This is a genomic window from Vibrio sp. 10N.286.52.C3 (genome assembly GCF_041468865.1).
Classification (GTDB): Bacteria; Pseudomonadota; Gammaproteobacteria; order Enterobacterales; family Vibrionaceae; genus Vibrio; species Vibrio crassostreae_C.
The window spans coordinates 3,148-60,818 of sequence record NZ_JBFRJM010000067.1 but is presented as its reverse complement, the minus strand read 5'-3'; the positions used below and the strand labels follow the sequence as shown (position 1 = coordinate 60,818).

Below are 57,671 nucleotides of genomic sequence, written 5' to 3'. Positions count from 1 at the left end.
GCTGCGCTACCAGAAGGAACGGTTGATATGCTGTTGAAGCCAGAAAACAAAGACAAGCTGATTGCAGTACTGACCTATCATGTGGTGCCAGGGAAAATAATGGCGTCTGAAGTGATGAAAGTTGATAGTGCCGTAACAGTGCAAGGCGAAGCGGTAATGGTAGGAATTGATCACGGCAACGTGATGGTCAACAAAGCGCAGGTCGTGATGGCAGATGTTGAAGCAAGTAATGGTGTTATCCATGTGATTGATGCTGTATTACTGCCTAAATAATAAAGATGAACACAAATCAAAGGTTCTTAGAGGGTGTGACAGGCTCACACCCTTTTGACGTTTAAATACCAAGTTAAGATCGGTATCAAACTAGCCGAACCTGCCTTTATATAAGCAAGAACCCGGATTACATAAACAAGCGCCCGAATATCAGAAAGGCCGCCATCGATACCACCTTCGTGAAGACCACTACCCAGATGCAGTCACCAATACTAGAGTGCGTCGCTTTCCCGAGTAGGTACACAAACAGAATCAACCCTAACACCCAACCTACTGTTGGAATCAATGACACCAGAGCAACGATAACAGCAATAGTAAGAAGGGATTTAAAATCTGCGACCACGAAAGACATTTTAGAGGCGATGTACATACAACATGCGGTGATTAATGCGTCCATCACAAACGCTAAAGCTTCAATACCCACTTTACTTCCTTCACTGATATTAGTTGAAGTGAATATTATCTCTAAAGAGATGATTTTTCTTGAATAAGAGAACAAAAAGCAGGTGAAAACTGTGTCAAAAATGAGATTACCGTTCGTCTGAAGGCATAGGTTTATTTGTTCGAGTCTTCTAAGCCTTTGACCAGTGCTCGCGACCGAGTCTGATTTGCTTTTTGATAGGCATCAAAGCCATCTTCGCGTTTACCTCCGAACAAACAAAGAAACGAGTTGATGACAAATGAAAAGAATGAGATGACGACAACAAAGAGAGGAAATAACCCCGACACCCCAGCATCTAAGGCAAGAACGCCAACAGCGAAGGACAACATCGACACCAATGTATATAGTTTAGATCTACTCACATGACTCATGAACAACACTCCTTGTATTCATTCAATGTTTAGATTAGACAAATTATCTTGCACACAATTTGAACTCATCGACAATATCAATAGATCAGGAAAAGTTATCCTTAAAAAGGTTCATTAATATTTCAAACTCGGTTTCTGTATCCCTACGAACACTAGCCCGCCTATTCAACTGACTTTTCTATCTTCAACTACCTTTTCCATCACGTAATTGGTCAGCTTTACACCACGCATTTCGACTTCCTGTTCATTCACCACCTTAAAACCAAGATGCTCATAGAAAGGCCTTGCGGTAATACTTACTTCAGAGAAATATCTCGATATACCACGAACTCGACCCACAGTGAAAACATGTTCCATCAACGCTTTCCCTACCCCCTCCCCTTGATATTCGTGGTGACAGAAAAAGTGATCAATCAAGCCACTTGGTTGCAGGTCAGTATAGCCAACTACGCAACCATCGAGTTCAGCCACAAAGGGTTGTAACCCATTCATACGCTTTTGCCATAACGCAAAGTCAAAGCTACTGGGTGCCCAAGCTTCGACTTGCTGTTGAGAATAATCTCGAACATTCACGTTACGTACCGTATGAAAGAAGATCTCCCACAGTGCTTTGTCATCATTCGCTTGATAGTTTCGAATTCTAATCACAACATACTCCTTTTTGTCTTAAGTCCTTTCTGAGGTGAAAATAAACAGCTGAATCAGCAAGCTTTATAACCTAACAGCCTCAGCTTTAGAGCAAGATATCAACGATAAAACACAGCGAGCCAGATCGTCACCGCATCTTTATCCGTCCTCAGCACCTTGTGTTTTTCACCTGCGGAAATATTGAGATAATCCCCTTTAGACAAGGTAACAATGCGACCATCTTCAAACTCAATCACCCCTTGCCCATCGATCACCATCACCCACTCATGCTCATCTTGATCGTACCAACCCTCTTCAGGAGAACTGTGACCATATGAGAGTATTCTCTCGATTCGAATGTTGTCGTTGGCAATCAGGTCATTGAATATCTCATTAGGTATTGATGAAGGAACATCATTGTAAATGTTTGGCATCAAGCTCTCCTAGCTAGCATTGAATTGATTAACAACTTGGGCCTTAACTGCACTGTAAACCTAAGCAGCGGCACTCTTTTTGAAGTAAAAACGGTAATAGCCCACCAAGTTACTGCAGATAAACAGCGCCTCCATAACAACCGCTGTTGGCGAGCCAACTAAGTAATTGTGAATCAACCAAAAGCTGGTTCCGATGATCATCAATTCTCTTAATCGACGGTCATCTTTATTGAAGGCTGCAAAGGTTTGAAATACGGAGGCAAAGCAACTCAATATGCTGGTTAGCCCCGAGTAAGTCACTGCGGTTGCGACCACCGACATCGAGCAGAACAAATATTTAAACTTAGACGAGGTAGAAAATGCGCTCGTCAAATAGCGAATCGTGGCAATCGTCATTAAGCTCGCCGCTGTCCATTGTTCAAGTAGGATAAAGTGACTCGAAATAAGAACGCCAGCAAAGAACAGACAAGTGACGATTTTCTTCCTTTCCTTGAATTGGAATGACAGAAGATCAAAACAAATGGCTATCGCGACTAATACTTGGGAAAGATAAAAGGCAGACACGGTGATTCCTTCAATAATAACATTCCGCCCTAGCCGCTTCTTTCACGGTGAATAATCGAATAAAACATACTAGGCGGTTACAACAAAACAGAGCAAACAGCGCTCTAAAGCTTCTATAAAAATCTAAAGCTTCAACACACCACTAATCACAGTGGTCGCAGAGCCGATTAACTTTATTCGCCCATTAGCCAATAATTCAGTCGACATATAGCCACCACGACGAGACGCCTGATAAGCACTGAAACTGCTTTTGTTGAGCTTTTCTGCCCAGTGTTGCGTCAATGCGCAATGTGCCGAGCCAGTCACAGGATCTTCATTAACCCCAACCCAAGGTGCAAAGTAGCGAGAAACAAAATCAAGTTCCGTATTTGCTGCCAATGCTGTCACCACTACACCTCGCCCTTGAATACCTTTTAACGCATCAAAGTTTGGTGAAAGCTCCAATAACACTTGTTCGTTGGAAACTTCGATTAACTGCTTAGAGTCAAATTCTCTGAATGAAACTACTTGATGCGGATCTAAACCTAGATGTTCAAGTAGCGTGAGGTTGGGTTCAGAATCTAATGACAGTTCGGAGCTAGGAAAATCAAGCTCGATAGACGATTCACAAACGGCGGCAGATAATTCCCCAGATAAGGTGTTAAACACGACCTTATCACCTGTCTCAAGCAGTCCTTGTTCTTTCATCACATGAACCGTTGCCAGTGTGCCATGTCCACACAGCTTCACTTCGACTTCGGGAGTGAACCATTTAAGCGTCATAGTGTTAAGCGCGAGAAAAGCCGTTTCAGATACCGCCATCTCTTCAGCGATTGAAAACATTAACGACTCATCCAACGGCTCTTTGGAGATACAGACCCCGGCAGGGTTCCCTTTAAACGCTTGAGTTGTAAACGAATCTACTTGATATATCTCTAAATCCACAATGGCTCCTAAATGCACAACATTTCCCAAACCGGCAATCATGGCTCGTTGGGACATAACCTAGATATTGCTGCCCACAATAAGCACAATCACCTTGTGCTACAAGTCTTTAGCAACAACTTTATCGATACTTATTGAGAAACGAAACAAATGATAAACAAAACGTTATAGAAGTGTTTTTAGGGATAAAAGAACATTGAACATAAGAGTAAATCGCGATGGCAAAACAAAGGAATAACGACGATTAATACGAGCGAAAACCCGAAAAAGGTAATCACCGCATCATTATTTAATGCTTAATATTTGCATAATAACTTGTAAGAATGGATATTATGATGAATATTAATTTAAATAATCCATTCACGGACAATAAACTGGAATACGTACTTGTGTTGAATACGATACGACGGAGTCATCCTTGCCTCACACGATAAAGGTTCGGTATCAAGTAGGAGTAGCAAGTTGCTATTTGCATGAAATGCATGAAGTTGAAGTTAAATTAAGTGCCTAAATTTGAATCATGTTGCAAATTTTGGGCTACGATTTAGTTATCACGTACGAAAGGGAATCCGTCAGTGAAAGCGTTTTGCGTATCAATACTTGCGTCAACATCCTTTTTGGCTAGCCCTGTATTTGGCCAGCAGCATGATATTTATCTCTACAATTGGGATGAATTTTTATCTGACAGCGTCGTTACCCAGTTGAGTGATACCTACGGCATCTCGCTAAAGCAGCAATATTTTTCTGACGAGTCCATTCGTGATGAAGTGCTATTGAGTGAACGACGAGGTGCGTTTGAATTGGTTGTCATTGAAAGTATGAAACTGAAAGCGCTGGCTAAACAGAACTTATTCCACAACCTGAGCGACTTGCAGCAATCCCTTTCAAGCAACTTTGACTCAAGATGGGTGGATGGGTGTGGCGAATATGGAATCCCCTACGCTTGGGGGACATCCGGCATCTTATACCGAAGCGGAAAAGTTGAGACTCCCAAGTCTTGGGGCGCTCTTCTAGACCCTGAAACCAAAACCAGCGGCCGAATCAGCATGTATTATGAGCCTACGGATTTGGTGAGTGCTGCGCTTCTGATGAATCAATTTGAGCCGTTTACCAACAACGAACAAGAACTTCGAGTCGCTTACAAAACGCTACAAGCACAGAAGCCTCACCTTGAAAGTAATGAATACGTTGTCGATTATATTCGTCATCCCGAACACTTAGCCAACATCGACCTCGCCTACGGATACTCAGGTGACAGCTATGTGCTTAATGATGCCGAACCTGAGGCATCTTGGGCCTACACAGTGCCTCTAGAAGGAACAACCTTATGGTTAGAGTGTATGGCTGCAATTAACAACGGAGAGCGATCTCCACAGGCAACCACGATTCTCTCCTTCTTATCGCAACCCGAAATCGCCGCTCAAAACGCAATGGACTCATGGTTTGCAACGCCAAGTTCAAAAGCAAAAGCACTCACTTCTCAGGAGTATCAAAACGATCCCGAGCTTTTCCCGAATAAAGAAGTATTAGATCGCAGCTACCTTTATCAGCCGTTAGAACCGAGTAGCATTCAAATTCGCAATCGTATTGTCGACAGTTTGAGATAACTCATGCCAGTATTGAAGAAGCTCTATTTTGTACTTTTACCAACGCTGACATTTGTGCTCCTGATAGCAGGAATCGTGATGTACAACTTCGCATCAAATCATGCTAAGCACATGTATTTGGACAAGGTGCAATCTGATGTGAACACCGCTTTAGTCGCGGCGGAATACGAGCAGCTCGGCTTGTCCTTACTAGTTAAAGATATCGGTTCTTCGTTGCAGTTCCTCCGCTACATTCAAAATCCTGGCGACTACACGACTCTATCGCTATTGGAAAAACGAGTACTCCGAGTATTAAGCCAGAATCACGTCAATCAATTTGGGCAACGCAATGTTTATATCGTGGACCCTAAGTTCAAATTAACGCTTTCGACTCTCAGAGCCGATCCTTTCGAGGGGCTAAAGATCCCTGACAAGATTTACGAAAGAGTCTTCGATATATACACCTCGTTAATCAGCAAGAAGGAACTCTCCTACGAAGGCTTCTCTTATGTCTCGATCAGTGGAGAGCTCAGATACTCGTATGTTGCAGCAATTGACCCTTACCTCCTTCCTCAAGACAAACGTGCAAGTAACAGTTTAAATCGCTACATCTTGATTGCTGACGGACCTCTGATACAACTCTCTAGCTTATTAATCAAATACAATGACGATGACAATATTCAGTTCTTAATCGAGCCATCCTCTGACGCTGCCAACATCGGAAATACCCAATTCGTTATCAAATCAATTGAGCAAACCCAAGATAATATCAATGTGCAGATGACCAGCCGAAATCTCATCGCGCAAGTAAATATTCGAGAACAAAAGTTCAACCATGAGAAAGCCATCATCACTAAACAAACCTTGTTAGGTGGCTTTGGCACTCTCTTTACGATCATGTTGATCGTGCATTTAGTGGTGCGTTACCAACTTGTGCGCCCGCTTAAAGACTTACTGCAAGAGATATCGATCGGCGGGCTCAAACTTAGATACTTCAAACGCTCATCAGGGCAAAGTGAAATTGATGGTTTAAAGAACGCGTACATAGACTCATTAACAGAGTTGAAGTTCGAAGCCGAATTCGACCAACTCACCAAGCTAGCTAACCGACGCTCTTTCATCAGACACCTTGATGTACGACTAAAAAGCTCGATGAGCCCACACTGCTATGTGGTTTGTTGGGACATCATCGATTTTCGTAAAATTAACGATCTCTACGGGGCAAAAGTTGGTGATAATGTACTGATAAGCTTAGCTAAAGCACTGAAAGAGACACTACAAAACCAACAAGCCTCTTTGGGCTTTAGTTGCAGTGATTACTCTTTAGCCAGACTGGGAGGGAATCAGTTTATCGCGATCTTGGAGATGGGTAAGAACCAAGTGATAAACGAAGAAATTGAGAACATCAACAATACGCTGACCGGCACCACCTTCCTTGACTACTATGGGTTTCGATTATCACTCGCAACAGGTGTTTTACCGCTCGACACGCCAAAGTTCGATGAGATTTGGCACCGATGCATCGATGAAATGTTAGCTAATGCGAAGTCTCATAGTGATGGCGAAAGTCGTATTGTTTATGGCGAAGAGTTGTTACATACCTTGGAACGCCATGACGTTGTAGAGAAAAGACTCTTAGAGTGCTGCGAAAGTGACAACTTTGAACTTCGCTTTATGCCTATTTTTAACGCCAAGACACTTCAGATAGATGGCGCGGAGTGCCTGATTCGTTGCCCAGCCTTATTCGATATCGATGCGGGACCAGAAGAATTTATCCCAGTTGCAGAAAAGAGTAACCTTATTGCCAGGCTCGACATGTGGGTCATTGGCACCGCGATCAAAAGCTATAAAGAGCTTTCAGAACTTCATAAATACAAGGGCACTCTGTCAATTAATATCTCGGCGATGGAGCTCTACAACCGTAATTTTGCCGACAACATCCGTAAAGTACTCGAACGTTATCAAGTGCCACCTGGCAACATTATTATAGAGATTACCGAGACCAGTTACGTGAAAAGTACCAAGCTTACGGTGCAGACTATCGAGAGCCTCAGAAGCTTAGGTTTAAAGGTCTCCCTTGACGATTTTGGTACGGGCTACACAGCGTTTAACCAACTTCTCCACTACCCTGTGGATGAGCTCAAAATTGATAAGAGCTTTATCGATAACATGGTAGACGACAAGGCCGACCGCAAGATGGTCGAATCTATGGTTAACTTAGGCCACTCTTGTGACACGCTAGTCGTCGGAGAAGGTGTTGAGTCGATAGAACAGTATCATTACCTCAGAAAAGCCAACTGTAACCTAATACAAGGCTACTTCTTCAGTCAGCCACTCACTTATCTGGAATTCATCGAGTTTGTTCGAAACCATAACCCGCAAGCAATTTTAAACCCGCAGTCTGTTAGCAGTTCGAGATCTAACGAGCGAATCGTTGCACTCACTCAAAAGCAGTAACCTTAAACCTAAACCTAAACCTCAAAGCCTCTCTTCCTATTCAAGCGCGGAAAGCCACTATAGCTATAACTAGTAGTAGAACTATCTTCATCAGAGCAGGAGCTCTCTATTGGCTGCACATTGAATGAGGAGGCAAATAAAGAATGGCAAAAGCCATGATAGTGAAGCGGGAGAATGGTGAGCGTACAGTCAACAAAACCTAATGATCTAACTTATCGCTGATGCGGGGATTAACTCTGCATCGTCGTTAGTAGCTCCATCATATCTTTAGAGCTGATGTTCTTCTTATGCCTGACTACAGCGTCAATCATCAATTCTAAATTCCCCGCAGAGATATAATCCTTAAGCACGTCATTGAATTTTTCCTGTATCTCATCACTTGTGTACAATTGCTCAGGAATGAAGAATAGAAACTGACTGCCACTACTACGAAACGAGATAGTACTTTCCGGTACCTTTGCCGTCAGGGACTTAGCAGCTGAACTCACCACCAAGTCTCCATATTCAAGTCCATACTTTTGGTTTATCTCACTAAGGTTTCTGATTCTTACAAAGTAAAGGTCGAAATTACCGTTTGTTGGATAGCTGTTCTTAACAAACTGCATGAGCGAGACTCGATTGCGAAAGCCAGTAATGAAGTCGGTAGAATGAAGTTTTCGTTTGATTGCAAAGTCGACGTAAAAAATCGCTCCTGTCACAAGCAGTAGCAACACCAGAAATACGCTGCTTATCTGATGCATCATCACCAACTTGTCGACCATTGTGGTGTTTTCTTCAATAACCGGGCTTTGAAGTCGAAACTTTTCGTTAATAAATTCGACCAGCGTGTTGTAACAAATATCAATTTTCTTCCGCAGTGATTCCTTAGGCAAAGCGCCTTGATTCACCAACTTAATTGAGGATTCTAACGACTTAAACTTTTCAAACTCTGCGGTAAAGTACGGTTTAAAGTTTGCTGAGCGAATAAAATTGGACGATTCAGTGCTGTTGATCAGAATATCAAAACGACTCCAAGTAATGTCATATGCCAACCAAAGTTCATCATAATCAATCGTCTTTGCATGGCTAACCATCAAGAAGTTTGCATACTCTTTGACGAGTTGAAAAACAAACCAAGTGGCCTCATTTTGGCGGTTAGAAAAGCTCTTGTTGATGTCATTAATTCGAGTGACACTGTAGATATTGACGGATAGAACAACCACGGCCAAAGACAAAACAACGACTTTGATTGCGGCCATAGACAACAGCTTCTTCATAATTAGCCTCTACAGGTGAATATCACGAATCTGCCAAATCATCTTGGCATGGAAATCAGGGGTATTGGTTTCAGGGTTCGCAGAGATTGGGTAAATCAACCAAAACGGGCCTTTCTCTCTCACAGACATAAACTCCCCATTCTTTTTAATCGCAATGATGGGTTCATAGGTATCAAAATCTTCTTTGGGCACCGCAATTTTATAGTCATTCAATGCTACGAAAGTGACTTGTGATGATATCGGTAGATCCATATTTTCAAGCACCGTTTGTAACGTCACACCACTATAAACGGTCAGACCCTCGACCCAAGGCAAGGTGGTAGTAATTTCTTTTTGAGGAAGTGACAGGAGTTGCTCTCTACTAAAACCATGCTTTTGCCCGGAGTGGTCGAAAACCGTTAACTCTGAGGCTGCAAAAATCGAAAACGAGCAAAGCCAAAGCATCAACAAGAATACAGTTCTCATTCTAAACTCCATTTAAAAAGGTCACTAATTTGAGTCTAGTATAAATTGACCATTTAACTTGTACCGATACCACTCAGATTGATTGGTATCGCTTTATCCCTAATGCCCCTACACCTCGCTGTTTTTCAATAACTTCGCCGTTTCTCTGTCTCTTCCATCACCGCTCTCGTTCAGCACTCCCTACCCGCTTGACGTATTCCTTCTCAACCGTCTAGTAACAAAAACTCGTATTTTACTCTGCGTAAGTAAACCAATAAGCCCTATGAATACGTATGAAACAACAAAATTAACAATAAATATGAGTAAGTCAGTAGCGAAAATGCTGGTTGCTGCATAACCTTTAATCGAACGTAAGCAGCTTTAAGAGACTTAATAACGAGTTCCAGTCGTTTCTACTTCACCAGTTGATCTCGTGTATTGATCTTAGAAAGCTTACTCATTTCATAATCAAGGGAATCGAGAATGAGTTTGAATATAAAAAAATTTAACCCCATGGCGACACTTTCTACCCTAGTAATGACGCTGGTCATGTTTCCTGTTTCTGCTGAAGTTAATCAAGAACAATTCGAATTAGGTAAACAAAAAGCTAAAGTGTGTATGACCTGTCATGGCGCTGATGGCATCTCAACACAAGATCCCTACCCGAACCTTCGCGGTCAAAAAGTGGGTTATCTCATCTCTTCATTGAAAGATTACCAGACTCGAGAAAGAACCAGTGGCTTAGCGATTCTCATGCAACAACAAGCCGACACGCTCTCAGACCAAGACATCCGTGACATTTCCTATTTCTATTCTGTGCTCGGCAACGAAGCAGGCTCGCTCAGCGATTCAAATTAAGTCAGCGATTCAAAACCTCTAGGCAAGGAGCCTTGTTATGGAACAAGTGACAACGCAATACAGCATTAAGGTCGTGAAGTACTTCATCATTGCATCCTTAGTGTGGGCGATTGTAGGTATGATCATCGGCGTGATTCTCGCCGCGCAATTATATTGGCCAGTCTTAAACTTTGATTCTCAGTATTTCCAATTTGGTCGACTGCGTCCGCTACATACCTCTGGAGTAATTTACGGCTTCGTCGTGAATATCTTGATGGGGACGTCTTTGTACATTGCCCAGCGAACAGGCCATTGTGACTTGTTCAACAAAAGCCTTTCATGGATGGTATTTTGGGGCTGGCAATTCATCCTGTTACTTGCGGTCATTTCCTTACCCGCAGGCCACACTACCTCAAAAGAGTATGCGGAGCTTGAATGGCCAATCGACTTGATGATTGTGTTGGTTTGGGTGCTGTACGCGGTGTTGTTCTTTGGCACCCTTGCTAAACGAAAGGTCAGCCATATCTTTGTGGCTAACTGGTTCTTTGCTGCATTCATTATCGTCGTTGCAATGATTTTCATCGTGAACAACCTCGCGATGCCTGTGTTGGCGATGAAGTCCTACTCTGTGTTTGCAGGCGCTCAAGATGCGATTGTTCAATGGTGGTGGGGACATAATGCCGTCGGTTTCTTGCTGACCGCTGGTGTGATTGGTATGAACTACTATTTCATACCCAAAGCGGCGGATCGACCTATCTACTCGTACCGTTTGTCTGTGATCCATTTCTGGGGCTTGGTCGGCTTTTACACGTGGGCCGGAACGCACCATTTGGTTTATTCTTCTGTTCCCATCTGGATTCAGAACATCGGCATCGTTATGTCTTTGATCCTGTGGCTCCCTTCTTGGGCAGGCGCGTTCAATAGCGCAATGACCCTCCTACAAAATAAAGAAAAGCTGAAGTCCGACTACATTCTTTTATTCTTTTTCTCAGCGATTCTTTACTACTGCTTGGCAACATTCGAAGGTCCGCTACTCGCTATTCGCTGGTTCAACATGGTGGCACACAACACCGAATGGATCATCGGGCACGTACATTCCGCGGCTCTCGGATGGGTTGGGATGTCAGGGATAGCGGTTTTTTACTACTTCATTCCACGCTTATGGGGCCAAACCGATCTATGGTCACGACGACTGATTAAATGGCACTTTTGGCTTGCTCATGCTGGCGTCGCCATCTATGCAATAGCACTTTGGATCGCAGGCATCGGCGAGGGATATATGTGGCTCGCTCAAAATGAAAATGGCGAACTGATTTACAGTTTTGTAGAAGCTATGGACTTTAAAGCACCTTGGCTATTCATGCGTTTCTTTGGTGGCGCGCTGTTTGTACTTGGATTGTTCTTAATGGCTTTCAACTTGTACAAAACGGTTCGTATGCCCGTAACAAATGATGCTAAACACACTGTTAATGAAGGAGCTTAAATGATGAGTAAAGACTTTACACATTCAATCGTCATTTTAATTTTGACCACTGTTGTCGTGGCCTCCTTCTCTTTATTGGTCTGGGTAGTGCCAAGCATTGTCCGTGGCGATGATATTGCCAAAGGCAGCTTAGCGATGCCTCTCACACCGATTGAGTTAGCAGGCCGAGACATATACATCAGTGAAGGCTGCCATGTTTGTCACACACAAATGGTTCGCCCTCTAGAGCCAGAAGTGAAGCGTAATGGTCGCCCGAACCAAGAAGCAGACGATATCTATGAGTTTCCTAACTTGTGGGGCTCTAAACGTACTGGTCCTGACCTCACTAACTTAGGTAGAAAGTATTCTGACCAATGGCATGCTATTCACTTAATTGACCCTCGAAAAGTCGTACCGACCTCGATCATGCCCTCTTACCCGTGGCTATTTGAGCAGACTCTGACTGGCGATGATATTAGCGCCAAAATGGAAGTGTTACGTACCTTAGGTGTGCCTTATACCGATCAAGAAATTGGTGATGCCCGTTTGCAAGTAAGAGGCAAAACCAAAGGTGAAGCTCTGATTCGCTATTTACAAAGCCTGGGTAAAGATACGTCACAGGAGGTATCACAATGAGCACATTCTGGAATCTATGGGCGGTACTCTTAACCTTAATATTCTTTGTTCTGATGGTGTCTGTTGTCGTTAAATACTGGCGTAGCAATCACAAGGCCGATCACGACCACACCATTGGCACCTTTGATGGTATTGAAGAGAAAGATGCGCCTCCACCTAAGCTGTTATTTATCAGTTATGCAGTGGCATTTCTTTTGTCTGCGGGTTATTTGGTGCTCTACCCCGGGCTTGGAGAATGGGAAGGCTTAGTCGATTGGGAACAAAGCGACGATAAGCTCAGTTCACCATCCACCACTCTCAATGAGCAATTTGCACAAACCAGCGAAACCACGTTAGAGGGATTAGCTGCTGTCCCAGAGATCGTGAACAGCGGTAGGATTCTGTTCCAAACTCACTGTGCCGCTTGTCACCGAGATAATGCACAAGGTCAGAAACACTTCCCTAATCTTATCGACCAAGAATGGTTATACGGCGGCAGTGATGAAGCTGTGATCCATTCGATTGCCAAAGGGCGAAATGGAGCGATGCCGGGTTGGAGTGAAATCATGCGCCCAGACGAGGTGGCAAAAGTCTCCTACTATCTAGCCTCCCTCAACCAACGTCATACCGATGTGCCGGAGATTAAAGTCGAGCTCGGTAAAACCTTGTTCGTCCAATACTGTTCGTCTTGTCATGCCGATGGTGCTGTCGCTAACCCAGCGATTGGCGTACCTGATCTTTCCGATGATATCTGGCTTCACGGAGGGAGTATTGAAGAGATTCAGCACACCATCAATTACGGTTTGAACAACCTAATGCCTGCGTTTGATGAGCAGCTCAGTGAGAACGAGATACTCGCGCTTGGGGCTTATATCCGACACGCTGGTGACGTAGAGCAACAACGGCTCGCGAGCTTGAAAGCATCATCTGTTGAGCGCGGAGAATATCTCGCTTATGCCGGTGACTGTGTGGCTTGTCATAGTGCAGAAGGTGGCGAACCCTTTGCTGGCGGCCTACCCTTTGTCACCCCCTTCGGCACCGTGTATTCAACCAACATAACGCCACACACTACCGAAGGTATTGGGACTTATGACTTCGATGATTTCCGAGCGGCGTTAGTCGCAGGTAAAGGCAAGAATGGTTACCTGTACCCTGCAATGCCTTACACCTCCTATCAATACCTCACCGACCAAGACATGGTGGATTTATGGGAATACATGCAGTCAATCACCGCCGTGCCGCGACGCAATGATGACAACAGCATGATGTTTCCATCCAATATTCGCTTAGGTTTGCTTGGCTGGAACATCGTATTCATGGATACCGACCCTATTGATTATGAAGTGCCAGAGGAACTCAAAGGAGAAATTGAGAATGTCGATAAGTGGCAACAAGGCAAATATTGGGTCGCAGGACTTGGTCACTGTTCGGAGTGCCATACACCTCGAAATATTGCCCAAGCACTGATACCAGAACGTATTTTCCAAGGTAACTTGATCGACGGTTGGAACGCGCCTGATATTACAGCCAATGAGCTCTATATCGATGGTTGGGATGAAGCAACACTCACAGACTTTTTACACACAGGACATTCAGACAAAGGCACCGCTTTTGCGGGTATGGCTGATGTAGTGAAAAACAGCCTAAGCTTGATGACGCGTGAAGATATTGAGTCGATGTCCTATTACCTACTCAGTGGGGACATCAACAACACCATTGCCAGTGATGCCGTTCAGTTACAGCCTAAAGGGTTTGATGAAGCTGCGTATGCCAGTGAAATCTACACCACGTATCGTCAAACCTGTGGGGCCTGTCATGGTGACGATGGTAAAGGTCGCGATCCAATCGCCCCTACTCTGTTGAACAACGGTATTATCATGCACAGCGACCCATTCAATACCATTGCGGTAACCGTGCGCGGCTTGCAACCCACCTATCTCGACAAAGACAGAAATTTCATGCCAATGGCAAGTTTTGAGGATGTACTGTCGGATCAACGCTTAGCTGAGTTAATCACGTTTGTGCGTTTAAACCTTGGCGACAGAAATGAACCGGTCACGGCTGAGCATGTTCGAGAGGTAAGAGAAACACTTGAAGCAGCAGGCTATGCAGGTGGATTACACACCACACCTGAAATGTACGAAAATCGAGATAAGAACATTAACATACGATAGGCGCTGTAGCTGTGCGTAGCCGATTGGCTCAATAAACAGCGAACAGCACGTAACTTTTATCTTTGCTAACAAGCCAAAAGGAGACCACTGTGTCTCCTTTTCTTTTGCCCAAACCCGAGTTCCGACACTTTGCCGTACAACACAATTGTAACTAACTGATTACACAATTAAGCAGAGCTGCACATAATGCGATCAATCTCGCAGAACAAAGATGATACCAAGTGCATAATATGCAAAATTTTCTAAAGATGTACTAAGGACAGTTATGGATACAACTACACTCATCTACGATACGTTGGAAGGCCTGTCGAGCGCAAAGCCTCAGCAACACGCTCAAATCCGCCAAAATCTATATAACCAATTAGATTTATCATTTGAGAAGCAGTTGGCTTTGTATTCATCAGTTCTTGGTCCAGCAAGTGCTGGTAGATTGACCGATTTGGATAGTGCAGTGATGTCTGCACGCAAGATTGTTGGCTTAGAAAACAGCTAAGCAATCTTCAACCTATCTCAACTTTAACGCTGCCATTGTGCAGCGTTTTTTATGGACGCTATTTACGATAAGTAAGGTTGGTTACGATAAATGCTGTTAGTTGCGATAAATACGGTTAGTTGCGATAAACGCGGTTAAGAAGATAAGTGCAGTTGGGTCTGTTTTTCAAGTTACACGCATTCTCATTTGGTTAATCTTATGTTCCATTTTTAACAGGTGTGTAACCACAATAATGGCGCTAATGTTAGTAGCACGTTAACTACACATCGGATGGAAGAATCATGAGAGTACTTATTGAATATACACAGACAGGCAAATACCGTGATCATGCGTGGGAAGCATTAACGATTCGTTCAAAAGGCGAAATTCAAGCTGTGACTCCCTCTTATGCGGCTCAACTTATCGAACAAAACCGCGCCAGCTTATCGACCACTGAAAATCAAGATATCGTCATCCAACCTTAATGGCTTCAAGGGCTACCCCTCCTAGTTCCTTAAATCGAATAGTTCGATGACATAAAAAAACGCTGCATGGGTGCAGCGTTTTCTTGTTTCTGGCGTATCGTATTTCTAACGTAGATAGTTTCTAAAGTAGAAAGCTTCTAACGCATCTTGTTTCTAGTGCAAATAGCTTGATTACTTTGGCAGATTTTCTAACGCTTCAACCATCGTCATCAATTTATCGACAATCCTTTCGCCGTCTACTCGCAAGCCATTGTGTTCATATTCATTGGTGATCCACGCTTTCGAGTTAGGAATGTTCGCCAATGTTTCACGGCTGTAATCCAACTCAACGTACATGTCATCGGCGTAAACGGCACACGCCATTGGCACTGTATTCTTGCTCAACTGCTCTGCGTTGTACAAAGTGCCCCAGTCCGACTTTTCAGCCAACATGTTCGCGGCTTCACGCAGTGGCTTCAGCGTTTCAAGTTGGTCGAACATCCATGGGTACACCATTTCACCAGTAAACCAGAACTCACTGCCCGATTGGTAGTTGAAGTGTGGGTACTGCTCACGAACACGATGTGCAGACCAGTTAGACGCTGTACCTTGACAGTAAATCGATTCATGCAAGATTGCGTAAATTGGGTTAGTTAAGTAACCCTGCTCTTGCTGCATTTGATTTAGGAAGCTGTAGCTCAGCTGTCTGTTACCGTTCACTTCAACAAACGCACTCTCCAGTGTGAAATACATTGGAAGGTTTGCTTCGCCGCCACCAAGATTAATACCTATTAGCTGGAACTGTTCAACTGTGAACACCTGACCGTTTGGCAGTCTCACATCGTTGTTGAGCAGGTAATCAGAGATCTCGCGACACATAGCTTGTGCTTGTGGGAACTGAGCAAAGAAAGCTCTGTTTTTGTCTTCTACACGCTTGTAAGTCGCACGATAAACATCGTCAGCTTCTCGTTCAATAGAAGGAATGCCGCCCGTCACATAACAACGCTGCAAGCTCTGTGGGAACAGTGACAAATAGCTCAGTGTACAGAAGCCACCAAAGCTTTGACCAATCGTCGACCATTGCTTAATACCAAACTGTTCACGAATCGCTTCAGCGTCACGAACGATGTTATCCGCTCTGAGATGCGTTAAGTATTCGACTTGTTGTTCTGGAGACAAATGCGCCAAAGTTTCATGGCTGATAACCGTGCTGTTGCCAGTACCACGTTGGTCTAGAAGCAGAACACGGTAGTTTTGTAATGCACGCTTTAGCCAACCCGATTGACCACTCACCCGTGGAGAAGGAAAACCTGGGCCGCCTTGAAAGTAGATCAACCACGGCAGCTCTTGCTCATCTTTAGCGAGATCAACCAGCTCACGTGCGAAGACTTGGATCTGTTGTCCATCTTTGGCTTGATAATCAAGTGGCAACTCGAAAGAGTGCTGACGGTACAGGGTGGTTCCATCAATAAAGTTAGCTTGCACGCTTCATTCCTTTTTATCTGATTCTAAAGTCATTGGTACGAATAAAAATGGCACCCTTTGGCACCGTAGTTAGCAAGATACGCATACTAGCTTGTAAATGAAACCGTTTGTTGAACCTGAATGTGAAGGTACTTCATTAAATCGCCAAATTAGCTTTATACGCGTAACAACTTGTGTCAAAACAGAGAGTTTAAGATGTGATCTATTGAGAAGAAGAACAAAAGTGGGACACAAATAAAAAGAGCTTAACGAGGTGAGGATACGTTAAGCTCTTTGGTTTTATCTGTTGTAAATGAGGTTTTTAGGTTGAACAAGCTCAGGCTTTATAGGTTTAGTTTCTATAAGCCAAAGATCTATAAACTGAGCTTCTGTAACTTGTAGCTCTATAAAACAAAGCTAAGAAGCCTCGAGCTCACCTGCACCTTGAATTGAACGTTGGCTGTTTTCAACAAGGATAGCCGTCGCCGTTTCTTTCAACGCGCCCCACTCTCCTTCGTCAACTTCAATGCCCTCGTTCCACGCCTTCTCTTGAGTTTTAAAAAGCGCTTCCGATTCAATGTGTGTTTGGTAGCCATCTGACAAACGTTCGATATCGAAATCCTGGACGGAAAGCTCGATGGTCATATTGTGGATATGATCGTCCGATGCCAGAGGCAAATCTGATAAAAACAGTTCTGGTGCAACGCAACCACGGTTAAGCACATACAAGGTGCTCTTAGGATTTGAGCCATTATCCCAACGTGCGGTACATGCGATGCCTTTCGCTGCCAGTTTTACAAGCTCACTGTACGCTAACCAACGGTTATGGCAGTTGTTTAGCTCGATTTTCAGCGTCTTTTTACCGACCATTTTTTCAATGGCGTAATCCATCACCACAGGAAGATGACACGCTAAGCTCGCCTTGTGCAGGTCCACTTCAACTGTGTTGTCGCTTGTCACTTGGATGTCTACAGGGCAATCGTCTTCTAGCCCCATAAAGTTGCTCGCATTGTTAAAATGACGAACACCATCCAAGCCAACCATTTGTAAATCTGCCACCATGTTCGCTATCACATCGGCTTCACCACATGTACGACGCATACCCAGAAAGGCTTTATTAACGGCCGCTACCAGTTCATTGTGAGAAACGATCATAACGATTTACCTCTATGTTGAGCGTTGATATGTGTAGGAACTTTATTTGAGTCAGCGATCTCCGCTTCACTTGGTAAGATTGGGAACACCCATTCGTCCTGATGAATTTCGTCAAGCAGCGGTGCGCCTTGGAAGAAGGTCACGCGAACCCAACGATCTGAGCGAGGATCAAACTTAGTAGCACCAAACATAGCTAGCTTGCAACGTAACAGATGCATCGGCAGCGACTCTTTATGAAGCACGTTCATTTGAATGTCGCCCATCGCTTTGTTACCTAACGTCCACACACGGCGCGCAATGGCACGATGCTGCGGTTGTTTAACAAGGAATTCAGCCAATGAAAGCTCTGGCGCGAATTGCAATAAAGCATGGTACAGACGGTAAGCTTGACGGCCGATATCCAACGGCAGTTCGCGCTCTTCGCCGAGTTCCTCGCCTCGAACACCGAGCCTTGGCTCTTCTTTGTCCTGAGAGCGATACCAGAACCAGTAGTTATTTTCTGCTTTCGTAAAGTCAGTCGTGATCGCCCAACGGTACTTTTCTTCTAACACAACCAATAGGTCTTGGATCTTTTTGCCACTAGGAAGCGAGAGTGTTTCGCTACAATTCATTTGCTCTTGATGGGCGTCCACTAATTCTGGGTACAATTCCATCAAGCATGAGATAAGGATTTCTTGGGCTTCCATACTCATGTGCTTAGATTGTTCAACTAACTGCGCCCATGTATCGCAATGGTTTACAGACACTTCTAACGATTGCTCTGCGTGTTTCAACTCATCCACAGCAGCTTTGTTCAGCTCTTGCTGATGTTCATTGATGGTAACGACTTGTTCTAAATGACAAATCGCTTTTTTAACTAATGTACGTAGTGGCTTGATCAACACCGTATCCGTGTGATTAGCCAACACGTCAGCTAATGCATGTTCACGGGTTGTCATCCATTGGTCGACAATACTTGGGTGGTTAATCAGGTATGGCGCCATGCCTAAACCAGTAGCATTACCCACACCTAGATAGCGTTGTAAGCCTCTGTGCAAGGTAATCGCTTGTTCACCGCCTTGTTGCTCTGCTAGGTAATGAACCCAGTCGAGGCTAAATTCACGCAGCATGTATACCGCACACATCTGAGCACTGAACGACTGATTGAAATCTGCGCTCTTTTCTAAAATTTTGAAGTCAGCAATACCGAACTTACCATTGCCATAAACCGCAGTCGTTCTCAGGATATAACCTACTTCCGCTAACTCTTTTGGCGTTGGTTGAACCCCTTTAGCCAAGTGGCTCACTATGTGTTCAAACACACGCACACTTTTGTTGGCGCGCGCTAGAACAAGCACATTGTTAGGGTTACGGCCTGCTTCTTGTAGCGGTACATTCGCACGAAGTCTCTCAAGTAGAGCGACATCCACATCGCCAAGAACCAAAGCAAATGTTACGTCCCACTTTTCAGCAATTACACGGTCATTTCGTTCGTCGTCTGCAATCTCATCGCAGAACACAACCAAATGATAGACATGGTTTGGCGTCTGTAGCTTATAGATAGCATGACCATACCCTTGAGGGTCTAATTGCCACTCATGTTTAGTCACTTTCCATTGCTGTTGCGCCATTTTACGAATCAGAGTCCTTACGAAGCTGATGCGTGTTTGGTGCATAGCACCCAGTCTTTCCGGTGCCATGACGACCGTTGCGTCACGTAGTGCTGATTCAGTGTAGGTAGAACGATGTGCATCCATTTTGCTCACCACCTTTGTAGTTATAAGGGTTTTGCTAGCCATTCAGAACCGATCGTTGCTGTCTTTTGAAGCGTGTATAGCGACAGTATGTTGGTTAGCTTTCACGTTTTAATCGTTATTGATGTTGTCGAGGCAAGCGAACTCGCCCCTTATTATTTGTCCTGACTAGATCTCTTGACCTAAATAGTTGCCGTCCGATGTATCTTCACCAGTACGGGTTTTCTCTTCCTTTCGGAATCTGGTATCAGCCTTATTTCAAAGGCTGATACCTTGCTTCTCTTTAATTTTTAGAGAGCGTTACCTCTACAGTTTCTTTACAGATCCTGCTCTTCTACAAACTCTGCTTTTCTACAAACTCTGCTTTCTACAAACCTTGCTCTTTCGCCATCTTGATTGCGATTTGAGGCGCATTCCAAAGCGATGGCAGTAAGATTAAGGACACCGGAACCGCTGTGATTACGATGAAAGATTGCAGTGCTGAAATACCACCAGAGCCTAGAGAAATCAGAATCAACGCCGTTACGCCCATCATCACGCCCCAGAAAGTACGGATGATTGCATTCGGCTCTGTCTCACCACTGATTACAACACTGATGGTGTAAGTCATTGAGTCGCCAGTCGTTACGATGAAAATCGTAGTTAAGATCAGGAACAAGATAGAGATAAGCATCGGCATTGGTAATTGCTGAGTTACCGCTAGCAGAGCACCTGGTAAGTTAAAGCCTTCAAACGCTTTACTTACGCTGCCTGGATCTGCGATTTCGAACGCAAGACCAGAGCCACCAACAATCGTGAACCAGAAACAAGTAACAAACGGTGCAACTAAGCTGATGGTTGAAACCAGTTGGCGAATACTACGACCGCGAGAGATACGTGCAATAAAGATTGCCATCATTGGGCCGTAACCTAGGAACCAACCCCAGAAGAATACTGTCCACCAGCTCAACCACCCCTCGTCACCACGGTATGTCGCCATTGGGATGAAGTTATCGATCATGCTGCCTACACCTTGAATGTAGCCGTTAAAGATAAAGTTTGTAGGGCCAAAGATCAGGATGTAGACCATCAATGCCATTGCCAGAATCACGTTGTAACGGCTTAGCATTTGCATTCCACGGTTAAGGCCGCTCAATGCCGATAATGTGTATAGAACGATAGCGAATAAGATGATGATCAGCTGCGTCGTGAAGCCGTCAGGGATATCAAACAGTGCATTCAGTGCATAGCTCACTTGCAAGCCCAAGAAGCCGATAGGACCGATGGTGCCCGCCGCTACAGCGACAATACAACATGCATCAATTAAAGCGCCGGTGTGACCTTTCAGTGCACGTTCGCCTAATACTGGGTAAAGCAAAATACGCGGTTTAAGTGGCAAGCCTTTGTCGTAGTGAAGGTGCATAACCACGATAGACGTTAAGCTGCCGACGATTGCCCATGCAAGGAAACCCCAGTGCATGAAAGATTGTGATAACGCATTCACCGCGCCTTGCTGTGCGTTTTCTTGTGCACCGTACAATGGTGGTGGGCTAACGTAGTGAGCAATCGGCTCCGCTGCAGCCCAAAATACGCCGCCACCCGCAAGTAGCGTACAGAAGATGATCGCCATCCAACGGAAACCATCCATTTCAGGTTTCGCGATGCCGCCTAGGATAACCTTGCCTGTTCGCCCTGCCGCCAGGCCAAGACCAATAAGAAAAGTCAGAAGAAGTAGCATTTGCCAGTAAGGACCGAATACTTTGACCGACCACGCAAAGCCCGTGTTAACCAGAGTTGATAGCAATTCGCCATCAAATAGGGCCAGTGTCACGAACAGAGCGATAAAACCGCCGCTGTACCAAAGTGCCGGGTTGGATAACCCTAATTTGTCTGAGGTAGATTCAGACTCGTTTGTGTTGCTTGTTGCATTACTTGCTGTGTGTGCTTGACCCGCATTTAAGCTTGAAGATTTCACGCTATTGGTTAAATCAGACATACTCTGACTCCAGAGGTTTCTTTGCAGCTGTCATAAAAATGATGACTACAAGGGTGTATTTAACACCTGCCCTATTATTTTTGTGTTGAGCAGGCTAATCCATGTTTGGGTTACCGCGTTGCGAAATAGACCGTTGTTCCTTTTGAATAGTGAATTTTGTTAAAGCAGTACTCGCTAAATGAACGTATTTAGAAGACTGCTCATTAGATGCTGACTACTGAGAAAAACGACTTAGCCTTGGCTTTGAGGCTCTAGGCCATCTTTCAAAAAGTTAAACCAGTTTTCTCCTAAGACTTGTCCAGCTTCAGACTCGCTAAAACCATGACGCATCAATCCGTTATAAATATTTTCCATACCCGAACTACCACAGAACCAAGGCAACGCATCAGGCCAACCAGAGTTATTCGCAGAGCCTTCGCCGTAGTCCATCGCTTTAGACCAACGACCATTTCTCATCCATTCAAGGACAGCTTGAGGCTGGTTTAAGCATAGGTCACTACCAATACCGAGGTGTTCGACGCCAACCATGTCAGCAGTGGTCGCAACCATCTGACAGAAGTCTTCCAACGTACATTGGCTGCCGTTTGGTAGGTGGAATGGGTATAAGCTGAATCCGATTAAGCCACCGCGTGCAGTGAGCGCTTTAATCACATCGTTTGATTTGTTACGAAGTGCATCATGAGCAAACGTCGGGTTCGCGTGGCTGATACAAATAGGACGAGAAGACAAATCAATCGCTTCAAGTGTTGAGCGCTCGGCACTGTGAGACATATCGATGATCATGCCCACTCGGTTCATCTCTTCGATGGCTTGCTTACCAAAGCGAGTAATACCGGTATCGTTCTTCTCGTAACAACCTGTCGCCAATAAACTTTGGTTGTTGTACGTCAGTTGCATGATCAAAAGACCCTGCTTACGCATCACTTCGATAAGACCGATCTCATCATCGATTGGGGAACAGTTCTGAGCGCCTAAGAAAATGCCGACTTTGCCAGTTGCTTTTGCAGTCTCAACATCAGCCATTGAGTGAATCGGCATGATAAGGTCTGCATTCTGCTCGAATCTTAAGTTCCATTCTGCAAAGCGAGATAAGGTTTCACGAGCTGTCTCGTGGTAAACCGCGGTAGCGTGAACTGCTGTAATGCCGCTCGCCTTTAGTGTTTGGAAATATTCTCTGTTCCAATTGCAGTATTGCAATCCATCTATAACAATCCGTTGCTGGTACATAACCACTCCTATTGAAAGCTCAGTGTTCTAGCTCGGTTTTGAAAACACGCTCAAGTAGCATGTTTTCAAAAATGGGTTAAATCACTTATCTAAGTTCGTTTTCTGTTTTGGTTTGAATGTTGGCCTGACTCTGTGAATCAGGCCAATTCTTATATAGAAAGCAGATTAGTAAGGACGCTGGTAAGCCGTCTTCACTACTGTGTAGAACTCTTTTGCGTATTGACCTTGCTCACGAGGACCGAAGCTAGACTCTTTACGACCGCCAAACGGTACGTGGTAGTCGGTACCAGCAGTTGGTAGGTTAACCATCACACAACCAGTTTGAGCTTGTTGTTTGAACAGTGCGCTCGTACGTAGGCTTTGAGTGATGATGCCGCCAGTTAGGCCGAAGCGAGTGTCGTTGGTTGTCGCAATCGCTTCTTCTAGGTCAGCGACACGAATCACGCTTGCCATTGGTGCGAACACTTCTTCTTGGTTCACTTCCCAATCGTTCTTAGTGTTCAAGAACAACGTTGGAGACATGTAGAAACCTTCGTGTTGCATGCTCAAGCGTTCACCACCAAATGCCAGCTCACCGCCGCTTTGACGTGCTTTCTCAACCCAACCCAGGTTTGCTTCTAGTTGGTTGCCGTCAACGACAGGGCCCATGAACACACCCTCTTCCAGTGCGTGACCCACTTTCAACTCACTCATACGCTTAATCAGTGCTTCAACGTATTGGTCGTGAATGCTATCCATAACCACAAGGCGAGAAGACGCTGTACATTTTTGACCAGCACCCGAGAACGAACCTGCAATCGTTGCATCAACCGCAGTTTGGATGTCTGCATCGTCTGCAATAACAAGTGCGTTCTTACTGCCCATTTCCAGTTGGCAACGAACGAAGTTTGGCGCGGTAGCTGCCGCAACCTTACGACCCGTATCAACAGAACCGGTAAAGCTCACACCGTTCACTTCTTTAGAGTTGATCAGTGCATCACCTATTGTTGAACCGCTACCTAGCACAAGGTTAAACGTACCTGCAGGGATACCTTGGCGGTGGATGATCTCAGTTAGTGCAACCGCACTTGCTGGTGTTAGGTTTGCTGGTTTCCAGATAACGCTGTTACCGAAAGCCAGTGCTGGAGCGATTTTCCAAGCAGCCGTTGCTGTCGGGAAGTTCCAAGGAGAGATGATGCCGATAACGCCTACCGCTTCACGAGTCACTTCTACAGAAACACCTGGGCGTACTGAGTCTGCGTTGTCACCAATTTGACGAAGCACTTCAGCCGCGAAGTATTGGAAGAACTGACCAGCACGGTAAATCTCACCACGGCCTTCAGCAAAAGGCTTACCTTCTTCACGAGAAAGAAGCGTGCCTAGCTCATCGCAACGTGCAATCAGCTCATCACCAATCGCTTGAAGAACCGCTTGCTTACGTTCAATCGGCGTTTTTTCCCACTCTGGTTGAGCGTGTTTCGCCGCTGAAATCGCTTGTTGAACTTGCTCAGCACTTGCTTGTGCAAAGTTACCGATGTTTTCAGAAATATCTGATGGGTTAATGTTCGCTACGGTGCTTACACCCGCTTGCCATTCGCCGCCAATGTAAAGTGCGTTTTCTGCTTGAACATTCTGTAAGTGAGTCATCATTCTGTCCTTGTAACGTTAGGTTGCGGTTGAGTCTGGCAACCATCGGATTAATTAATAAATTGTTAATTTATATAGAGAATAAGTATTAATTTTGTATCTAGACGTAAAACTATTCGCTTGTATCAGTAAAGATCTGCGTAGACAAACAGCTTTGATTGGCAAATTGCCTCAGTTCACAGTCCATTTATTCAGGTTGAGACGCCGATGCATAAACCACGAACTCAACCAACATCTCTTCTCTAGCTAGCCCTGCAACAACGACTGCTGCACGATTTGGATAAGGTGCGTTGAAGTATTCTCCGTATACGCTGTTTACCGTTTTCAGGTATTCACGGTCAGTCACGTAAATCAGAACCTGCAGCACAGAATCCATCGATTCGCCTGCACACTCCAAGGTATGAACAAGGTTGTTAAAAGTCTGACGCGTTTGCGCTTCAATACCGCCTTCTACTACTGCGCCCGTTTCATCAATTGGAATCTGAGCCGTGTATAGAGTGCCGTTATTAACGATTGCCCACTCTAGTGGTGCTTTTGAAGCAAAAAGAGCGGTTTTTACTGGGTGTTTTTTAGTTTGTGCGTTCACGATTTCATCCAACTTTGTAACAACTATGTTTCAAGATGGTTAAATACTGCACCTTGACGCCTGATAAATCTAACGGTAAATTTTGTGCATTTGATAAATAAAATCTATCACCTTACAAAAAGTAAGATATAGCAAGGGCTAGAGAGGGATCGAAGTCATGAGTATTAAGCTACAACAGTTAAAACATTTCGTTTTGGTGGTCGAAGAAGGTGGATTTAGAGCGGCATCTCACCGTGCAAATCGATCGCAAGCGGCACTTTCGACTTCGATAAAAGAGTTGGAAAAAATACTCGGTCAACCTCTGTTTGAAACAGGCAACAAATCGACACTGACGCCTTTTGGAGAAATATGTTTGCCCAAGATCATTCAATTTCTGAACGTTTACAAAGCATTAGACAATGACTTACGCGCAGCGGCAGCAGGACAACAAGGAAGAGTTCGAATAGCGAGCGTGCCTTCGGTGGCCGCAAAACTCATCCCTAGTGTTTTAGGGGCATTTTGTGAGCAGTACCCGAATGTAGAAGTGAGTTTGATTGATGATAATGCGGCAGGGGTAGAAGCAAGATTACTCTCTGGCGAGGTGGATGTTGCCCTCGGTAATAGCTCCCATTTAGAAGAAGAGAGCATCGACTTCACGCCTTTGCTTTCTGATCCTATCGGTGTGGTGTGCCTCAAAGATAACCCTATCGCCTCTCAACGGGAAGGAATCGAATGGCAAACCTTGTTAAAGCAGCCCTTCATTCGTAACGGGACTTGCACCCTACTGGACCCAACACCTGCGCGCATGCTCAGCGAACAAGCCCTGTATTCCGTAGAGAACATTACTTCTCTGTTTTCTGTGCTGGAATTAGGCATTGGGGTAACCACGCTGCCTAAACTGGCCTTCCCTACCAATGAAACACGTTTAGTGTGGATTCCTTTGATCGACCCGCCGTTACAGAGACAAATTGGGATATTCCGACTGTCTGACCGTACTATCTCGCCCCAAGCGCAAGCTTTTCATGACTTGTGTATTCAATATCTGAGCTATGAAGCTTCATAAACCAGGTTTAGCAAATGGCAGTGCTGCACTGCCATTTGTTGCTTCAGAAAGTACGCTTTATCTGGCCGCATCAACCCCTATCAAGAAGCTCTTAAGTGGAGTTTGAACTTCATAAAAACGGTTTTAACACTCTCAATTCTTCTTCTCACCTTCCAATATAACCGGCCATAAATACCTCGATGAGTAACAAAAATGCGGATAACCTTTGATGTGACACAGTTTTTCCACGCTTCATGAGTAATAGATAAAAAATATATATTCCCGCGTTAATAAACGCACGCTGCTCGCTATAAATAACCAAATAGTGATGAATTAACACATCTAGAGTCCGACTCTAACTCTGATGAAAAGTTAATTTAAGTGCCTGAAAAATATAAATTGATTGCCTTCAATACACTTGGCTTGCCCCTGATTTATTCGAGCAGTTACCAATACTTCAAGTTATCAGTAAATCATCTGAAATATTCATGATTATAGTGACAGAATTATTACTTTCATAAATGGAAAATACTCATTTCAAAAATGGAATTATTGATGTCGATATTTGTCGTTTTGATCACATAATTTTAGGCGTAGTTTATATTTTGTCGAAACGAGAGCGAATTAGTTTATATCGTTCTATTTCGTCAGGAGATATAAAACCAGCAAGATTATCTCTTTGTTAACAAGCAAAGTTTTATTAACAAGTAAATGCGAGTAGCAAGACATATTCAAACTGTGTTTTATATGAGCTTACACTGTTAAATATAAGGTTTTATTATGAGGCTTAACGGGATAAGTGGTGACATTCTTGTTGCTGCTAAAAGAGTTGTTCTCTGCCAAGTAGTATTAGCCGTCGGTGTAGTTTTATATGAAGTGTTTTTTGGTAATAAAGTAGATATGGAATCGTCGGCTTTGGGTATCGTTATTGCGATGCTACCTCCGCTGTTTGGTTTTATATATGCAAGCCTAAAGGTGCGCAAGAATCCTAATTATAGTTTACGTGACTTAATGCAAATGAGTCGTGTCGTGAAAATAACTTATACGTTCTTAATGTTTATCATGGCGTTCCAGTTTTTCAAATTGGATAACCCAGTAATATTGTACGCATATATTCTCACTATGGTTGGGTACTTCTTAACACCATTTATTACTGCCTCTACAAGATCGGAGTACGTGTAGTATGGATCAAGTAACTACCGCTCACGAATACATAGAGCATCACTTAACCTTCTTAACTACAGGTGATGGTTTCTGGGCGTTCAACATCGACTCGATGTTGGTATCTTGGATTACGGGTTTACTGTTTATTGGAGCTTTTCGATACGTAGTGACCAAAGGAACCAGCGGTGTTCCAGGTCGATTTCAATGTTTTATCGAACTGATATTTGATTTTGTAAACAACCTAGTAAAAGAGATTTTTCAAGCGGAGGATAAATTAATAGGACCATTGGCATTAACCACTTTTGTTTGGGTGTTGTTGATGAACGCGGTCGATTTATTACCAATAGATTTCATACCAGCATTAAGTCGTGCAATGGGTCTAGAACACTTTAGAGATCTACCAACGGCGGACGTAAATATTCCAATATCGATGGCACTCGGTGTATTTATCTTACTGTTGACTTATACGTTTAAAAATAAAGGATTGAAAGGCTTTATCAAAGAGCTTACTACTCAGCCATTTGATAACCCTCTTTTATACCCTGTTAACTTAGTTCTTGAATTAATAACATTAATTTCAAAACCTATATCACTAGGCTTACGATTATTTGGAAACATGTATGCAGGTGAGATGATATTTATTCTTATCGCATTAATGCCATGGTGGATGCAATGGGCACTGAGTGTTCCTTGGGCACTATTCCACATATTAATCGTATTCTTACAAGCATTTATATTTATGGTACTGACCGTTGTTTATTTAGGTATGGCAACAGAAGAACACCACTAATTAATAACTAAAAATTTAACTAACAAATTATTTATCGGAGATACAAATGGATATCGTAAGCGCAGTTTTATATGTAGCAGGTGCATTACTGATTGGTTTAGGTGCGGCAGGTGCAGCGTCAGGTATTGGTAACTTGGCAGGTAAATACCTTGAGGGTGTTGCTCGTCAACCAGACCTTACTCCAATGCTTCGTACTCAATTCTTCATCATGATGGGTCTTGTCGATGCAGTACCAATGATCGGTGTTGGTATCGGTCTATACATCATCTTCGCCGTGGCTTAATCAAAAAGCTTTGAAAAGATCGATTTGTAATTAATCAAGATTTAGCGAGGAAGGTATGAACTTAAATGCAAGCATGTTTGGACAAGCAATCTCATTCGTGATTTTTGTTTGGCTCTGCATGAAATATGTATGGCCCCCTCTCACCGCGATGTTAGACGAGCGCCAAAAAGAAATCGCTGATGGTTTACGCCACTCAGAGAACGCTGCGAAAGAGCTAGAACTAGCAAAATCAAATGGCGCGCAACTCATCGAAGATGCAAGAAAAGATGTGACTGAACTGGTTGAACAGGGCCGAAAACGCCGCAATGAAATCATCAGCTTAGCGCAACAAGAAGCCGAGCAAGAAAAGGCACGCATCTTAGAACAAGGTAGAGCTGAGCTAGAAGGCGAACGCCAAAAGATACGCCGTGAACTTCAGGCAGATATGGCAGACGCAGTAATTCAAAGTGCACAGAAACTGATTAGCAAAAACCTAGATTCCGCAACGAACCGAGCGCTAGTTGACCAAATGATTAGCGAACTCTAAGGAGAGGCAATATGTCAGATTACACCAATATTGCTCATCCCTACGCCAAAGCATCGTTTGAATTTGCTTTAGGTGAAAACCAGTTACAAGAGTGGCACTCAATGCTGTCCATTCTTGTGGCTGTCGCGGAAGAAGAAACGATCGCTAGTCAGATTTCTTCAGCAGAAGGTGCTTCTACACACCAAACAGAAGAGCTGGCAAACCTCATCATTCATATTTGCCAAGGACTCGTTGATGACCACGTCATTAATCTCATTCGAGTCTTGGCCGAGAACGGCCGCCTTTCTGTTGTAAGAGACCTGTTTGAATTGTACTGCGAGCTAAAGGACGAACATGAACGTGTAGTGCCTGTCACTGTCACCAGTTCAGAAATGCTGACACAAGATCAAGTTACGTCACTAACAGCTGCACTTGAGAAGAAATTAGAGCGTCAGGTTGAAATGAAGCAGGTTATTGATGACACGTTAGTGGGTGGAATGGTCATCAAAGCGGGTGAAACCGTTATCGATGGTTCTTTAAACACATCAATTGACCGATTGGCTCATCAACTTCACGCGAGATAGGTAACAATTATGCAATTAAATTCAAATGAAATCAGCGATCTAATCAAAGAACGCATCTCGAAATTTAATGTGAGCACCGAGGCTCGCAATGAAGGCACTATCGTATCGGTTCGTGATGGCATCATCACAATCAATGGCCTTGCTGATGTTATGCAAGGCGAGATGATTGAGCTACCAGGTGGCAAATACGCACTCGCACTTAACCTCGATACCCACTCAGTAGGTGCGGTGGTTATGGGTCCCTACACTGACCTCTCTGAAGGTATGAAAGTGAAAGGTACAGGTCGTATCTTAGAAGTACCTGTAGGTAACGGACTTCTTGGTCGTGTAGTCAACACATTAGGCGAGCCAATCGATGGCAAAGGCCCAGTGAGTTGTGACCGACTCGACCCTGTAGAAGTGATTGCACCGGGTGTAATCGAACGTAAGTCTGTTGATCAACCTATTCAAACTGGTTATAAAGCGGTTGATACCATGGTGCCAATCGGTCGTGGTCAACGTGAGCTTATCATTGGTGACCGTCAGACGGGTAAAACAGCGTTAGCTATCGATGCGATCATCAATCAGAAAGATTCTGGCATCAAATGTGTGTATGTAGCGATTGGCCAAAAAGCCTCCACTATCGCTAATGTGGTTCGTAAACTCGAAGACCACGATGCGCTAAAAAACACCATCGTAGTCGTGGCATCAGCATCAGAGTCTGCAGCGCTTCAATACCTAGCCCCTTATGCGGGTTGCACCATGGGTGAATACTTCCGTGACCGCGGTGAAGATGCGCTGATCATCTATGATGACCTATCAAAACAAGCCGTTGCTTACCGTCAAATCTCATTGCTATTGAAACGCCCACCGGGTCGTGAAGCCTTCCCTGGCGACGTATTCTACCTTCACTCACGCCTACTAGAACGTGCAGCACGAGTGAATGCAGAGTATGTAGAGAAGTTCACTAACGGTGAAGTGAAAGGCCAAACAGGCTCATTAACGGCGCTTCCTATTATTGAAACTCAGGCGGGTGACGTATCAGCATTTGTACCAACCAACGTAATCTCCATCACCGATGGTCAGGTTTTCCTTCAAACCCAACTGTTTAACTCAGGCCTACGTCCTGCAGTAGACCCAGGTATCTCGGTATCTCGTGTGGGTGGTGCGGCACAATGCAAGATCATCAAGAAACTGTCTGGTGGTATCCGTACTTCATTAGCTCAATACCGCGAGCTAGCAGCATTTGCTCAATTCTCTTCTGACCTAGATGAGATGACGCGTAAACAGCTAGACCATGGTGAACGTGTTACCGAGTTAATGAAGCAAAAACAATACTCTCCAATGTCAGTCGCTGAGCAAGCAACGGTTATCTACGCAGCAGAGAAAGGCTACTTGGCCGGTGTTGAGCTAAACAACATTGCCCGTTTTGAAGAAGAGCTGATTGCTTATGCCAAAGGTCAGAACCCTGCGTTGTTCGAAAAAATCAACGCGACAGGCGATTACAATGACGACATCGACGGTGCTCTTAAAGAGATCCTAGAAGGTTTTGTTGGGATGAAAGCTTGGTAAGTGCTCCGGTTTGTTAGCTGGAAATCAAAACAAATAGGAGCAGATTATGGCAAGTACTAAAGAAATTCGCACCAAGATAGCCAGTGTTAGTAACACTCAGAAAATCACTAGCGCAATGGAAATGGTTGCAGCAAGTAAGATGCGCAAGGTTCAAGACAACATGACGCTAACTCGCCCCTACGCCGAGAACATGCGAAAAGTTATCTCTCATGTTGCATCGGGTTCCCTGGAGTACCAGCACCCTTACCTGCAACAGCGTGAACCTAAGCGTGTCGCTTACATCATTATCTCGTCCGATCGCGGCTTGTGTGGTGGCTTGAACTCAAACTTGTTCAAGAAAGTGTTAGAAGAAATGGAGCAATGGCGCACCAAGGGAGTCGAGGTAGAAACAACCTTAGTGGGATCTAAGGCTATCTCGTTCTTCCAACGCGGCGGCAACGTTATTGCACAAACGTCAGGTCTTGGCGATACACCTAAGTTAGAAGACATCTTAGGTACGGTGAATGCGATGCTCGGGCATTACGACGAAGGTAAAATCGATAGCTTGTATCTCGTTTACAACCAGTTCGTCAACACCATGGTTCAAGCGCCAACGACCTTGCAGTTGCTCCCCCACCCTTCGGATTCTGAGGAAGGTGGTGAGCCTAAAAAAGCGCGTCGTTGGGACTACATATATGAGCAAGCACCCAAAGACATACTCTCAGAACTGTTACATCGATACATCGAATCGCAAGTGTATCAAGGCATTGTTGAGAGCATTGCCTGTGAGCAAGCAGCCCGAATGGTCGCTATGAAAGCGGCGACTGATAACGCAGGCCAACTCATTGATGACTTGCAGTTGGTCTACAACAAGGCGCGTCAGGCTGCCATTACCCAAGAGCTGAGTGAAATAGTCTCAGGTGCCCAAGCTGTCTAGGGCTAGAAAAGACTGGGTCAAGAACAGAATTTGAGGATTTAAGAATGAGTGTTGGAAAAATAGTTAAAGTAATCGGCGCGGTGGTTGACGTCGAGTTCAGCGGCGGCAACAGCCCACGCGTTTATGATGCATTGAAAGTGACTAGCGACGAAGCAAGCTCGTTAGTATTGGAAGTACAACAACAACTGGGTAGCAATATCGTTCGTTGTATTGCAATGGGTACATCAGATGGCTTACGTCGTGGCCTAACGGTTGAAAACACAGGCTCTCCAATCACGGTTCCTGTCGGCGAAGAAACGCTAGGCCGTATCATGAACGTGCTTGGTCAACCTATCGATGAGTGTGGTGAAATCGGTCAGAAAGAAAACTACGAGATTCACCGTGAAGCCCCTTCTTATGAAGAACAAGCAAACAGCACTGAGCTTCTAGAAACAGGCGTTAAGGTTATCGACCTTATCTGTCCATTCGCTAAGGGTGGTAAAATTGGTCTGTTCGGTGGTGCTGGTGTAGGTAAAACCGTCAACATGATGGAGCTTATCAACAACATCGCCAAAGCCCACTCAGGTCTTTCTGTATTTACCGGTGTAGGTGAGCGTACTCGTGAAGGTAACGACTTCTACTACGAGATGAAAGAAGCAGGTGTACTAGACAAAGTAGCCATGGTTTACGGTCAAATGAACGAGCCACCGGGAAACCGTCTACGTGTAGCACTTACAGGCCTAACTATGGCTGAGCGCTTCCGTGATGAAGGTCGTGACGTACTGTTGTTCATTGATAACATTTACCGTTACACGCTTGCGGGAACAGAAGTATCAGCTCTGCTAGGTCGTATGCCTTCAGCAGTAGGTTACCAACCAACACTGGCTGAAGAGATGGGCGTACTTCAAGAGCGTATCACGTCAACAAAACAAGGCTCTATCACCTCTATCCAAGCAGTATACGTACCTGCGGATGACTTGACTGACCCATCGCCAGCAACAACCTTTGCTCACTTAGATGCGACCGTTGTACTGTCTCGTAACATCGCGGCACTGGGTCTATACCCTGCGATTGACCCGTTAGATTCAACGTCACGTCAGTTAGATCCGCTGATCGTAGGCCAAGAGCACTACGACATTGCACAAAAAGTACAAACAACGCTGCAACGCTACAAAGAGCTAAAAGACATCATCGCGATTCTTGGTATGGATGAGCTGTCTACTGAAGACAAACAGACCGTATCTCGCGCTCGTAAGATTGAACGTTTCTTAACGCAGCCTTACCACGTAGCCGAAGTGTTTACCGGTCAGAAAGGTGTCTTTGTACCGCTAAGCGAAACACTAAGAGGCTTTAAAGGTCTATTGAGCGGTGAATATGACGATATCCCAGAGCAAGCGTTCTTGTACTGTGGCTCTATCGACGAAGTGCTTAACAAAGCAAAATCACTCTAAGAGGCAGGTGCACCATGGCTATCGGAATTACAGATAATACATTTCAACTTAATATTGTAAGTGCGGAAGGTACGCTGTTTTCAGGTCCAGCGTATGCCCTAGCCGTTTCTGGCGCTGACGGTGAACTGGGGATCCGCCCCGGTCACTCCCCGCTTCTCAGTAAGATCAAACCGGGCGTAACCGTGTTTGTTACAGACCCTAAATCAGAAGGCCAAGTGCTGTATGTCTCTGGTGGGATGCTGGAAGTTCAGCCGGATGTGGTTACGTTATTAGCCGACACGGCCTTGCATGGTAAAGACATTGACCGCGCTCGCGCAGAAGAAGCGAAATATGCCGCTCTAGAGAACATCAACAAGGGCAACATAGACATTAACTTTGCACAAGCTCAGCTAGAACTAGCGAAAGCCGTTGCTCAGTTACGTGCATCAGAGCTAACTTCTTCTCACACAAGACACTGAGAATAAGCGTTATTGGCCGTTAGCTGTGCTAGCAAACAAATACAAAAAAGGCTCACTAACTAGTGAGCCTTTTGATATCTGCGTAACGTAAAACCTAGGTCTAACGTTGCTTGATGTTCAAACGAATAGTTTTAAAAGATTCGTTTTAGAAAAGCAGTTTAGAGCAGTCGTTTAGAACTGTAGTTTAAAAGAACTCAATCGAATTACGGCCGCTTTTGTCATCACGTGTTGGCTTTGGCGTATCCGCTTTCTTTTTCGGTTTCTTCTCTTTTTTCTCTTTCTTTGGTTCAGCCTTTGCGCTTAGCATTTCTGCTTTGCTTTTCTTAGATTCCTTCTTCTTAGAATCCTTTTTAGACTGACCTTTCTTCGCCTTGTTCTCTTTTTTAGGCGTTTCTTTCTTTTTCGGCTTTTCTGATTCTTCTTGTACTGGCTGATCACACACCACTACATAGTATTCTTGGTTGAATTCAAAGAAGTCGCCATCGTACATTTTACGACGCTTACGGGTTTCTAGCTCACCATTTACCGCTACGTAGCCTTCAGAGATGATGTGCTTAGCTTCACCGCCACCACTCACTAGGTTAGCAATTTTAAACACTTTGTAGAGCTCGATTGGCTGTGATGAAACATCAATACCAATTGCTTCAATTTCAATCTCTTCGCCTTCTTCGCCCAGCTCTTGGCCTTCGTAATCAGCGTCTTCGTAATGTTCTTGGTCCATGGTGACCTCTACCTAAATATGTACTTCTGAAATATTGGGCGCAGTGTAATCTTAAAACAACGAAATGACCATGTTGAATTCAACCAGAGCCCATTTGTTTTAAACAAACCCTCTGCGTTATAAAACACCACCAACATTCGAAAGACTCACCAACTGCTTAGTATATTCATGCTGCGGATTACCAAACAAAGTCTCAGTGTCGCCCTTCTCTATTACCTCGCCAGCTTTCATGACGATGGTGTAATGACACAAGGATTTCACGACATTCAGATCATGACTGATAAACAAATAGGTCAGGCCATACTTTTCTTGAAGTGACTTCAGCAAATCCAATACTTGAGCTTGAACGGTTCTGTCCAATGACGATGTTGGTTCATCGAGCAGGATAAACTCTGGCTTTAAAATCAAAGCACGAGCAATCGCAATACGCTGCCTTTGACCGCCAGAAAACTCATTTGGGTAACGGTGACGCGTTTCAGGATCGAGGTCAACCTCTTTCATTACGTCACAGATGCGTTGGTCGAGTTCGTGCTCATCCAATTGTTGATGCACTAACAAACCTTCGCCAATCACCTGAGCGACCGACATTCTCGGGTTTAGCGCAGAAAACGGGTCTTGAAAGACTACTTGCATACGGCTTCTAAACGGAAGCATCTGTTTTCGATCTAAACCTTGAAGCTGTTCACTCGAGTAGGTGATTGACCCTTCACTATCTACCAGCTTAAGTATCGCCATACCGGTCGTCGATTTACCAGAACCACTTTCGCCAACCAAACCGATTGAGTGCCCTTTCTTCAAAGTGAACTCCATGTCGGTCACAGCTTTAACATGAGAAATGGTGCGCTTGAATAAACCGCCCGTGATCGGGAACCAAACACGAAGTTGATTTACATCGAGTAGCGGTTTGCTTTCGGGTGACACAGGAACGGGCAAACCTTTCGGATCAGAGTTAATAAGTTTTTGAGTGTAAGGGTGAGCAGGCGCGTTAAACAGGGTATGACAGTCGTTACTTTCAACCAAGCGACCATCTTTCATTACCGCTACTCTGTCGGCAATCTTACGAACGATACTTAAGTCATGAGTGATAAAAAGCATCGCCATACCGAGCTCTTGTTGCAGGTCTTTTAGAAGGTCGAGGATCTGCGCTTGTACCGATACATCCAATGCGGTTGTCGGTTCATCAGCGATAAGCAGCTCAGGTTCGTTGATCAATGCCATTGCGATCATCACGCGTTGGCGTTCTCCACCAGATAGCTCGTGCGGATAGGCTGATATCTTTTGTTCTGGGTAACGAATCCCCACCTTGGATAGCCACTCTATCGCTAAGGCTTGCGCTTTGTTGGTTCTCATACCTCGGTGAATCGCGAGGGTTTCAACAAGCTGTTTTCCGACTCTATGAAGCGGATTCAGCGACACCATGGGCTCTTGAAAGATCATGCCGATGCGACCACCACGAATCCCACGTAGCTGTCTTTCAGAACAACTCAGAATATCGGTGCCAGAGAAATTGATCTTACCGTTTAAGTAATGAGACGAGCCTTTTGGTAACAGCTTTAAAATCGAGTTAGCCGTGACCGATTTTCCGGAACCACTCTCACCCACCAGCGCTAATGTCTCACCTTTGTATATTTCTAAAGAGACATCTTGTGTCACTTGCTCTATCGAGTTTTTTCGCCCGAAACCGACAGACAGTTTATCTATGGTCAAAACCGGAGAAGCAGGCGTTGTATTTGAAGTCATAACCTATCCTTACTTCTGTTGATGCGGGTCGAAAGCATCACGCACCGCTTCACCAACGAAGACCAGTAACGTAAGCATCAGTGAAAGCACGACGAAGGCAGAAATGCCAAGCCAAGGCGCTTGTAAGTTAGCTTTACCTTGCGCCAACAACTCGCCTAACGAAGGCGAACCCGCAGGAAGACCAAAGCCCAAGAAGTCTAACGAAGTCAGTGTGGTCACCGAGCCTGAAAGAATAAACGGCATCATGGTTAACGATGCAACCATCGCGTTAGGTAACATGTGACGAAGCATAATACGTTTGTCATCAACACCCATGGCTTGCGCGGCTCGCACATAATCGAAGTTTCGGCAGCGTAAAAATTCCGCTCGCACGATGCCGACTAAACTCATCCAACTAAACAGCACCATAATCCCGAGCAACCACCAGAAATTCGGCTCAATAAAACTCGACAAAATAATCAGCAAGAACAGGGTCGGCATACCAGACCAGACTTCAATGAAGCGTTGTCCGAATAGATCAACCCAGCCACCGTAGTAGCCTTGTGTTGCGCCAACCACGACACCAATCACGCTCGATACAATGGTCAGAATAAAACCAAATAGAACGGAAATACGGAAGCCATAAATGATACGAGCTAATACATCTCGCCCCTTATCATCAGTCCCTAACCAGTTCACCGAATCGGGCTCCGATGGCACCGCACCTGAAATATCGAAGTTTATTGTGTCGTAGCTAAACGGAATGATTGGCCACACGATGTAACCGTTGTCTTCAATGAGCTCGATAACATACGGGTCTTTGTAGTCGGCCTCGGTTTCAAACTCACCACCAAACTCCGTCTCGGCATATTCATTGATAACAGGCACAAACCACTGATTATCATAAGAAACCAAGAGTGGTTTATCATTGGCAATGATCTCAGCGAACAGGCTCAAGCCAAACAAGATGGTAAATATCCAAAGGGAGATAAAACCACGCTTGTTTGCTTTAAAACGTAACCAACGAGCTTCAGCTAAAGGGTTGTTAAACATTTATTATCAATACCTTGTTATTCGTTCGCCATTAACGCGCTTCAAAATCAATTCGAGGATCAACCCAGGTATACGTCAGGTCGGAGATAATGCTCAGCACCAAGCCAAGCAAGGTCATGATATAGAGAGAGCTGAACACCACGGGATAGTCACGTTGAATGGTTGATTCAAAGCCAAGCAGACCAATTCCTTCGAGTGAAAACATCACTTCAATCAACATAGAACCCGTGAAGAAAATACTAATAAATGCGCTTGGGAAACCCGCAATAATGATCAGCATGGCGTTACGGAAAACGTGCTTATAAAGAATACTGCTCTCGTCCAAGCCTTTCGCTCTCGCAGTCACTACATATTGCTTATTGATTTCATCAAGGAAGGAGTTTTTGGTCAGCATGCTGAGCGTGGCGAATCCACCGATAACCATGGCGAAAATGGGCAACGCCAAGTGCCAGAAGTAGTCGCCAATTTGCTGATACCAGTTGAGCTGGTCGAAGTTACTCGACACAAGCCCTCGCAATGGGAACCAACTGAAGTAGTTACCGCTTGCAAACAAGATAATCAGAATAATCGCAAACAAGAAGCCCGGCACCGCGTAGCCGACAATCACCACCGCGCTCGACCAAATATCAAAGCGAGAGCCGTGATGTATCGCCTTCATAATGCCTAAGGGTATCGAAATCACATAGATGATTAACGTACTCCACAACCCTAAGGAAATGGAGACAGGTAAACGCTCGATGATTAAATCAATCACGTTACCACCCTTAAACAGGCTTTCACCAAAGTTAAAGGTCGCGTAGTTTTTCAACATATCGAAGTAGCGAACGTGAATCGGTTTATCAAACCCAAACTGCTTTTTGATCTCTTCAACCACTTCAGGATCAAGCCCGCGTGAGCCTTTATAGCCACTGGCAGACGCTTGATCACTTTCACTTAAATCAACTTCTTGTCCACCACCAGAAAAACGCTCCATAATGCCAGAGTTATGCCCTTCTAATTGAGCAACAGCTTGCTCTACCGGGCCTCCAGGCGCTATCTGGATGATGAAAAAGTTGATGGTGATGATCGCCCACAGCGTGGGGATCACCAACAATAAACGTCGAAATATATACGCGGCCATGCTAACTAACTCCTAGCGACGTTTTTCAGGAAGCAAAGCCGCCTTCTCTTCTGAAATCCACCATGTATCGATACCTAAATCGTATTTAGGCAATACATCTGGACGCTCAAACTTGTCCCACATTGCTACGCGATACTCGCCAACGTGCCATTGCGGGATGTTGTAGAAATTCCACTGCAATACTCGGTCTAGTGAGCGACCTAGTGTAAGAAGCTTTTCAGGGTGCTGTTGGTTACGCGCAATTTTTTCTGTTAACGCGTCAACCACTGGATCGATAACACCTGCAGTATTGTAAGTAGAATCAATGTAGTTAGAGTTCCAAACGATCATTAAGTTCGGGCTAGGATAAGGGTTTGCGGAAAATGACGACGAAACCATGTCGAAATCACGATCACGCAAGCGCTTGATGTATTGAGTGGTATCGATGGTACGGATCTTCATCTCAATACCCATGCGCTTAAGGTTCTTTTGAACCGGCGTTGCAATACGTTCCGTGGTTGGGCTGTAAATCAACAACTCAAATGACATCGGCTTGCCAGTCTTTTCGTTGGTCATGACTTTGTCTTTCAGCACCCAACCCGCTTCTTTCAACAATTTGAAAGCGGTACGCATTTGGCTACGAATACGACCGCTACCATCGGTGACGGGTGGTTGGAATTCTTCGGTGAAAACTCGCGGTGGAATCTGATCTTTGTATTGAGACAACAACTCGACTTCAGCTTCGCTTGGTAAGCCTTTCGCTTCGTAGTCGGTATTTTGGAAGTAGCTACGAGTACGCTTGTACTGACCATAGAACATGTTCTTGTTCATCCACTCAAAGTCCATCGCATAGGTTAACGCTTCACGCACTTTAGGATCCGAGAACACAGGTGATTGAATGTTGAAGACGAAACCTTGAGTCGTTTCAGGCTTCTCGTGGTTGATCTCTTCTTTAATGATGTAGCCTTTATCGAAGTTCGCGCCCGTATAAGAGTTAGCCCAGAACTTAGCCGAATTCTCGGTTCGAAGATCGAACTCCCCTGCTTTGAACGCTTCCAACATTACCGTGTCGTCACGGTAGTAATCGTATTGCACCTGCTTGAAGTTATTGCGGCCAACGTTAACTGGTAGGTCTGCTGCCCAGTAGTTTTCATCTAGACCATAGGTAACACTTTGGCCTGATTTGTAGCTGATGATCTTATAAGGACCACTACCGACTGGTGGCTCACTTAGAGGCTCAGACAGCTTTCTGTCTTTCCAGAAATGTTTCGGCAATACACGAGTGCTTTGCGCGAAGCTAAACAGTTTTTCGCGGTTTGGACTGTTCATTTCAATACGAACAACCAAATCAGAGACCGCTTTTACTGACTTAATCTCTTTGTAATACACACGATACTGAGGCACGCCCTCGGTTGAGAACTTGTCAAAAGTAAAGGCAACATCATGCGCAGTGATAGGCTCGCCATCTTGGAATTTAGCATTTGGGTTGATGTCGATTTCCATCCAAGTGAAATCACTGGAGTAGCGAACCTTTGAAGCGATCAATGGATAGTACGCATCAATCTCGTCACTCGGAGAAAACATCAAGGTATCGTAAATCTCTCCGGTATAACTTGCAGCAACGCCGCGGGAACCGAATCGATTAAAGCTATCGTACGTACCTATGCTGCCATAGGTCACTTTGCCCTGCTTTGGCGCATCAGGATTAACGTAATCGAAGTGAGTGAAATCGGCTGGATATTTTGCTTCACCAAAACCAACCAGTTGTGTGGTTTCAATAACGGTGACAGCAGGAGTTGATTGGGTTTCAGAAGCGTAAGTAACGGAGGGTTGTAAAGCAATAAGCGGCAACATGATTGCACATGACTTCAAATTAAACCTGAAAAACTGAGTGCGTTGCGAGGCTTTGCGTCGAAAAACTGTTCCCATTTGACTCTCCCTTCAAATGTCATGAATTCTATATTCAAGTTGATTTATCGGCTTTGAATGCATGCCGTTAAATCAAGTATAGGTTCAAATCTAACATCATGTAATAACTAATAAAACCATCAGCACTCTATCTCTGACGGTTTATTTACAAATTACTCGTCACCACTCGAAGTTATTGGATGCAGTGAGCTTTGATTGCTTTGGTTCCTTTGATTGAGTTGATTAGCTTGGTGGCGTTGGAAAGCACGGGGGAAGGCAGAAGCACTAAGATTGCTCTAGCCTGAAGACACAAGCCTCAACGGCTAAGATTCCTTTGGTTGGCTTCTAAAGTGAAATTTAGGCTCTAAATAATCAACAAACTATACTTTTACTGGAGTATCCTTGCAGCCTAGGTCTAAATGGAATGACACTTTGAACAAACCAAACCAAATAACATTCGCAACGTTCAACCTTCTGAACTATCTCGAGCCACCGAATGCTTATTATGATTTTGAGAACATCTACAGCTTCGAAGAATGGCAGAAGAAGCAACATTGGATGGCTGAAGCGATTCGCTCATTAGATTGCGATGTGATTGGCTTCCAAGAGATATTTAGCCCGCAATCTTTAGAGCTATTGATGAACGAGCTAGGTTATCCATACTTTGCAGTGGTCGATAGCGCCAACGTTGAAGATGATTACCTATACACCTCACCAGTCGTTGGGATCGCTTCCCGTTACCCGATTGAAAACGTGCAGCCTGTTACGCCAGATTCGACGTTACTGACAGCATTCAACCTTGACGACAAATTCTCATTCAACAGAACGCCTGTTCACGCGACGATTACGTTACCCCATTTAGGTTCAACCGACTGTTATGTGGTGCACTTCAAATCACAACGTCCGACAGAGCCAAAAGCAGAATCTGTCGATGCGGACAACACTCAGCAAGGTGCAAAACCACAAAGTGACACGCTCACTCGTTTTCACCAAGAACAGCTTGGCTCTTGGCTATCAAGTGTCCAACGCGGTCTAGAAGCTCAGATGCTGCATCAATACATCACCAACCAACGCTACCAAACCGAGCAACCTGTTGTGTTGATGGGTGACTTTAATAAGCCACTGTTTAATGATGAGTTTAAAGGGCTGTTGAATTACTCAATCAACCGAGACGAAAACAGCAAGCATTGGCTATCCCACTTTCGCTTGAAAGACAGCTGGGATCTTTACCATCAACTGCATCAAGAAGACTTGCTTGAACAGCGAAAGCCAACCCATTACTACGGCGCTTCTGGATCTGTACTGGACTACATTTTGATGTCGAACGAGTTTGATTGTCAGAACTCTTCAAGCTTAATGGAGATCTCTAGCTACACAGTGTTAGACCATCACCTCACCAATCCAAGCTTTGAACACGACCAATTCAGTACCGACCATGCCATCGTGTCTGTCACCGCTCATATTCGTGAAGCCTAGAGTTAAACATAAAAAAGCCGCAGTCAAAAACTGCGGCCTTCCACTTTAGTTAAACGGGTTGAGCCAACCGACGCCCCATTTAGAAACCGATTTACCGTTTAGCAAAGTGTGAAACTTAGAATGTGTACATTGCGCCTAAGTAGAAAGAGTCCAGAACAACAGTATCTTCTGTCTTGTGTCCGTTTTCGTAATCTTCGATATCAAAAGCATCGGCTTCGTATGCTAAGCGAAAGCTCAACGAAGACATTGTAGGTGGCGTGTATTCAACACCAACACCCATACGGATGCCATCTCCCGAATCATCAAAACCATCTCCTGACGGGCGAGAGCCATCAGCAAGCTTCATGTCTAGATCAATAGTCGACAGACCGATAGTGCCAAATGGACGAATGCCATTATCAAACGTGTAACCGAGGTTCGCCGTTACCGAAAAGATTTGAGGTGTCCAAGTGAAAACCTTATTACCAGATTTCGTTTTCAGGGCTATATCACCAAAATCTGTGTATTGAGCTTCAACCGATACAATACGGTTAAATTTGTAACCAGCAATTAATCGGTAAGTATTGTCTTCGGCTTTAAAAGTAATAGGCTCACTGATCGTGTCAGTTAACCCGCCCACTTTGACCATTAGCACACTTAAATAATTACCCGCTCCAACAGCAGGCCAATTTGCTCAATCTCCACAATTTAGAATAAGACGAACAGAAAATACGATGAACCACACAATAGACTTCAACGGCTTAATCATTGATATCGACGCTCGAACGATTACCAACCAGCAAGGAAACAAAATCACTTTGCGCCCTCGCCTATTAGCAGTGCTCTGCTTGTTATTGGAAAATGTGGGAAGACCGATTTCAAGAGAGCATATTGTTGATGTGTGTTGGGACGGACAACTCTCGTCACCACATGTTCTTGCAAACGTAGTCTATAACCTACGCAATGTGTTCGCGCGATTAAGAGCATCCAACGTCCAGATCATTACCATTAGTAAGTTCGGATATGCGCTATCGATTGAACCCACGTAAAAGGATTTATGCAATCAATGGCGGTGACTAAGATCACCAAAAAACGCCCCATCGAAACGTTTCGATGATCATTATCACACTCTAAAACAATCAAACGTGCAAATGATAAATCAGACACTATTATCACTATCGAAACGTTTCGATGGCTTTTCTTGAGTTGTTCTCAACCCATCAAGCGTTATTTTTCGATAGGTCGTGATATGAAAAAAAGTACTCTAATAAACTCTGAACTCTCTTACCTAGTGGCGACTCTTGGCCACACAGATGAAATCACGATTTGTGACGCGGGCTTACCAATTCCAGACCACGTAACTCGTATTGATCTTGCTTTAACTCACGGTGTCCCAAGCTTTCAGCAAACGGTAAAAACCATGCTGGATGAATCTCAAATCGAAGGTGTTGTGATTGCAGAAGAGTTTGCGAAAGTAAGCCCAGAGCACCACGCTGCGCTGATTGATTTAATCAAGACAGAAGAAGCGCGTTGTGGCAAATCGCTTTCTATTACTTACATCACTCATGAAGAATTCAAACAGCGTACGCATGAAAGCCGCGCGGTAATTCGCACCGGTGAGTGCACACCATACGCAAATGTTATTTTCCAAGCTGGCGTAACCTTTTAGCTCAAGCAAAACGCAACGACAGCTCAGTGACATCACTGAACCAAAACAATACATAGACAGAACAATCAAATACAACTGGCCCCGAGTAAAGGAACCGACATGACTCAAGCCATTTTAGAACTTAGCTCAATTGAGAAAGCCTTCCCTGGTGTGAAAGCACTGGATAAGGCAAGCCTCAACGTTTATCCAGGACGCGTAATGGCGTTAATGGGTGAAAACGGTGCGGGTAAATCAACGCTTATGAAAGTGCTGACAGGCATCTACCACTTGGACGGCGGCACTATTGCCTACCAAGGAAAACCTGCTGCATTTAAAGGGCCACGTGATTCTCAACAAGCAGGCATTAGCATCATTCACCAAGAGCTGAATCTAATCCCTGAATTGACCATCGCCGAGAACATATTCTTAGGTCGTGAAATCACGGGCACCATGGGTCGTATCTTGTGGAACGAGATGTACCAAGAAGCAGACAAGCTACTTAAACGCCTTAACGTGAAACACAGCTCGAAAACGCCTCTAGGTCAGTTGAGCCTTGGTGAGCAGCAAATGGTAGAGATTGCGAAAGCCCTATCGTTTGAATCTAAAGTCATCATCATGGATGAACCAACCGATGCGCTAACCGATACCGAAACTGAATCTCTGTTTAAGGTGATTAACGAATTGCGCGATGAAGGCTGTGGCATTGTTTACATCTCTCACCGTTTGAAAGAGATCTTCGAGATTTGTGATGACATCACCGTGCTGCGTGACGGTAAGTTCATTGGTCAGTGTGAAGTAAAAGACACCGACGAAGATGGCCTAATCGAAATGATGGTTGGTCGTAAGTTAGACGAACAATATCCACGTATCGGCCAGAGCCATGGTGAAACTTGTCTTGAAGTGATTGGCCTGACGGGTTCTGGTGTTCACGATGTGAGCTTTACGCTAAAACGCGGTGAAATCCTGGGTGTATCTGGCCTAATGGGTGCTGGCCGAACTGAACTGATGAAAGTGATTTACGGTGCCCTTCCAAGTGAACGCGGCGTCATCAACCTAGAAAATAAAACCATCAACCCTGTAAGCCCGAAAGACGGCTTGGCCAATGGCATTGCTTACATCTCTGAAGACCGTAAAGGCGATGGCTTAGTTCTAGGGCTTTCTGTTAAAGAAAACATGTCGTTATGTTCACTTGACCTACTAACAAAGAGCGGTCAAATCCAACATAAAGACGAAGTGATTGCAGTAGATGACTTCATCAAGCTATTCAACATCAAAACCCCGACGCGCGAACAGATTATTGGCAACCTTTCTGGTGGTAACCAACAGAAAGTGGCTATCGCTAAGGGCTTGATGACCAGCCCAAAAGTACTGATTCTCGACGAGCCAACGCGCGGTGTCGATGTCGGTGCTAAGAAAGAGATTTACCAACTCATTAATAAATTTAAAGCCGACGGCATGAGCATCATTTTAGTCTCATCTGAAATGCCAGAAGTGTTAGGAATGAGTGACCGCATCATGGTGATGCATGAAGGCCGTGTAAGCGGTGAATTTGATGCTAAAGAAGCAAACCAAGAATTATTACTGGCGTGTGCGGTCGGTAAAAAGATCAACGAGGACGCAGCATGAGTACTAAAACCATGAGCAAAACAACTGAAGCTCCAAAGAAAAAACCGTTAATCAGCAAAGAGTGGCTGATTGATCAAAAGTCATTGATTGCTTTGCTCTTCCTGATTGTTGTCGTTTCTTTCTTAAACCCGAACTTCTTTACTGTCGACAACATCCTGAACATTCTGCGCCAAACCTCGGTTAACGCAATTATCGCTGTAGGTATGACGCTGGTTATCTTAACCGCGGGTATCGACTTGAGTGTTGGCTCTGTACTGGCACTTTGTGGTGCATTCGCAGCCAGCATGATTGGCATGGAAATCCCAGTGATGATCGCCGTGCCAACCGCTCTAGTAGCTGGTGCAGCATTAGGTGCTATCAGTGGTGTGATTATCGCCAAGGGTAAGGTTCAAGCCTTCATCGCAACGCTTGTAACCATGACTCTATTGCGCGGCGTGACCATGGTTTACACCGACGGTCGTCCTATCTCGACTGGCTTTACAGACACAGCAGACGCATTCGCTTGGTTCGGTACAGGCTATGCAATGGGCATCCCAGTTCCAGTATGGATCATGGTCGTGGTATTCGCAGCGGTATGGTACCTACTTAACCACACACGCTTTGGTCGCTACGTTTACGCATTGGGTGGCAATGAATCAGCAACTCGCCTATCAGGCATCGACGTAGACAAAGTAAAAATCGGCGTTTACGCAATCTGTGGTCTACTAGCAGCGGTTGCAGGCATCATCGTGGCATCTCGTTTGTCCTCAGCTCAACCAACCGCAGGTATGGGTTATGAATTAGACGCCATTGCAGCCGTAGTTCTTGGCGGAACAAGCTTAGCCGGCGGTCGTGGTCGTATCATGGGCACATTGATTGGTGCATTGATTATCGGCTTCCTAAACAACGCCCTAAACCTATTAGACGTATCTTCTTACTACCAGATGATTGCAAAAGCAGTGGTTATTCTTCTGGCGGTATTGGTCGACAACAAAAACAAATAAAACCTATTCACACTCTAGGTTAATACAAGTAACACTCTAGTTTAATAAAAGTAACAGTTTGTTTTACCTTAAAATATTAGAATCTATAAATAATGTAACTACGAGTTAGGACTCACCTCCTAGCTCACCCTACACAAAGGACTTACACCATGAAAAAATTAGCGACTCTTATTTCTGCTGCTCTTCTTTCTACAACGGTATCTGTGTCTGCACAGGCGCAAGATACAATGGCAATCGTTCTGTCTACATTGAACAACCCATTCTTCGTAACCATGAAAGATGGCGCAGAAGCGAAAGCGGAAGAGCTAGGCTACAAGCTTATCGTTCTTGATTCTCAAAACGACCCAAGCAAAGAGCTTTCGAACATTGAAGATCTAACCATTCGTGGTGTTAAAGCAATCCTGATTAACCCAACGGATTCAGATGCAGTATCTAACGCGATTCGTATTGCTAACCGCTCAGACATTCCAGTACTAACGCTAGACCGTGGTGCAAGCCGTGGTGACGTAGTGAGCCACATCGCTTCTGATAACGTAATCGGCGGTGAAATGGCAGGCCACTTCATCATGGAAAAAGTGGGCGAAAAAGCGAAAGTAATCCAACTTGAAGGTATCGCTGGTACTTCTGCTGCTCGTGAACGTGGTGAAGGCTTCATGAACGCAGTAAACGGCAGCGACCTTGAGCTTCTTGCAAGCCAACCTGCTGATTTCGACCGAACTAAAGGTCTGAACGTAATGGAAAACTTGCTTGCGGCTAACCCAGACGTACAAGCAGTATTCGCTCAGAACGATGAAATGGCTCTAGGTGCACTTCGCGCAGTTCAAGCTTCAGGTAAAGAAGTGATGATCGTTGGCTTTGATGGCACTGAAGATGGCATCGCAGCAGTTAACCGCGGCCTACTTGGCGCAACGGTTGCACAACAGCCTGACCTAATCGGTTCTCTAGGTATCGAAATGGCAGACAAAGTACTGAAAGGCGAAACAGTAGACGAGTACGTACCAGTACCTCTAAAAATCATCGCTAAGTAATAGTTACTAGGTAACGCGATATAAAGCAGGGGTCCCCTATCCCCTGCTTTGATTGGCTCGCTGACTCAAACAAAAGCAAACCCCGACAGTGCATCGCTGTTTCTCATTCCGCTCACAAAAGAGAGCGCACTTAACACCATGAGAAAGACCCATGCATTTTCAAATACGATATATCATAAGGCTCGTATCATGATTCAACTGATTGTTTTAGGTAGCGTTAACGCTGACCACGTACTGCAAGTTCCTTCGTTCCCTCGTCCGGGTGAAACCTTGATTGGCGGTAACTATCAGGTCATCCCTGGCGGTAAAGGCGCAAACCAAGCAGTCGCTGCTGCGCGATTAAACGCAGATATCGGCTTCATCGCCTGTGTCGGTGACGACCCATTCGGCATCAACATTCGTCAAGACTTTGCTAAAGACGGCATCAACATCGACGGTGTGATCGTTGCAGACAACACGCCTACTGGCATCGCGATGATCCAAGTATCAGCAACAGGCGAAAACAGCATTTGTCTTTCTGCGGAAGCCAACAACAAGCTGACTTGCGACCAAATCGAACCACATCTAGAGAAGATTCGCGGCGCTAAATACTTGCTGACTCAGCTTGAAACGCCAATTGAAGGCATTGAATACGCTGCGAAAGTAGCAAAAGAGAGTGGCACGCAAGTCATTCTAAACCCGGCTCCTGCTCGTCCATTATCGGATTCACTGCTTGCTTGTGTTGACGTGATTACACCGAACGAAACTGAAGCAGAAGTGCTGACAGGCATTACCGTGACGGACAACGCGTCTGCTCATCAGGCTGCGTTGGCTCTGCATGCTAAAGGCATCGAAACGGTAATGATCACGCTAGGCGCGAAAGGCGTTTGGGTGAGTCATCGTGGTCAAGGTAATGAAGCTAGCGAAGGTGAATTAATCGCAGGCTTCCGCGTTGAAGCTACGGACACAACCGCTGCTGGTGATACTTTCAATGGCGCATTAGTCACAGGCTTGCTTGAAGACATGCCATTAGAACGCGCGATTAAGTTTGCTCACGCTGCCGCTGCCATTTCAGTGACTCGCTTTGGCGCTCAAACGTCGATTCCAAGCCGTGCTGAAACCGATGCGTTTTTGGCAGAACAACTGTCGGCTTAGCTTGATACCTATTTGAAGGGTTAACTCCTGAGCTAAACCGTAGTTAACGGATGTAAGCCTTCAAATTCGGCAACAACAAATATCAAGCATAAGCCCCTGTTTTCAGGCAGAATATCGCCCAACGTGGAAAAGTGATTCCCACAAGGATTTTATATGGCAACAATGAAAGACATCGCTCGGGTTGCAAAGGTTTCAACGTCTACCGTGAGCCACGTGATCAACAAGTCACGTTTTGTCAGTGAAGAGATTGCTGAGCGTGTTAACAGTGCGGCTAAAGAACTCAACTATGCGCCGTCTGCATTAGCTCGCAGCTTGAAAATGAAGCAAACCAAAACCTTGGGAATGCTAGTGACCACATCCACCAACCCATTCTTTGGCGAAGTGGTAAAAGGTGTGGAACGTCGTTGCTACGAAAAAGGCTACAACCTTATCTTGTGTAACACCGAAGGCGATAGCGAACGCATGAAATCCTCTATCGATACCTTGCTGCAAAAGCGAGTCGATGGCCTGATGCTAATGTGTTCTACCCTTGAAGGCGAACATATCGATGTATTCGAGCGCTACCCAGAACTGCCTGTTGTAGTCATGGATTGGGGCCCTATGTTGTTTGCGAGCGATAAGATCCAAGACAACTCGCACCAAGGTGGCTACATGGCAACTAAGCACTTGATAGATAACGGTCATTCTCAAATTGGTTGTATCACTGGCCCACTGCACCGTAATCAAGCTTCGTCTCGTTATCAAGGCTTCAAGCAAGCAATGGAAGAAGCCAATTTAGAGATCAACCCTAAGTGGATTGTTGAATCCAACTTTGAATGTGACGGTGGTTTTGACTCTTATCAGACATTGAAAACTCGTGGCGAAATGCCGTCTGCCTTGTTCGTCAGTAACGATATGATGGCGATGGGCGTGATTCACGCTGCGGCGCAAGATGGCACATCGATTCCGAATGATCTGTCTATCATTGGCTACGATGACATCCACCTGTCGAAGTACATGACACCCGCGTTAAGCACTGTCCACCAGCCAAAACATCGTTTAGGTAAAACCGCAGTGGATACGCTTTTGAGCAGATTACAAACTCCAGATGCTTATCCGCAAGTCGTTGAACTTGAACCTACTCTTGTTGAACGAAGCAGCGTAAAAGCGCTTTAATACTCGCCACACTCATCACACCGTTGAAAGCTAGCTTATTGAGCTAGCTTTTTTGTCTTTGAAACATAATAACGCCGCTTAATCGCCCCTAAAATGCCGTTAATATGCGAAACTTACACGCTAAAGTATGTATTTACGCACTCAGCAACTATTTGCGCACTTAGCGACTAATGATCATCTACACTATACAGTGAATAACAACGACATGGAGAGCGCTGTTTTATGATCGCGGGTTGGTTTGACAATATATCCCTACAGAAAAAGCTATTAGTCAGCTTTTTGATTCCTATCGCTTTGATGCTTATCGTGGCTTTTTCTGTCCATGAAAACACCCGAACGGTTGTAAAAGACAATAATTGGGTTGTACACACACATAAAGCCATCGCTCGGGCTCAAGAACTTCTCAGCTTAACAGTCGACATAGAAACGGCTGAACGTGGTTACTTGATCACGGGTGATCCTGTTTTTTTAGAACCCTACCATTTAGCTCTTGATGTATGGCCTCAAAAACTCCAAACCCTTGCGAATCAAGTGAGTGATAACCCACCTCAAGTAGAACGCCTATATAGAATCGATGATATTCATAAAACATGGCTGAAACAGTCTGGAGAGAAAGAGATCAATCAACGCAGCCTTGTCAATAAAGGCGAAGCTGAAATACAAAGTGTCATCGACCTCACTCAGCAGCAAACCGGAAAAAAATTGATTGACGAGATCCGCCAAGAGATTGCTCAATTCATTGAAATTGAACAACAACTTATTATTACCAGGGTCGAAAAATCGGAGAACTCAGCCAATCAAACCAGCTACATATTAATCCTCGGAACACTGTTTTCCGTGTTCATATCACTCCTTGTTGCTGCGTGGGCGTCAAAGCGTATTAATCGAAGATTACACACCCTACTTGAGGCCACTAACCAAGTTGCCGCTGGCCATTTGGATCAAGGTGCTGCAACTCTGGAATTGAGTTCGAATATAAACACCCAAGACGAAATCGCTCATCTCAAACAAAGCTTTCAAAAAATGACAGACAATTTGATCAGTAATGACAGTGAAATGAGAGCGAAAACTCAGGAGCTAATCGCCGAACGAACCAAAGCTGAAGCCGCAGTAAAAGCTAAGGGCGATTTTCTGTCTACCATGAGCCACGAGATCAGAACGCCAATGAACGGCGTTCTTGGAATATCTCAAATCATTGCAAGCCAGACCCAAGAACCCGAAACAAAAGAGAACATCAACATCATTCTCGATTCTGGTCACCACTTGATGACAATACTCAACGACGTTCTCGACTTCTCAAAAGTCGAAGAAAACAAGCTTGAGCTAGATGTGGCACCCTTTAATTTTGTTCAAGTCATGCAGCCTGTATGCAGCGCTCTAAAACCCTTAGCCGATGAAAAAGGCATTCGCCTGTTGATCGAAAATAACATACCGAAAAACATCCAACTCGTCGGAGACTGTGCAAGGCTACGTCAAATCATGTTCAACTTGGGCGGCAATGCGACCAAATTCACCAAAGAAGGTCATGTGTCCATTCAAGCTGACCTCAATCGCCCCAACAATCAACTGATTCTGACCGTGACAGACACCGGAGTTGGTATCCCGAAAGATAAGCACGAACAGGTATTCAATTCGTTCGAACAAGCAGACACTTCCACAACAAGGAAGTTTGGCGGAACAGGGCTTGGCCTCGCAATCGTCAAGAACCTAGTCAACCTCATGAACGGAGAAATCACATTAACCAGTGCAGTTGGGCTTGGTACAAAATTCCAAGTCTCCCTGCCTATCACATGGCAAGAAAGCAAAGCGAAAGACATCGCTACCCATACAGTCGATGCAGAAACTCTCAGTTATGACTCGTTAAGTATCCTGTTGGTGGAAGATAACCGTATTAATGCCATTGTTGCACAAGGCTTTTGTGAAAAGCTCGGCCATCATGTCGATCATACAGAGAACGGAAAACTAGCAATTGAACGCCTCAAAACCACTCAATATGACCTTATCTTGATGGACAATCATATGCCTGAAATGAACGGGGTCGAGACAACAAATTACATCCGCGAAAAGCTGAAACTCGATACCTTGATATTCGCTTATACGGCCGATGTATTCCGTGAGGCGCATGACAACTTTATTCAGGCGGGTGTCGACCATATTCTGACCAAGCCTCTGCAACAAGAGAGCTTTTTCGATGCCCTGCAACAATTTTCGAATCGATTACCTAAGCAAATAAAAACCGAAGGCTCGACTGACATCAAAAATATCGTCGAACTTCATCGCAAGCCAATTGAAACACTGAGATTAACAGAAGAAGAGATAAGTCAGTCAGAAGTGATACGCATACTTAAAGACGATACGGAAGGGTTCAGTTTACTTATCGACTCAACCATTATTGAGTTCGAACAGTCGGTTGACCGTGTCATCGAATACTATTTAGCGAAGGAGTTGGAGCCACTTTGTCGCACCCTGCACTCCATTAAAGGCATGTCACTAAACTTAGGCCTTAACATGCTTTCTAAGCAGGCATTGGAACTAGAAGTCGAAGCCAAAAATCAACAATTGCCGGATATTGAACGACTGCAAAAGCTGCTCAATCGCCTTATGGTCAATATCCATCAAGCTCAGCGGATGAAAAACGCCCATTCAGTCGAGCATCTGAATCAAATGAACGATCAAGCTTAAGAACGCTTCGCTCCCAAGCTAAAACGCAAGGCTTAATCACCTTGCGTTTTTCGATCTTATACCGCGCTAGTCTCTGTTCTAGCGATTTAACGGTTTAACGGTTTAACGGTTTAACGGTTTAACGGTTTAACAGAGTGGTGATTTGCTGCATCTCATCTTCAACATCAACGCCATTGTATTGCGGCGCAATCGAGAGATCTTGAATACTTACGATTTCTACCGATTGCTTGTCGTTAAGTTTAGTCACTAACTCCCCTTTGGGTGAGTAGGCTCGGCTTCCACCACAATAAGTCGCGGTAAACGCATTAACCACATCTTGCCCGACGCGATTACAAGTAACCATGTGACACCCTTCCTCCAAGGCTCTCGCTTGAGCAATGGCAAAACTATGATGCCCACCGAAGTTGGCAGGGTGAAGAATAACGTCGACCGACTGATACCCTCTCATGATCTCCGGGAACCAAATATCAAAGCAAATCGCGACACCAAACTTTAAGCCTTTGTGCTCAAACGAGAGGCGTTCCTCCCCTCTCGAGAAATACTGCTTATCGAATTTGGTTTGACTGATTTTTCTATATTTGTGTCGTAAACCGGAAGCATCCACAACCACGACGCTGTTGTAATATTGGCCGCTATCTTTCTCGGCAATGCCTGCAACAATCAAGGTGTCATGCTTCGCTGCAAGCTGCGTTAATGAATCAATAGTACTGCTGTCGGCGAAGTCTTCAGCCAATTCGTGAATTTCTTCAGCCTCGTTAAAAATATACCCAGTCGTGAACAGTTCAGGCAGTAAAGTAATATCACCGACTGACGGCTCCGCTTGCAAAAGATCAGAGACCGAATCTATATTCTTTTGTTTGTTTTTGTATTCAACTTCAAGCTGTAATGCTTCAAGCTAGAGACTAAGAACTAAGAACGAAAGAGTAAGGCAATCCCCTATCGCTTTCTTATTCGCCCGCCAAAGGTTGAAGCAGGTGCACAGTCCTGTACGTATTTTAAACCTGCCTACGGCGCTAATTAAGGCTCTGGTAAAACGGGAGGCGTGCTGTCCATATAGGTTAAGAAATTCGCCCACACCTCATGCGTGCGCTGCTTGGTTAACGTCGTCTTGCAAGAAAGCGCCATAACCCCTCGAATAGAACCATCACGCCATTGGGTGTAAACAGAGTCGCAATGTGCTGTCATGTACGCCTGCCAGCTCTCCTGAGCCTTCTTAATTGACGCCACCAGCTCAGCATCATAAGCATTGTGCTCAAAGCTGGCTGCAAGGTATTTATCCAGTTCCGCTTGTGCAGATTCCAACTCAATTGCCGCACAGTGATTGATCTCGATGGTATTCATCGCATTCTCGCAATCAACAACACCTTCGTAGGCCAACGCAGAGAATGAGAAGCACACCGCTATGAGTGCCGATATCAGTTTTGTCATAATGGTTTATACGAGATGTTCATAAGTAATAGGAAAAGATTAAGCCTCAATGACCATTTCAAGATTCAATAGATAGTGGATACTTGCTCCAAAGTAATGCAAAAGCACTCAATGTAAATCCATCCGTAATCTCACCACGAGAAATCAACCTTCGAATATCTGACTTGGCAACGTTCACAATCCCATTTACTTCGCTGTCACATTCTTTAACGCGCTGTTCTTCCCTAACTTGTGCTAAATAAATATCGACTTCAGAAGCTAAAATGGCAGAATTAGGTTTAACAGAGCCAAGTTTTTCTACCTGTGATGGCTCAACTAAATAACCAGCTTCTTCAAACAGCTCCCTCATAGAAGTTTCAAGGCTGGACTGTTGGTCTTTCCCATAACCTCTTGGGGCTTCAATTTGGTTTTCTTTGCCGTGAGCAATCCTAGGTATCAAGACAAAAATATAAGAGTCACTAGTTTCTACTAGCACCACAGCACCATTTTCAGAATCTGGCTCTATGACATAGTGGAATACACCGTCTTTGACTACGCTGAACCAAGGGTTTGAATACTGTTCAATCATTTTATTTCAAGTCCCATATATTTTTGCATTTTTGGATACATGCCAAACCAGTTCTGTCTTGTCATGGTCTTCTCTGCACTGTCTTTGAGCTTGTCTTCTATGTAGCCCATGGCTTCATCAGTTATAAGCTGCATCAACTCTACACTGCCCAATGTGGAAATTATTTCAAAAGCTTTGTAAGGATATTGGATCAACTCAATTTCATTTTTTAATGATTTGTATACAACACCTGCATCAAGTATTTTCTCGGGAACATTATTTAGTATTTTTATGTCGTCTAACAAAAAGCCTTCTCCCTTAGTCGCAAACAGTGAGTTGTATGCAGGGTTAATTACCTCACTCTTAAACCTCAAAGACTCTATTGAACTAATTTTACCGAAGTAAATGTCCGATTGACTGTACCAGTCTGATCTTGAATACACTTTGTCGGCCATGCTCTTAAATAGAATCCTATCACCGTCAGACTCAAAATAATGGTTCAATGCTGAGTCATCGTCGATACGACGAAATACCTCATGTTGTAAAGCATCTTGCTGTAAAGCGACTCTCTCTGAACGATAGATTATGCTGTCGAGTGCAAACTGAGTATCTCGCAAGCGCTTACGTAAAATACCTAACTGATGATTGCTTAAACTCCCTTTAAGAGGATTCCCTTCAAAGCTTGAGAAAATGAAATTGTCAGGTAAATTTTCAAAATATTCCTCCAATTCAAAGTTACTCTCTAAGTTAAACCCTCTAATAACTAGTTTGCCAGCTCCTTCTTCATTTAAGTATTTTACAAGGTTTGCCCGCATCAGGACTTCATCAAAACATGGGTTATCAATCAATGTGTTCGGGGACAGCACTACACCATCTCCAAACGTCATTCCCATTAAAAATCTCTTTCGTAACTCACAACGGTCTAACTGCCTCACTGAATCACAATTTGAGAGCAATAGTTTTTCTTTGAATAACAATTCGAAATCCTTTTCATCGACGCATATTGTAGTAAAGCAACAATAGCTAACCTGCTAAAACTTGCTCAAAATCATATCAACCCCACCAAGAAAAAACGAGATAACATCAAGATTTTGCTGGTAAAACTAGAAAACATATTATTTATATCAATAATTCGTGCCTGCATTCACAATATTAATTATTTATATTGCTACGTAATCGTTAACTTTATAAATTAAATCGAATGCTCACATAGATCGGTAACGCTTCTCCAACTATGGATATCAAGTACCAAAACATTGCCAAGACTTCATTTTACTTTGCCATCTCTTTCTTTTTTTCCATGGCAATGCTCATTCCTTTTACACCGCATCACTACCAAACATTAACCGAAGACACATCAAGGTTAGTCGAAACCAGGTTAGAAGGGATCCAATCAAGGTTCGACCGTTTTTTATCTGAAGTTAGACCTGAACAGTCTTGCGACGCGATCGTTAGACAGCTTCGACAAAACGTTTTTGAAGCCGATTGGGTAAAAGAAGCAGCGGTATTCAATAAAGAGAACCGATTTTACTGTTCAACCACCGATGGTGACGTTTCATTTCGCCTATACAGCACCATCAGGCAGCGGCTCAATGACGACCCGAATTTAACGACCCTGTCGTATTCCAACTCGGCCATCACGCAAGTTCAGTCCATCATGCTCATTTTCTCGAACAAAGAAGATGCCGGAGTGAGCCTGATGATACCGCCACACTTCATCTATGACCTTGTTGAAACAAACCTGAGCAGCCATGGAATACAGGCCAAAGTTGAAGTGATAAAAAGAGATATCCACCCTACCGATATTGACTCATCAATCGCCAAGGTGCGGATACATTCGAACACCTACCCATTGACCATCACCTCATACATTGGGTATCAGTTTTATCTTCACTTCATGTTGAGCTATTTATGGTTTGGCTTTTTGATGGCCGGAATTACCACCATAATTCTCCTTTCCATCAAGCATAAAAAGCAGAGCCAACGCAGCTTAGAATATTCGCTTTCAAGTGCGCTAAAAAACCAACACCTTCATGTTCACATGCAGCCTATCGTTAACCAAAACACCAATGAGATCGTCGGCTGTGAGTCACTATTACGATGGAACGACCCAATTGAAGGTAACGTCTCCCCGGCTATTTTCATTCCGCTTGCTGAAAGCTTAGGGTTGATTGAGGAGCTCACCTACTTCGTGCTGCGCAAAGTATTAATGACGTTGAAAAGCAATCAAGACGTGTTCGAATCAAAGTACATCAGCGTCAACATAAGCCGGAATGTGCTATCAAATAGCAACTTCGCAAGCAAGGTGAGTCATATATACAAGAAGAACCCAGGCATTCTCAAGCAGGTGGTATTTGAGGTCACAGAGGATGGTGAATGTTCTGATGCCGATATGATTAAGATTAAAGACAACCTAACCAAACTATCGAATATGGGCGTAAGAGTTGCGATTGATGATTTTGGTACAGGCTACGCAGGGTTAGATTTCGTAAGACAGTTCCCGTTCAGCATTCTCAAAATCGATCGCGTGTTTGTGAAAAACATATCCGACGAATCCAGCTTTGGTCTCCCTTTGCTAGAGTCCATGCTTCAACTATCACGCTCCTTAGGCATGCAAGTCATCGTCGAAGGTGTCGAGTATGAATCCCAAGTGAAAATCTTATCTAAGCTCGGTGTCGACTATATCCAAGGCTTCTATTTTTATAAGCCGATGCCGATAAACCTGACTGTCAGCTTACTCAGGCAGCAGCATTTTGAGTCCGATAACGTTGAGGAATCATCCTTTTCAACACCAAAATGTGAGCAGCTTTAAACAGGTTCGATGGGATAAGCGCTGAAGATACAGTTCAGAATAATGCTTAGTACAACGCGTCACTTTAGCTTACGGTACGTTTCCCCACTCTTACACCCAGGCAGGCTTTTACCATATTTGTGACTTAAATTATCGACGCGTGTTTTGGTTGGTTTTATGACTACTCGTAATCGCTAGCATGCTATCAGCGTGATTTTTGTTCCAATCAATCTTTTCGTTAATGTCTTTTTTATCAACAAAGACCCAGTGAGACATACACTCTACACAATACCAAACACATCACAACGCAGCATGTAACATATGCAACAAGCAACTAATTCGTGACCATCAACAAGATAATACCGTATCATGTGCGTGATTAAATTAACCTAGGAATCAATCACATGGAAAATACTGAAGTAATTAATACGGGGCTCTCAGAGAAGGACAAAAATGCAAAAACTCATGCCATCATCGCGTATGCGTTAATGCTATTAGGCTTCTTTACTGGTATTAGTTTTCTTGCAGGTGGTATTTGGGGCATCGTTAAAAAGTCCGATGCTCAAGGGACTGTCTTTGCGGATCACTACGACAACATCACCAAAACATTCTTTGTTTCGATTGTGCTTACTATCATTGGCGCTCTAACAGCCGTTTTTGTTATTGGCTATGTTGTTCTTCTTGTTGCCGCGATCTACACGCTTTGGAAGTTGATTGCTGGTTTAGCAAAAATTACTTCAGACAAGAGTTTTAATTAATATGAAAAGATGCGAAGCCGCAGCTTTAAAGCGACGGCTTCACATCTTCGTCTATTCGTCTATTCG

Annotated in this window: 53 protein-coding genes and 2 pseudogenes (1 of these 55 running past the window's edge); 30 read left to right on the top strand and 25 right to left on the bottom strand. The window is 44.4% G+C overall.

Translation table 11 applies throughout. The annotated features are described in order from the left end of the window. A protein-coding gene (locus AB4138_RS20765) for a fasciclin domain-containing protein (protein WP_372307540.1) crosses the window boundary here: on the top strand, nt 1–273 show its 3' portion. Its footprint begins 225 nt before the window's first position; only the last 273 of its 498 coding nucleotides appear in the window; its start codon lies off the left edge, out of view; the stop codon is at nt 271–273. 127 nt (nt 274–400) lie between these two features. Here AB4138_RS20765 and AB4138_RS20760 read toward each other — a convergent pair whose 3' ends face one another. The 6 genes from AB4138_RS20760 to AB4138_RS20735 form a co-directional block, all read right to left on the bottom strand. Continuing rightward, nucleotides 401–697: a hypothetical protein gene (locus tag AB4138_RS20760; protein WP_102393767.1), complete on the bottom strand. Its 297-nt coding sequence runs from the start codon at nt 695–697 to the stop codon at nt 401–403. Nucleotides 698–828: 131 nt separating this feature from the next. Next, nucleotides 829–1,086 carry a hypothetical protein gene (locus AB4138_RS20755; protein ID WP_017060020.1) on the bottom strand — a complete coding sequence of 86 codons (258 nt, stop codon included), beginning with the start codon at nt 1,084–1,086 and terminating at the stop codon, nt 829–831. Nucleotides 1,087–1,251: 165 nt separating this feature from the next. After that, the gene (locus AB4138_RS20750) at nt 1,252–1,734 is read right to left on the bottom strand and encodes a GNAT family N-acetyltransferase (RefSeq protein WP_372307537.1); all 483 of its coding nucleotides are present in this window, start codon (nt 1,732–1,734) and stop codon (nt 1,252–1,254) included. A 98-nt stretch (nt 1,735–1,832) separates the two neighbouring features. Further along, on the bottom strand, nt 1,833–2,147 hold the full coding sequence (locus AB4138_RS20745) for a cupin domain-containing protein (RefSeq protein WP_102393766.1): 315 nt from the start codon (nt 2,145–2,147) through the stop codon (nt 1,833–1,835). Nucleotides 2,148–2,207: 60 nt separating this feature from the next. Next, complete coding sequence (locus tag AB4138_RS20740; RefSeq protein ID WP_372157403.1) at nt 2,208–2,711, bottom strand: YgjV family protein; 504 nt, start codon at nt 2,709–2,711, stop codon at nt 2,208–2,210. 123 nt (nt 2,712–2,834) lie between these two features. After that, nucleotides 2,835–3,635, bottom strand: coding sequence for a PhzF family phenazine biosynthesis protein (locus AB4138_RS20735; RefSeq protein WP_372307534.1), 801 nt, complete (start codon nt 3,633–3,635; stop codon nt 2,835–2,837). 575 nt (nt 3,636–4,210) lie between these two features. On the opposite strand from AB4138_RS20735, the gene AB4138_RS20730 reads away from it, so the two are divergent. Beyond that, nucleotides 4,211–5,242 carry a PotD/PotF family extracellular solute-binding protein gene (locus tag AB4138_RS20730; RefSeq protein WP_017060025.1) on the top strand — a complete coding sequence of 344 codons (1,032 nt, stop codon included), beginning with the start codon at nt 4,211–4,213 and terminating at the stop codon, nt 5,240–5,242. 3 nt (nt 5,243–5,245) lie between these two features. Next, nucleotides 5,246–7,678, top strand: coding sequence for a putative bifunctional diguanylate cyclase/phosphodiesterase (locus AB4138_RS20725; RefSeq protein WP_372307531.1), 2,433 nt, complete (start codon nt 5,246–5,248; stop codon nt 7,676–7,678). A 230-nt stretch (nt 7,679–7,908) separates the two neighbouring features. Here AB4138_RS20725 and AB4138_RS20720 read toward each other — a convergent pair whose 3' ends face one another. Next, nucleotides 7,909–8,934 (bottom strand): GGDEF domain-containing protein, encoded by a 1,026-nt coding sequence (locus tag AB4138_RS20720; RefSeq protein WP_372307528.1) that lies wholly within the window; start codon nt 8,932–8,934, stop codon nt 7,909–7,911. Nucleotides 8,935–8,943: 9 nt separating this feature from the next. After that, nucleotides 8,944–9,399 carry a hypothetical protein gene (locus AB4138_RS20715; protein ID WP_017069847.1) on the bottom strand — a complete coding sequence of 152 codons (456 nt, stop codon included), beginning with the start codon at nt 9,397–9,399 and terminating at the stop codon, nt 8,944–8,946. Nucleotides 9,400–9,861: 462 nt separating this feature from the next. Here AB4138_RS20715 and AB4138_RS20710 point away from each other — a divergent pair, with 462 nt between their 5' ends. The 6 genes from AB4138_RS20710 (at nt 9,862) to AB4138_RS20685 (ending at nt 15,423) form a co-directional block, all read left to right on the top strand. Continuing rightward, the gene (locus AB4138_RS20710) at nt 9,862–10,236 is read left to right on the top strand and encodes a cytochrome c (protein WP_029235248.1); all 375 of its coding nucleotides are present in this window, start codon (nt 9,862–9,864) and stop codon (nt 10,234–10,236) included. A gap of 37 nt (nt 10,237–10,273) precedes the next feature. Then, nucleotides 10,274–11,698, top strand: a complete 1,425-nt coding sequence (gene ccoN / locus AB4138_RS20705; protein WP_017069846.1) for a cytochrome-c oxidase, cbb3-type subunit I — start codon at nt 10,274–10,276, stop codon at nt 11,696–11,698. Continuing rightward, on the top strand, nt 11,699–12,313 hold the full coding sequence (locus AB4138_RS20700) for a cbb3-type cytochrome c oxidase subunit II (protein WP_017064719.1): 615 nt from the start codon (nt 11,699–11,701) through the stop codon (nt 12,311–12,313). It abuts the gene before it with no gap. Then, nucleotides 12,310–14,466, top strand: coding sequence for a cytochrome c (locus tag AB4138_RS20695; protein WP_102393760.1), 2,157 nt, complete (start codon nt 12,310–12,312; stop codon nt 14,464–14,466). Before AB4138_RS20700 ends, AB4138_RS20695 begins: the two co-directional genes overlap by 4 nt. Nucleotides 14,467–14,731: 265 nt before the next feature. Further along, nucleotides 14,732–14,959, top strand: a complete 228-nt coding sequence (locus AB4138_RS20690) for a PAS factor family protein (RefSeq protein ID WP_004730426.1) — start codon at nt 14,732–14,734, stop codon at nt 14,957–14,959. A 281-nt stretch (nt 14,960–15,240) separates the two neighbouring features. Further along, entirely contained in the window at nt 15,241–15,423 is a 183-nt protein-coding gene (locus AB4138_RS20685) for a hypothetical protein (RefSeq protein ID WP_004730424.1), read from the top strand. A gap of 171 nt (nt 15,424–15,594) precedes the next feature. On the opposite strand, the gene AB4138_RS20680 is transcribed toward AB4138_RS20685, so the two are convergent. The 7 genes and pseudogenes from AB4138_RS20680 to AB4138_RS20650 all read right to left on the bottom strand — a co-directional run bounded on the left by AB4138_RS20680 (nt 15,595) and on the right by AB4138_RS20650 (nt 25,168). Continuing rightward, entirely contained in the window at nt 15,595–16,887 is a 1,293-nt protein-coding gene (locus tag AB4138_RS20680) for an alpha/beta fold hydrolase (RefSeq protein ID WP_372307525.1), read from the bottom strand. Between the two features lie 396 nt (nt 16,888–17,283). Continuing rightward, entirely contained in the window at nt 17,284–18,021 is a 738-nt protein-coding gene (locus tag AB4138_RS20675) for a DUF3726 domain-containing protein (protein WP_372307522.1), read from the bottom strand. Continuing rightward, nucleotides 18,018–19,843, bottom strand: a pseudogene (locus AB4138_RS20670) (hypothetical protein). Before AB4138_RS20670 ends, AB4138_RS20675 begins: the two are co-directional and overlap by 4 nt. Nucleotides 19,844–20,121: 278 nt before the next feature. Beyond that, complete coding sequence (locus AB4138_RS20665; protein WP_372307519.1) at nt 20,122–21,729, bottom strand: BCCT family transporter; 1,608 nt, start codon at nt 21,727–21,729, stop codon at nt 20,122–20,124. Nucleotides 21,730–21,960: 231 nt separating this feature from the next. After that, nucleotides 21,961–22,956: a membrane dipeptidase gene (locus tag AB4138_RS20660; RefSeq protein ID WP_008217072.1), complete on the bottom strand. Its 996-nt coding sequence runs from the start codon at nt 22,954–22,956 to the stop codon at nt 21,961–21,963. 165 nt (nt 22,957–23,121) lie between these two features. Next, on the bottom strand, nt 23,122–24,582 hold the full coding sequence (locus AB4138_RS20655) for an aldehyde dehydrogenase family protein (RefSeq protein WP_372307517.1): 1,461 nt from the start codon (nt 24,580–24,582) through the stop codon (nt 23,122–23,124). 187 nt (nt 24,583–24,769) lie between these two features. Then, on the bottom strand, nt 24,770–25,168 hold the full coding sequence (locus tag AB4138_RS20650; protein WP_004741170.1) for a RidA family protein: 399 nt from the start codon (nt 25,166–25,168) through the stop codon (nt 24,770–24,772). 157 nt (nt 25,169–25,325) lie between these two features. On the opposite strand from AB4138_RS20650, the gene AB4138_RS20645 reads away from it, so the two are divergent. From AB4138_RS20645 to AB4138_RS20600, 10 genes are all read left to right on the top strand, one after another. After that, a complete protein-coding gene (locus tag AB4138_RS20645) occupies nt 25,326–26,210 on the top strand; it encodes a LysR substrate-binding domain-containing protein (protein ID WP_372117877.1) in 885 nt (294 codons plus the stop codon). Nucleotides 26,211–26,969: 759 nt separating this feature from the next. Then, on the top strand, nt 26,970–27,371 hold the full coding sequence (locus AB4138_RS20640; protein WP_372307514.1) for an ATP synthase subunit I: 402 nt from the start codon (nt 26,970–26,972) through the stop codon (nt 27,369–27,371). 1 nt (nt 27,372) lies between these two features. Then, entirely contained in the window at nt 27,373–28,143 is a 771-nt protein-coding gene (atpB, locus tag AB4138_RS20635) for a F0F1 ATP synthase subunit A (protein ID WP_372307511.1), read from the top strand. Between the two features lie 46 nt (nt 28,144–28,189). Beyond that, the gene (gene atpE, locus AB4138_RS20630; protein ID WP_004730405.1) at nt 28,190–28,426 is read left to right on the top strand and encodes a F0F1 ATP synthase subunit C; all 237 of its coding nucleotides are present in this window, start codon (nt 28,190–28,192) and stop codon (nt 28,424–28,426) included. 55 nt (nt 28,427–28,481) lie between these two features. Continuing rightward, nucleotides 28,482–28,952, top strand: a complete 471-nt coding sequence (locus AB4138_RS20625) for a F0F1 ATP synthase subunit B (protein ID WP_017060839.1) — start codon at nt 28,482–28,484, stop codon at nt 28,950–28,952. A gap of 11 nt (nt 28,953–28,963) precedes the next feature. Beyond that, nucleotides 28,964–29,515 carry a F0F1 ATP synthase subunit delta gene (locus AB4138_RS20620; RefSeq protein ID WP_017060840.1) on the top strand — a complete coding sequence of 184 codons (552 nt, stop codon included), beginning with the start codon at nt 28,964–28,966 and terminating at the stop codon, nt 29,513–29,515. A 9-nt stretch (nt 29,516–29,524) separates the two neighbouring features. Beyond that, nucleotides 29,525–31,066, top strand: a complete 1,542-nt coding sequence (gene atpA / locus AB4138_RS20615) for a F0F1 ATP synthase subunit alpha (protein ID WP_136974446.1) — start codon at nt 29,525–29,527, stop codon at nt 31,064–31,066. 46 nt (nt 31,067–31,112) lie between these two features. Continuing rightward, complete coding sequence (atpG, locus tag AB4138_RS20610) at nt 31,113–31,982, top strand: F0F1 ATP synthase subunit gamma (RefSeq protein ID WP_017064727.1); 870 nt, start codon at nt 31,113–31,115, stop codon at nt 31,980–31,982. A gap of 44 nt (nt 31,983–32,026) precedes the next feature. Further along, entirely contained in the window at nt 32,027–33,412 is a 1,386-nt protein-coding gene (gene atpD / locus AB4138_RS20605; RefSeq protein WP_017060843.1) for a F0F1 ATP synthase subunit beta, read from the top strand. Nucleotides 33,413–33,426: 14 nt separating this feature from the next. Continuing rightward, a complete protein-coding gene (locus tag AB4138_RS20600; RefSeq protein ID WP_017060844.1) occupies nt 33,427–33,870 on the top strand; it encodes a F0F1 ATP synthase subunit epsilon in 444 nt (147 codons plus the stop codon). Between the two features lie 184 nt (nt 33,871–34,054). Here AB4138_RS20600 and AB4138_RS20595 read toward each other — a convergent pair whose 3' ends face one another. The 5 genes from AB4138_RS20595 to AB4138_RS20575 all read right to left on the bottom strand — a co-directional run bounded on the left by AB4138_RS20595 (nt 34,055) and on the right by AB4138_RS20575 (nt 40,391). Further along, nucleotides 34,055–34,591 (bottom strand): RNA-binding S4 domain-containing protein, encoded by a 537-nt coding sequence (locus tag AB4138_RS20595; RefSeq protein WP_017064730.1) that lies wholly within the window; start codon nt 34,589–34,591, stop codon nt 34,055–34,057. 117 nt (nt 34,592–34,708) lie between these two features. After that, nucleotides 34,709–36,331 (bottom strand): microcin C ABC transporter ATP-binding protein YejF, encoded by a 1,623-nt coding sequence (gene yejF, locus AB4138_RS20590; RefSeq protein WP_017060846.1) that lies wholly within the window; start codon nt 36,329–36,331, stop codon nt 34,709–34,711. A 9-nt stretch (nt 36,332–36,340) separates the two neighbouring features. After that, the gene (locus AB4138_RS20585; protein ID WP_017060847.1) at nt 36,341–37,363 is read right to left on the bottom strand and encodes an ABC transporter permease; all 1,023 of its coding nucleotides are present in this window, start codon (nt 37,361–37,363) and stop codon (nt 36,341–36,343) included. A gap of 31 nt (nt 37,364–37,394) precedes the next feature. Next, nucleotides 37,395–38,483 carry a microcin C ABC transporter permease YejB gene (locus AB4138_RS20580; protein ID WP_004730359.1) on the bottom strand — a complete coding sequence of 363 codons (1,089 nt, stop codon included), beginning with the start codon at nt 38,481–38,483 and terminating at the stop codon, nt 37,395–37,397. Between the two features lie 12 nt (nt 38,484–38,495). Beyond that, nucleotides 38,496–40,391 carry an extracellular solute-binding protein gene (locus AB4138_RS20575; RefSeq protein ID WP_372307508.1) on the bottom strand — a complete coding sequence of 632 codons (1,896 nt, stop codon included), beginning with the start codon at nt 40,389–40,391 and terminating at the stop codon, nt 38,496–38,498. A gap of 411 nt (nt 40,392–40,802) precedes the next feature. Here AB4138_RS20575 and AB4138_RS20570 point away from each other — a divergent pair, with 411 nt between their 5' ends. Further along, the gene (locus tag AB4138_RS20570) at nt 40,803–41,846 is read left to right on the top strand and encodes an endonuclease/exonuclease/phosphatase family protein (protein ID WP_372307506.1); all 1,044 of its coding nucleotides are present in this window, start codon (nt 40,803–40,805) and stop codon (nt 41,844–41,846) included. Nucleotides 41,847–41,961: 115 nt separating this feature from the next. Here the strand turns inward: AB4138_RS20570 and AB4138_RS20565 are convergent, their stop codons facing one another. Beyond that, on the bottom strand, nt 41,962–42,474 hold the full coding sequence (locus AB4138_RS20565; RefSeq protein ID WP_372307503.1) for an outer membrane beta-barrel protein: 513 nt from the start codon (nt 42,472–42,474) through the stop codon (nt 41,962–41,964). Between the two features lie 85 nt (nt 42,475–42,559). On the opposite strand from AB4138_RS20565, the gene AB4138_RS20560 reads away from it, so the two are divergent. The 8 genes from AB4138_RS20560 (at nt 42,560) to AB4138_RS20525 (ending at nt 52,081) form a co-directional block, all read left to right on the top strand. Next, complete coding sequence (locus tag AB4138_RS20560; protein WP_017060852.1) at nt 42,560–42,874, top strand: winged helix-turn-helix domain-containing protein; 315 nt, start codon at nt 42,560–42,562, stop codon at nt 42,872–42,874. A 200-nt stretch (nt 42,875–43,074) separates the two neighbouring features. After that, on the top strand, nt 43,075–43,494 hold the full coding sequence (gene rbsD, locus AB4138_RS20555; RefSeq protein ID WP_017060853.1) for a D-ribose pyranase: 420 nt from the start codon (nt 43,075–43,077) through the stop codon (nt 43,492–43,494). A gap of 99 nt (nt 43,495–43,593) precedes the next feature. Continuing rightward, on the top strand, nt 43,594–45,099 hold the full coding sequence (gene rbsA, locus AB4138_RS20550) for a ribose ABC transporter ATP-binding protein RbsA (protein WP_372307500.1): 1,506 nt from the start codon (nt 43,594–43,596) through the stop codon (nt 45,097–45,099). Further along, nucleotides 45,096–46,082 (top strand): ribose ABC transporter permease, encoded by a 987-nt coding sequence (rbsC, locus tag AB4138_RS20545; RefSeq protein ID WP_017068492.1) that lies wholly within the window; start codon nt 45,096–45,098, stop codon nt 46,080–46,082. The genes rbsA and rbsC overlap by 4 nt, the downstream gene beginning before the upstream one ends. Nucleotides 46,083–46,231: 149 nt before the next feature. Beyond that, nucleotides 46,232–47,110, top strand: coding sequence for a ribose ABC transporter substrate-binding protein RbsB (gene rbsB / locus AB4138_RS20540; protein WP_017058470.1), 879 nt, complete (start codon nt 46,232–46,234; stop codon nt 47,108–47,110). A gap of 189 nt (nt 47,111–47,299) precedes the next feature. Continuing rightward, on the top strand, nt 47,300–48,244 hold the full coding sequence (gene rbsK, locus AB4138_RS20535; protein WP_372307497.1) for a ribokinase: 945 nt from the start codon (nt 47,300–47,302) through the stop codon (nt 48,242–48,244). 153 nt (nt 48,245–48,397) lie between these two features. After that, the gene (locus AB4138_RS20530) at nt 48,398–49,399 is read left to right on the top strand and encodes a substrate-binding domain-containing protein (protein WP_372307494.1); all 1,002 of its coding nucleotides are present in this window, start codon (nt 48,398–48,400) and stop codon (nt 49,397–49,399) included. Between the two features lie 222 nt (nt 49,400–49,621). Then, on the top strand, nt 49,622–52,081 hold the full coding sequence (locus AB4138_RS20525; protein ID WP_372307491.1) for a CHASE3 domain-containing protein: 2,460 nt from the start codon (nt 49,622–49,624) through the stop codon (nt 52,079–52,081). 118 nt (nt 52,082–52,199) lie between these two features. Here AB4138_RS20525 and AB4138_RS20520 read toward each other — a convergent pair. From AB4138_RS20520 to AB4138_RS20505, 4 genes and pseudogenes are all read right to left on the bottom strand, one after another. Further along, nucleotides 52,200–52,967, bottom strand: a pseudogene (locus tag AB4138_RS20520) (carbon-nitrogen hydrolase family protein); the annotation flags it as partial. 131 nt (nt 52,968–53,098) lie between these two features. Continuing rightward, nucleotides 53,099–53,509 carry a lysozyme inhibitor LprI family protein gene (locus AB4138_RS20515; protein ID WP_372307488.1) on the bottom strand — a complete coding sequence of 137 codons (411 nt, stop codon included), beginning with the start codon at nt 53,507–53,509 and terminating at the stop codon, nt 53,099–53,101. Nucleotides 53,510–53,567: 58 nt separating this feature from the next. Beyond that, nucleotides 53,568–54,077: an NUDIX hydrolase gene (locus AB4138_RS20510; protein ID WP_372110681.1), complete on the bottom strand. Its 510-nt coding sequence runs from the start codon at nt 54,075–54,077 to the stop codon at nt 53,568–53,570. Next, nucleotides 54,074–54,949 carry a hypothetical protein gene (locus tag AB4138_RS20505; protein ID WP_372307485.1) on the bottom strand — a complete coding sequence of 292 codons (876 nt, stop codon included), beginning with the start codon at nt 54,947–54,949 and terminating at the stop codon, nt 54,074–54,076. Before AB4138_RS20505 ends, AB4138_RS20510 begins: the two co-directional genes overlap by 4 nt. Nucleotides 54,950–55,290: 341 nt before the next feature. Between AB4138_RS20505 and AB4138_RS20500 the strand changes: the two genes are divergently transcribed. After that, nucleotides 55,291–56,868 (top strand): EAL domain-containing protein, encoded by a 1,578-nt coding sequence (locus tag AB4138_RS20500; RefSeq protein WP_372307482.1) that lies wholly within the window; start codon nt 55,291–55,293, stop codon nt 56,866–56,868. Nucleotides 56,869–57,251: 383 nt separating this feature from the next. Further along, nucleotides 57,252–57,605 (top strand): membrane protein, encoded by a 354-nt coding sequence (locus AB4138_RS20495; RefSeq protein ID WP_017068500.1) that lies wholly within the window; start codon nt 57,252–57,254, stop codon nt 57,603–57,605. Nucleotides 57,606–57,671: the final 66 nt, after the last annotated feature.

Bases quoted from the DNA above. Each gene is read 5' to 3' on its own strand.
- AB4138_RS20755 (WP_017060020.1), bottom strand. From the start codon at position 1,086: ATGAGTCATGTGAGTAGATCTAAACTATATACATTGGTGTCGATGTTG.
- AB4138_RS20745 (WP_102393766.1), bottom strand. From the start codon at position 2,147: ATGCCAAACATTTACAATGATGTTCCTTCATCAATACCTAATGAGATA.
- AB4138_RS20725 (WP_372307531.1), top strand. From the start codon at position 5,246: ATGCCAGTATTGAAGAAGCTCTATTTTGTACTTTTACCAACGCTGACA.
- AB4138_RS20720 (WP_372307528.1), bottom strand. From the start codon at position 8,934: ATGAAGAAGCTGTTGTCTATGGCCGCAATCAAAGTCGTTGTTTTGTCT.
- AB4138_RS20715 (WP_017069847.1), bottom strand. From the start codon at position 9,399: ATGAGAACTGTATTCTTGTTGATGCTTTGGCTTTGCTCGTTTTCGATT.
- AB4138_RS20710 (WP_029235248.1), top strand. From the start codon at position 9,862: ATGAGTTTGAATATAAAAAAATTTAACCCCATGGCGACACTTTCTACC.
- ccoN (WP_017069846.1), top strand. From the start codon at position 10,274: ATGGAACAAGTGACAACGCAATACAGCATTAAGGTCGTGAAGTACTTC.
- AB4138_RS20700 (WP_017064719.1), top strand. From the start codon at position 11,699: ATGATGAGTAAAGACTTTACACATTCAATCGTCATTTTAATTTTGACC.
- AB4138_RS20695 (WP_102393760.1), top strand. From the start codon at position 12,310: ATGAGCACATTCTGGAATCTATGGGCGGTACTCTTAACCTTAATATTC.
- AB4138_RS20690 (WP_004730426.1), top strand. From the start codon at position 14,732: ATGGATACAACTACACTCATCTACGATACGTTGGAAGGCCTGTCGAGC.
- AB4138_RS20685 (WP_004730424.1), top strand. From the start codon at position 15,241: ATGAGAGTACTTATTGAATATACACAGACAGGCAAATACCGTGATCAT.
- AB4138_RS20675 (WP_372307522.1), bottom strand. From the start codon at position 18,021: ATGATCGTTTCTCACAATGAACTGGTAGCGGCCGTTAATAAAGCCTTT.
- AB4138_RS20665 (WP_372307519.1), bottom strand. From the start codon at position 21,729: ATGTCTGATTTAACCAATAGCGTGAAATCTTCAAGCTTAAATGCGGGT.
- AB4138_RS20660 (WP_008217072.1), bottom strand. From the start codon at position 22,956: ATGTACCAGCAACGGATTGTTATAGATGGATTGCAATACTGCAATTGG.
- AB4138_RS20655 (WP_372307517.1), bottom strand. From the start codon at position 24,582: ATGACTCACTTACAGAATGTTCAAGCAGAAAACGCACTTTACATTGGC.
- AB4138_RS20645 (WP_372117877.1), top strand. From the start codon at position 25,326: ATGAGTATTAAGCTACAACAGTTAAAACATTTCGTTTTGGTGGTCGAA.
- AB4138_RS20640 (WP_372307514.1), top strand. From the start codon at position 26,970: ATGAGGCTTAACGGGATAAGTGGTGACATTCTTGTTGCTGCTAAAAGA.
- atpB (WP_372307511.1), top strand. From the start codon at position 27,373: ATGGATCAAGTAACTACCGCTCACGAATACATAGAGCATCACTTAACC.
- atpE (WP_004730405.1), top strand. From the start codon at position 28,190: ATGGATATCGTAAGCGCAGTTTTATATGTAGCAGGTGCATTACTGATT.
- AB4138_RS20625 (WP_017060839.1), top strand. From the start codon at position 28,482: ATGAACTTAAATGCAAGCATGTTTGGACAAGCAATCTCATTCGTGATT.
- AB4138_RS20620 (WP_017060840.1), top strand. From the start codon at position 28,964: ATGTCAGATTACACCAATATTGCTCATCCCTACGCCAAAGCATCGTTT.
- atpA (WP_136974446.1), top strand. From the start codon at position 29,525: ATGCAATTAAATTCAAATGAAATCAGCGATCTAATCAAAGAACGCATC.
- atpG (WP_017064727.1), top strand. From the start codon at position 31,113: ATGGCAAGTACTAAAGAAATTCGCACCAAGATAGCCAGTGTTAGTAAC.
- atpD (WP_017060843.1), top strand. From the start codon at position 32,027: ATGAGTGTTGGAAAAATAGTTAAAGTAATCGGCGCGGTGGTTGACGTC.
- AB4138_RS20600 (WP_017060844.1), top strand. From the start codon at position 33,427: ATGGCTATCGGAATTACAGATAATACATTTCAACTTAATATTGTAAGT.
- AB4138_RS20595 (WP_017064730.1), bottom strand. From the start codon at position 34,591: ATGGACCAAGAACATTACGAAGACGCTGATTACGAAGGCCAAGAGCTG.
- yejF (WP_017060846.1), bottom strand. From the start codon at position 36,331: ATGACTTCAAATACAACGCCTGCTTCTCCGGTTTTGACCATAGATAAA.
- AB4138_RS20585 (WP_017060847.1), bottom strand. From the start codon at position 37,363: ATGTTTAACAACCCTTTAGCTGAAGCTCGTTGGTTACGTTTTAAAGCA.
- AB4138_RS20580 (WP_004730359.1), bottom strand. From the start codon at position 38,483: ATGGCCGCGTATATATTTCGACGTTTATTGTTGGTGATCCCCACGCTG.
- AB4138_RS20575 (WP_372307508.1), bottom strand. From the start codon at position 40,391: ATGGGAACAGTTTTTCGACGCAAAGCCTCGCAACGCACTCAGTTTTTC.
- AB4138_RS20565 (WP_372307503.1), bottom strand. From the start codon at position 42,474: ATGGTCAAAGTGGGCGGGTTAACTGACACGATCAGTGAGCCTATTACT.
- AB4138_RS20560 (WP_017060852.1), top strand. From the start codon at position 42,560: ATGAACCACACAATAGACTTCAACGGCTTAATCATTGATATCGACGCT.
- rbsD (WP_017060853.1), top strand. From the start codon at position 43,075: ATGAAAAAAAGTACTCTAATAAACTCTGAACTCTCTTACCTAGTGGCG.
- rbsA (WP_372307500.1), top strand. From the start codon at position 43,594: ATGACTCAAGCCATTTTAGAACTTAGCTCAATTGAGAAAGCCTTCCCT.
- rbsC (WP_017068492.1), top strand. From the start codon at position 45,096: ATGAGTACTAAAACCATGAGCAAAACAACTGAAGCTCCAAAGAAAAAA.
- rbsB (WP_017058470.1), top strand. From the start codon at position 46,232: ATGAAAAAATTAGCGACTCTTATTTCTGCTGCTCTTCTTTCTACAACG.
- rbsK (WP_372307497.1), top strand. From the start codon at position 47,300: ATGATTCAACTGATTGTTTTAGGTAGCGTTAACGCTGACCACGTACTG.
- AB4138_RS20530 (WP_372307494.1), top strand. From the start codon at position 48,398: ATGGCAACAATGAAAGACATCGCTCGGGTTGCAAAGGTTTCAACGTCT.
- AB4138_RS20525 (WP_372307491.1), top strand. From the start codon at position 49,622: ATGATCGCGGGTTGGTTTGACAATATATCCCTACAGAAAAAGCTATTA.
- AB4138_RS20515 (WP_372307488.1), bottom strand. From the start codon at position 53,509: ATGACAAAACTGATATCGGCACTCATAGCGGTGTGCTTCTCATTCTCT.
- AB4138_RS20510 (WP_372110681.1), bottom strand. From the start codon at position 54,077: ATGATTGAACAGTATTCAAACCCTTGGTTCAGCGTAGTCAAAGACGGT.
- AB4138_RS20505 (WP_372307485.1), bottom strand. From the start codon at position 54,949: ATGGGAATGACGTTTGGAGATGGTGTAGTGCTGTCCCCGAACACATTG.
- AB4138_RS20500 (WP_372307482.1), top strand. From the start codon at position 55,291: ATGGATATCAAGTACCAAAACATTGCCAAGACTTCATTTTACTTTGCC.
- AB4138_RS20495 (WP_017068500.1), top strand. From the start codon at position 57,252: ATGGAAAATACTGAAGTAATTAATACGGGGCTCTCAGAGAAGGACAAA.